Raw genomic sequence first — 57,671 nt, forward strand, 5'->3', positions numbered from 1 at the left:
GGTATTTTAAAGTCCCAAAAGCCTTTCGATCCAACTTATTTGCTCGCTACCCCTTGACAGATCAAGACAGTATCTACGAGACCTTGCATTATATAATATCGAGCCACATAATCAATTAAAATCATGACTCTTAGTAACATCCGCTTTCCCGAAGACAATCCTTTTTCTCGAATCAAGGTTCGGCATATATTTGGATGGTTTTTTTTATTAACTATGGGCATTTACTTTCAAATAGTAATGATTGGCTATAGACTGGGGATAAAGTTCGATAGTAAAACACCATTAGATCCATTAGTTAATGAAATATTTGGAACTTATGTATCGATTTTGATCCTGGCATTGTTGTGGCGACAATGCAAGCTAGCGGGAATTGAAATTAAATATCTAGTTGGTAAAGTTCCCGATCGCTACCAATGGTTGTCATTAGTAGGTCTTGCGATCGCTAGCGTGGTTTTTTCAATAGGTGTCTTCCGAATATTTTATTATCCTTTGTCTTTTATTGTACCTTCATTTGTTGAGAAAATACTGATTGATAATAGAAATAGGAGTATTTTAATTACAGGTTCAAAAACCTTTTATCCAGCGCTTTACTACTTAATTTTTGTTATTAACAGTTGTACAGTAAATTGCATATGCAGTGCCTTTATTTTGACAAGTATTCTACTACACAGGTGGGCCGCAAAATGGGGAAATATCCCAGCAATAATAGCTGTTTGTCTGCTGAATATAATTTTTGGTTATAAATATTTTGTATCTATAATTATTTTGATATTAATTTTCACAATTTTATATCTAAAAACCCGCAGCTTACTTGTACTAATAGTTTTTATGGCATTGAGAAATCTTACTTTTACAATTTGGGATTTGTCATATACAACATTTTTTGACAATCAAACAGCAAACATTCTAGATGTTTTTCGATCGCAAATACAGCTAGGTGTCTTGTTTTTTGTTTTGTCAGCCCCTTGGGTAATCGGTTTCATCTATAAAAACTGGTCGGTTCTCAAAGGGCCTTTACCTTACTTGGCGAATGCTGCGGAAGCTGAGAAGATTAAAGCTGATTCCGAGACTTAAGTTGCAGATATCTGTCAACCAATTGCTCGCTAATTTGATTGGCTGGTGCATCCAAAACCAAAACTCCTTTTTGTTTCAACTGTGCAAAAGCTACCTGACGCTGTGCTAGTAAATCTAAAGCGACAGCACGATTATAAGTAGGTGTAATTTCCACGGTGGAAGTGTGAGCGATTTTGTCAACGAGAGGGTCGCGCAAAGTTACGCAAAAAGGCAAATAACGAGGTGTTAAACGCCCTAAAGCCGAAAGCATTTCTGTAGAAGCTGTGACATCGACTAAATCAGTAATTAGCACTACTAATGCACGGCGAGTTTGTTGACTTACTAATTTAGTTACAGCACCAACATAGTCTGGTTCTAACAAAACTGGCTGAATTGGCGCCAGGCGTTCAATTAATTTAGAGTGTTGATGTTGACCGCGTTCCGGGGGTATCCAAGTCGTGATTTCCCGATCGAACACACCGACTCCCACGCGATCGCCCCGATTGAGTCCAGCCAAGGCTAAAGACAGCGCTGCATTCACTCCCCAGTCAAAGCGCTTCAAACCCTGCACTCGCGCGGTCATCAGCCGTCCCCTGTCGAGTAAAATAATCAAAGTTTGCTCTTTTTCTGGTTCTAAAACTCTGATTAAAGGGCGCGATCGCCTCGCAGTAGCTTTCCAATCAATCAAGCGAGGATCGTCACCAATACCATATTCCCGCAGTTCGGCAAATTCAGTTCCCATGCCGAGTTTTCGTAACCCACGCATTGTGCCGCTATTTTCCAATGCTAGCCGAATAGAGAGTTCTTTCAACATCACTAAATCGGGATAAACGGCAACTTTTTCACTAGCAGGTATTTTCCAGTCGTTCCATGCTAAACCCCAGTTTCCCAACTGCCGCACTTGAATGTCTCCCCACTTATATTCTCCGCGATTTGACGGGCGGATTGTATAAGTTAATTCCTCATGGCTGTTAGGATTGAGGTCGGCTTCCAGCATCGGTTGAGAGACATCAAACTCTAGCGGATAGGAGTCGCGCAGGCGAATTTTAGCTGTTTGATTTGCCGTTAGCGCAGCCCTCGGAGAGGATCGCACTGACAGTAAAACCGGATTGTCTCGCCCAATCGAAAGTCTGTGCAACGGATGGCGTGTCACTTCCACCCGATGAGATTTTACGCGCAGTGCGTCGGTAATGGCTAAACCTACAATTAAACAGTCAAATAGCAAAGTGGCGATAATACTTGTCTGCTGATTTACCAGCATAGCCAGCAAAAGGGCGATCGGAATGGCGATCGCTAACAGGAAATAAAGGCGAATAGCAGGAATCATTACAATTTCTGATTAAGATACTGGTGTACACAATTCAACGAGAGTTCCGTCTGGACATCTAACATAGGAAACAATCTGACCCCAAGGTTTTTTGAGAGGTGCTTTTAACTCTAATGCACCTGCTGCGCTCGCTTGTTGATGTGCCATTTCTACTGAATCAGTGGTAAGTGCTATTTCAACCCCTAAAGGTTTATCCGATGAATCAGCCGAAATATAACCATTTGGGAAATTTGACGCGCCTAGAGAATGTGTAGCAAAAGATAAAGTTGTTTCCCCAGTGTCAAGTTCACCATAATCTCCTGATTCATCAATGAACTTCTTTTTGAACCCAAAAGCCATTTCAAAAAAAGTCAATGAACTTAGTACGTCAGCAACGTAAATAATTGTATATCCGAATTTCATTTGCTTTCTTCCTTTACATGATTTGCAAGTAGCTTGCGTCGTTCACCTGTATATCTCCACCAAGGCTTAGCTGGTTCGCCATTGAGGAATCTTTTGACAGAAATGAGAGCGTCAAGTACACATAGATCGTGGCGATGTCCCATGACATTAGCAAGTTCGTGAAAGACTTCTAATGGCGATCGCATTTTAAGTTGATCTGGTTGCTCAATACCAATGCTTCGCAAATCCGCACTCATTGCTTTCCCAATGTTTGGAAGGTCTTCAAGCTTCTTGACTTCGTTTAGAGACTTCTTCATACTTCTGGTGTGGTATTTTTGAACTCAATTCCTACAATACTTGCGTAATAAAGATTTTTTGTCATTAATTCGGTTCCTCCAAACGAAAGGTAAACATAACACAATCGCTCGGTGTTTCTGGATTACCAACAGCCGAATACAGATTCATCGCTGCTGTATTTTCGCGATCGGTAAGCACCCAAGCTTCTGTACAACCAAACTCACAAGCGACCTCAAATACTGCATTCATCAAACGCTTTCCTAAACCTTGCGGACGATGAGTTTCTGCTACGCTAACCTCGTTAACCCACACTTCAGGACGTGCCTTTTCGGGATGAACATAATGAACTGCTGAGACAAAGCCGACAACTCGATCGTCATCGATTGCAACAGCCAGATGGTGGCGCGAGTCTGTCAAAAATTCTTCAGTACGTGGGATATCGATCGAGTTGTCAAAGACATCTGGATCGACATTCTTGAGAATGTCTACATCATTCTGATCCAAAATTTTGATTGCAATGGTCATAGTTATATTTCTGTTTACCTCGGTACAGCAACTTGTTTTAATACCGAAGCAATTACCGCATCAATTTGCAAACCATCTAGCAGCGATTCTGGTTTGAGAATCAGACGGTGACGCAAAAGCGGCAGTGCGATCGCCTTGACATCATCAGGAGTAGTATAATCCCTGCCGGCTAGCCAAGCGTGAGCTTTACTACTTTGCAACCAAGCTACTGCCGATCGCGGAGAAGCACCCAATGCCAAATCGGGATGTTTTCGCGTATTGTGTACCAAAGCTAGCACGTAATCAAGCACTTTCTCTTCTACTTTCACTGTTTGTACTGCTTGACGGGCGCTAATTATTTGCTCTACCGTTGCTAAAGATTTTATCCTAGCTAAATCGAGGCGTTTGGCGCGAAATCCTGCCTCTGCGTTCAGCAACATTTGCTTTTCGGCGGCTGCATCGGGATAATCAACCACAAGTTTAAATAAAAATCGGTCTAACTGAGCTTCTGGTAGCGGGTAAGTGCCTTCAAATTCTAGGGAATTTTGAGTCGCGATCGTCCAAAATAATTCTGGCAGTGCTAAAGTCTCACCGTCTAACGTTACCTGCTGTTCTTCCATTGCTTCTAGCAGTGCTGACTGGGTTTTCGGAGGCGTGCGATTAATTTCATCCGCCAGCAAAACTTCAGTAAAAACTGGCCCTTTTTTCAGGGTAAAACTGTGGCTGTTAAAATCAAAAATATTCGTTCCCAAGATATCCGACGGCAAAATATCCGGCGTTAGTTGAATGCGACGAAAATCTGCTTGAATTAATTGGGCGATCGCTTTTACAAGTAGAGTTTTCCCGGTTCCAGGGACTCCCTCAATAATCACGTGGCCGCCGCTCAAAAGTGCCACTAGCAAGTGCTGTACAGTGGAAGATTGACCCACAACTATTTTGTCTAGGGCTTGGCTGAGGCGTTTAAACATCGAATTTGTTTCGCTCATTTTAGATTTTTCCTGTCAGAGGGGAGATGTTGACGGATCTGCTGCCATTTACCCAACCACGCTAGCAAATCTGAATCGCTGATTCGGCGTTTATGAGAAGGCGAGGGCAGAATTTCTGACAATTCTGCCGCTTTTCGCCCTGTTTGCTCAACCCAAGCATTTGTTAGGGTTTCACTTTCCAGCGATGCCTGTCCCAATAATAATGCTTTTTGCAGTTGTAACTGTTCTTCTTTTCCGATAATTTCTACCGCAAAATCAGTGCTGTTTGCTTTGTGCAAAACACCCGCTAATGCTTGAATGTAAGCTTCGCTATTGTCAACCTGTGGCGCTGATATAGTTACAGGCTGCCCAAACCTGTTCCACCCGGCAAAAATAGCAACGAGTAAAATAATTGTCCCCTGTATCAAAACGGGAAAGAGAGGAGTTTTGGCTAAATAAGTAAATAAATTCCCCTCGTATTCGCGTTCAAGAACTTCTGGATCTTTGTAGCCGTGAATGTATTCGTCTACCCAGACTTTATTGAGGATTTCCGTCGTTCCCTGGCTTTGTGGGTCGATTGAATTTTGGATTAATTTCACTGCTAGAGCCTGCTGGGTACCTTCTATTTCTTGTTCTCCACCTTCTACTTGAGTAACCAGCCCTGCTAAAAATTCATAATTACCTGGAAAATCCTGATAAGCATTAGCAGCTAAATGGGAGGTGCTGGCAAAATAAACTGTACCTTTTCCCACTGTTTTTTTCCAAACTATTGCCCCAAATTGATCATCTAAAACTTGTTTTTTGTCGCTGGGGTATCTCCGCCCCGTGTCAATCTTGATTTCCCCGGCTGAAGCTTGATGCAAGCTACTAAAAGAAGCTGCTGTCACTGGTGCGCGAACGCCCAAAATTACCAAAGTATTGCCCTGTTTTACCCAATTGTTCTCTCGCTCGGAAACAGCTTCTGGTATCAAGCTACTATATATGCGTAAAAGTGTACTTGGCAGTTTTCCATCTTGGTTTTTAGCAAAGTCTTCAAAAGGTTTTTGCCAGCGCTTAACTTCGGTTCCCCGTTTAGACATAAAAGCATACCATGCTCCGTAGCCGTCCGGCGCTCTATTATAGGTAGAACCGCTGTTAATTTTGTTGTTAGCAGGAGCAAATAGCAGGGTAATTATAATTATTGCAGTAATGGCGATCGCTCCCAACAACCATAACCTACGCTTTGACAATTTCATCGCTCGTTAAGTAAGTAAATACAAATAAATATAACATGAGGGGGGGTTTTGAATGAATCAACTCACTCCTTATGTAGAACCCATTTGACATCTTTTAGCGATCGTCAATCACGTTACGGATCAGCAATAAACTTGGTTTTTTACCATCGCATTTTTCAAGGAATCAGATTTAACTTACGCCCTAACCTCAATTTTCAGGAATTCTCAACTGGCTTATGCTTAGACATATAAAAATATAAGTATTTTTACTCATAATTGTCTCGGCTGATTCACTTTTGTCCGCTGAATCACTGAAAGCTGCCTCTTGGGGGCCCGGAATGTGGGATTTAAGCTCTCCTCTACAGATGTGGAAAACCCGCTTTTGACAATACTCCGGACAGTTTTTGAGGCCGAGGCTGAAACCCTCATTCTACCGTTAGCATTTGAGCTCACTGAGAAGGCTGAAACCCGCATTATGCCGTTAGTGATTGAAAACTGTCCGGACTATTGTTTTGAGAGGGCTGAAAAAAAGATCGCAATTTTTCCGGATAAAACTTATTGATGATGAAAGTTAGAGATATCTATGTAAATAGGTGTAAATAGGTGTAAGTATTTACACTCAGCATTCGATCGGGGGCAATAATACCTTCAGATGCTTATTGGGCAAGCATTTTTACTTGATTTACCTGCACGTATGAGGAAATTTTTCTTGCAGTAACCGATCGCTACAAGAAAGCACAACCTCTGGTTTTCAGTCACTTCTAATCCTTAATTACTCATTATCAAAAGAGAAGCTATGGCTACTATCAATGGTTCTTTGGGTCAAAACACTAATTACAGCAGCATCAGTGACCTAATTACACAATGGCCTACTGCCGCCCAGGATCAAGGCATCCAACTGTCTGGGATAGCTTTTGATGGCTTTGAAACGAACTACACTAACCCTACTCCAATCAGCAACCTCACGTTAGCAACGAACGAAACCCCTAAAAGCGGGTTGAGCTACGGCGGTACCGGTGGTATTGGTGTCATAGGCTCTTATAGTGGTTGGTTTACCGATGTCAATAAATTGCGGGCGGAAATCAACTATGACCCCAACACCAATCAATCTCAGGCGCTGAAGGTGAAATGGGCAGATAACAAAGACATCACTAGCGCCACGATCGGCCTGAGTGGATTACTTCCCAAATCAAGTTCTACAGTGAACGATCAAGGCGATGAAGTTGGTTTGCTGCAACTCTTTAATGATGGGGCGCCGGTATCGGCCAGCAATTTTACGATCACTCGCCTCAGCGCTCCTGCCACTCCAAAACCGCTCGGTGTGTCTTCAGATGGAGTGACTTTCACTGGCGATAGTATTGATGGCAATTTCACATTCCAGATAGTAGGAGACTCTCTCACCGGCGCTACTTTTGACGAACTGCGGTTCTCCGCCAAAGGCTACACGAACCCCACCGCTGCCTACCTCAGCACCTCCCCCAAAAGCGATAGTTCCGACTACCTAGTGCGGAGTATTCAATATCAAGGCATTGATGTGACGCCGACGCCGACGCCAACTCCGACGCCAACTCCGGCGACAACTCCAAGTATCTTCCAGTTCCAGCAACCAAATTACACAGTGGCTGAAGGGGGCGTGGCGACGATTAACGTTACTCGCACCGGTGGCACGGAGGCTGCATCGATTAACTACGCTACTCTTGACGGTTCGGCAAGTTCAGCAGGCACTGCAGCGGATTACACTAGCGCGACAGGGGCGTTGAATTTTGCTGCGGGGGTAACTACCGCTAGTTTCACCGTGACGGCTTTGACTGATTCGATTTTGGAATCATCGCCGGAATCGGTGAATTTGGTGCTCTTCGGTGGCAATGTCGGCAGTAGTCCGTCAATTTTGACGATTAATGATGTGGCGCCTGGGACGATGGTAACTCCGACGCCAACTCCAACTCCACCAACATCAACAGCAACCCAGTTTGTTTTTAGTGCGGCTACTTTCAGCACTCAGGAATCATCTGGCTTTGCTACGGTGACAGTCAATCGCATCGGCCCCAATACGGGGACTGCAACGATTAGCTACAGTACTCTTGACGGCACCGCCCTATCAACTGGAACTGCGGTTGATTATTCCTCTAGTGCTGGTGTACTCAACTTTGGCCCTGGGGAAACTTCCAAGACGTTCAGCATCTTTGTCAATCCTGATACTGTGCCTGAAATGACTGAGACTGTTAACCTATTTCTCAACAACGGCCCCGTCGGCACTCCGTCAACAGCAAGACTAGACATTATTGACGGTAGCAGCAGTGCATCTGGCAATATCTTCCAGTATAGTGCGTCTAATTACGGCACGATCGCCACTCAGGGGGGCGGCACAACGGTTACAGTTACCCGCTCAAGCGGCTTAGGTGCAGCATCAATTGATTATATTATTCTGGCGGGTACTCCAGGCAGCGGCCCTGCACCTGTATTTGGTACCGACTACCTGCTTAGCCCGGGCGACTCCACTGGCGGCACGTTGTCCTTCGCCGACGGCCAACTCAGCCAAACCTTTACTCTTCAAGACAACCCATTTAGTACCAATAATGGGACTGTGCGCTTAGGTCTTACTAACCCCACTGCGGGCTACAATTTCGGCAGTACAGCGGCAACAAGTATCACTCTCATCTAAGGCTGTTAGTAGGGCGAGCAATCCTTGCTCTACTAATATGTCCCGCAAGTAGTTAAATGCTTTTTATCAGTCTGGCTCCTCACTACAGCTTTTTTCAAGAAAGTGAGGTACGCGGGTAAAATCTTCGCTGTGTGACAGTCACTGGCCCCGACAGCTAATGGGATTCACCTACAGGGCTGATTGTGGGTGGCCTCGACCAGAATCCCATTGCTGGTGCTAGTTTCGTGGCTTTCAACCCATTTGCTACTCCGGTCTGATAAAATCATTTCAAGGTCGTACTCTTAGATGCTGCTCGCGTTATTCGAGTACGACCTTGAACTCTTGTATATTGAAAGAAGTAGATGGCGATTTGCCATTGGGTGGGGGTTTTTGAGATTGTCGGTTTGTGGTAATTATTGTTTGTAAAAACCCGCCCATAAAATTATCGATTCGATATTATTGTTTTTTTGCGTTTACCTACTTAATCCTTAATTTGTTGATAAGCTTGCTGACACTGTTCAAAGATTGAGGCGTCAGCTTCCGTATTCCCAAAATATAGTTGCTCATGTATTCTTATCAAAGTTTCGTAAGGCACTGGCTGGGGTAATTGCTGGATTAATTGCAAATATTCCCCATCAGTGCGACTGGGTTGGTAAACCACGGTTCCCGCATCATTTAACCGCTGCAACACCGCCATGTAAAGACAGCGGCAAGCTTGGCGGTATTTCCCTTGTTTCTGCAACTTTTGCGATCGCAACAACCACTCTGCTACCGACAAATCTTTAATTGTTTTTTTCGCAATTCCATCAGTTGTTTGATTCTTCTTTTTGAAATTATGAATATAAAAACGTAACAGTTGCCCAATCTGCCAACTCGCCCAGACTGCAAGCAATGCTAAGATTAACCAAAAGGCGGCTTTAGCGATCGCCCCCAAGATGGGGGAATCAAACCAAGATGGCAATTTGACATTTGGTATATTTTGGGCTGTTTTTAGTTCCCACCACTCCTGCAATCGTTGTTGCGACTGTCCTAATTGCCAACCCAAATTAGTTTTCTCAAAGGAACTTTCAGACATAGCTTTAAATCAATGAGTAAATTTTTGATTGCGGATTGGAAGTTTTTTTCTTTTATCATTATCCCCACATCGCCGACTTCTTAAAGAAATCGGGGATAAGAGAAAGAGAGCGCGATCGCATATGACGTTTGATTAGGTTGACTTAAATGCGGAGTTATTGTCTCTAATCCAAATCGCCGCGCGATCGAGAATCGCATTTGACTGATAGTGTTCTAAAGAGGCGATTACCCAACCGATACAACTCAGTTTTATTACCACAGAGATAAGTTTATTGTCAACTGTTTATAGACCCAAAATTGATTTCATTGAATTTTCCTTCTTCATCAAATCCGTTACATCCCGTACAGTGCTTTGTTGCCGAACTGCCTTACGCCATAAATTTTGGGATACTTAACAGCCTCATAAGAAATTTTATAAAGATTTACAAAAGAAACGTGTCAGAATGGAAACAATAAGGTAATGGGTAAAAGACAAGGAGGCACTGATGGTAGCGCTGACTGAACGAGTCCAACGCAGATTGACGGTGGAAAAAGTCGAAATTGCCTCTGATACAACGGCAATTCGATGCCTGGACTGGGAGAGAGACCGCTTTGACATCGAATTCGGACTCAAAAACGGTACAACTTACAACTCATTCATCATTCGCGGTGAAAAAACAGCCCTCGTCGATACCTCGCACGAGAAGTTTCGCCAGCAATACATGGAAACTCTGACGGGGGAAATTGACCCCAAACAGATTGACTATCTAATTATCAGCCACACCGAACCAGACCACAGCGGTTTAGTCAAAGACGTGCTGGCGCTGGCACCCCAAGCGATTGTCGTGGGGGCGAAAGTAGCCATTCAATTTTTAGAAAACCTTGTACACCAACCATTTGAGCGATTGGTAGTCAAAAACGGGGACAAACTAGATTTAGGAAACGGCCACATAATCGAATTCGTATCGGCGCCAAACTTGCACTGGCCTGATACTATTTTCAGCTACGACAGCAAAACTCAAGTGCTGTTCACCTGCGATGCTTTCGGGATGCACTACTGTACCGACAGCACCTTCGATGACGATTTAGCAGCAGTTGAGGAAGATTACCACTTTTATTATGAGTGTTTGATGGCTCCCAATGCTCGATCGGTACTCGCTGCGATGAAGCGGATGGCAGAATTGGGAGAAATTGGTACAGTTGCGACCGGTCACGGGCCGCTGCTGCGGCACAATGTGGTGGAACTTACCGGACGCTACAAAAAGTGGAGCCAAGCGCAAGCTAAGGCAGAAACCACTGTAGCGGTATTTTACACTTCCGACTACGGATTTAGCGATCGACTCAGCCAAGCGATCGCCCACGGTATCACCAAAACTGGTGTCGCTGTGGAAATGATGGATTTGAGAATCGCCGACTTGCAAGAAGTTGCGGAACTTGTCGGTAATGGTGCCGGTATCGTGATTTGTTCGCCGCCGAGTAGTGGTACTGCTGCTGCGAATGCCGAAGCTGCTATCAACACAATTTTAGTTGCAGCTAACAACAAACAATCTTTCGGTTTGTGCGAATCCGGCGGTGGCGATGACGCATCGGTTTACCCGCTGCGAAACAAGTTCAAAGAGTTGGGTTTAAAAGAAGCATTTCCCAACATTTTGATTAAAGATACGCCGACAGAAGCGATTTATCAACTTTGCGACGAAGCCGGCACCGACTTGGGACAGTGGCTGACGCGGGACAAGGCTGTCAAACAGATGAAATCCCTCGACAGCGACCTCGATAAAGCTTTGGGACGGATCAGCGGCGGACTGTACATCATCACCGCCCAAAAAGGCGATGTTAGCGGTGCGATGCTAGCTTCTTGGGTGACGCAAGCCAGCTTTAAACCCCTGGGTTTAACAATAGCAGTTGCCAAGGATCGGGCGATCGAATCGATGATGCACGCAGGAGATAAATTTGTTCTCAACGTGCTGGAAGAAGGCAATTATCAAACCTTGATGAGGCACTTTTTAAAGCGTTTTGCTCCTGGTGCCGATCGATTTGCGGGAGTTAAAACTCAACCAGCAACCAACGGTTCTCCCATTCTGACAGATTCTTTGGCGTACATGGAATGCGAAGTAGTCAGCCGGATGGAACTTTCGGATCATCATATCGTATATGCGATCGTCGATAACGGCCGCGTATCCAATCCCGATGCGCTGCCTGCAGTTCACCACCGCAAAGTGGGAAATCACTATTAGGATGTCAGTTGACGGTTGACTGTTGTCAGTTGACTGTTAGCTGTTGGCAGTTGTCAGGAGCAAAAGGGAAATTCAACGATATATTGATTGACTGTCTGAGTCAATACACCCCAAACGTATTAGTAAGGTGCGTCAGCAGATGTTTTATTCGACTTCATCATCGACTATCTACTGACGCACCCTACAATTACAGTCCAGGGGGCAACTGGCTAGGCAAAAACTCTCAACTTTGGGTGCTTGTGGCGCACCTTACCGGGTTCTGGGTGTTGGGTGCGCCACAAGCAGCAAACCGGGCAAACCGTTGTTATTTAGACTCCATTTTAACTAGGAGAATTGCCAATGCCTGCCAATCTTTTAGAAGACCGAGATTACACAATTATTATTGCCAGAAGCGATGCCAGCAGAGACACCCAACATCCTTGGTACCAGGAGTGGGTAGAAGCACAGGCATCTCTGATCGACCTCGCAAAAAAATGTCAGCAATTTGACAGCGACGGCATCACCCTTTACGAAGCTTGTAGTCCTATGTGGGAGTATAAAAATTCAAATGTTGCGCGGTTAGCGGAAATTTTGCAACGACAAAATACGGAACCGAATTCAGCAAAACCCACTGAAATTAATTTGGAAGAAGCCCTAAAAGCAACTTTTAGCGATTATTTCGCAAGCAAACCAAATCCCAAAGGGAAGAAAGGAGCAATAATTGTTGCAGTCCTCGATCAAAAACCAGAAAATACCGCTGCTGTTGCCGAAATTATTGTAAGTGCGGCAAATAAAATAGATAAAGATGAAGAAATTGGAGTCAGCTTTATCCAAATTGGGGACGATTTGAAAACCAGGGAATTTTTGACTGATCTGGATACCAATTTACAGGGTAGAGGTGCAAGGTTTGATATTGTAGATACCAAGTTTTGGCACGAAATCAAAAGAAGTTCTGTAGTTCAGTTTCTCATAGGTGCAATTAATGACTAACACTTTGACTCCTAGACTCGCATCGGATGCCAAACCCCGCGACGTGCAGTTTATCCCGATCGCACTCGATACTTTTATTGTGCGATCGCGCACTTGGGACAGACTCAAATTTGAAGTCGAGTATTCGCTGCAAAAGGGTACGACAGCAAATAGCTATATTATTCAAGCTGACAAAACTGCTTTGTTCGACCCGCCGGGGGAATCTTTTACTCAAAATTACCTGGAATATTTGCAGCAACGGGTGGACTTGACAAAGCTGGATTACATAATTTTGGGGCATTTCAATGCTAACAGATCAGTAACAATTAAAGCTCTGTTAGACTTAGCTCCTCAAGTAGCTTTGGTTTGCACGAATCCCGCCGCAATTAGTTTGCGGGCCGCTTTTTCCGATCAAGAATTAAACATTATGATCGTTCGGGGAGAAGAAACTCTCAATTTAGGAAAAGGTCACGCCTTAAAATTCATCGCGACTCCGACTCCTCGCTGGCCAGATCAACTTTGCACCTACGATCCGCAAACTCGAATTGTGTTCACTGACAAACTATTTGGAGCTCACGTTTGCGGCGACCAAGTATTCGATGAAGGGTGGAGCGTTTACAGCGAAGATCGGCGCTATTATTACGATTCCCTGCACGCATCTCAGGCCAAACAAGTGTTGACCGCAATGGATAAATTCGCCGATTTACCAGCAGCATTTTATGCTCCCGGTCACGGCCCGATCGTCCGTTACGGCCTCAATGAACTGAGCAATTTGTATCGGGAATGGAGCCAGCAACAAAATTCAAAAGACTTGACAGTTGCTTTGATTTATGCTTCGGCTTACGGAAATACGGCTACTTTAGCGCAGGCGATCGCCAAAGGAATTACTAAAGCCGGCGTTGCGGTGGAAAGTATCAACTGCGAATTTGCTGAACCGGGAGAAATTCAAGAGGCGATCGAAAAATGCGCGGGATTTATCATTGGAACTCCCACCCTAGCAGGACACGCTCCGACGCAAATTCAAACTGCTTTGGGAATTGTTTTATCTACCGCAACTAAGAGCAAATTAGCGGGGGTTTTCGGTTCTTTTGGCTGGAGCGGAGAGGCGATCGACTTAGTGGAAAATAAGCTGAAAGATGCTGGCTATCGAATTGGATTTGAGCCGATTCGAGCCAAATTTAAGCCGACGGCGGCAACGATTCACGAGTGCAAAGAAGCGGGAACGGATTTTGCTCAAGCTTTGATTCGATCGCAAAAATTGCGGGCACCGAAACCGCAGTTAGCAGCGGGTAGCGATCGCACTGAACAAGCCGTAGGGAGACTCGTCGGTTCGCTGTGCGTACTCTCGGCGAAGCGCGGGGATGTTAGCAGTGCGATGCTGGCTTCGTGGGTGTCGCAAGCAACGTTTAATCCGCCCGGTGTGACGATTGCGGTGGCGAAAGATCGATCGATCGAAGGTTTGATGTACGCCGGAGATAAATTTGTGCTCAATATCTTAGCAGAAGGGCGACAGTTGCGGAAGTATTTCATGAAAAACTTTGCTCCGGGAGAAGACAGATTTGCCGGAGTCGAAACAATGGAAGCTAGCAACGGCTGTCCGGTTTTGACTGAGGCTCTAGCTTATCTCGAATGCGAAGTGATAAGTCGGATGGAATGCGGCGATCACTGGGTAGTTTATGCCGCGGTTGAAAACGGTCATTTGCTGAAAAATGACGGAGTGACAGCCGTGCACTACCGGAAATCTGGGAGTCATTATTAAACTACAGCTAGGACACGGCAATGCCGTGTCCCTCCAAATACATCGAAGTTTTTATCTGCGTTAATCCGCGCTCATCTGCCCTCATCTGCGGTTTAAAAACCGACTTACTTGTCCTCAGCAGTCTTTTCCGGCCACAGATAAATAGCGCCAGAAATCAAAGTTAAAGCCACAGAAACCCAAAAAGCAATTAATATGGGAAAATTCCACGCTTCAGACAGAGGAGCAATTAAAAGTGCGATCGCCACAATCTGACTTACCGTCTTCAACTTCCCCCAAATATTAGCTCCCGAAATCGTAGTTTTATTAACACGCCACCCCGCAATTGTCAACTCCCGACCAAAAATCAAAAACACTCCCCAAGCCGGGATTTTCCCCAACTCAATCAATACCAAAAGCGGCGCGAGAACCAACAATTTATCCACCAAAGGATCGAGAAACTTACCCAAATCCGTAATTTGATTCAGCTTCCTAGCCAAATAGCCGTCCAGCCAATCAGTAGCCGCAGCTACCACAAAAATTGCGGTGCAAATCCAGCGGCTTTGCGCGCTTGGGTCGTACAAACCGTAGAGCAGAAAAGGCACTCCCAGTAAGCGAGAAAACGTAATCAAATTAGGCAAATTCATAATAGCAAGAAGTTCGGCAACGCGCAGTGTAAGGGATTTAACGGATGTAACAGATATCAGGAAGAAATCAGAAGTAGCTCCTGCAATTGATTAACTGTCGATCCAGTTCTATGATATAATCTCGGCCGTAAGATTGATTTTCTAATCCTTGTACCAGATTTTCTGGCAGGTCTTGGGCAATTTCACTGCTACAGGAACCAGCAGCTAAAGCAATAGTTGCTACTGTATCCACATCTCCCGAAAAGGCAATGCAATCTTGGAGCAGTTTGCTCATACTATCATTTCGCATGACAGCAGTAATAGCTGCTCTCACACAGACCAAACCTTTAACGCTGACTTGTCCTTGCCAAGGTATTGACCACTCACCAGGTACGTGCTTTTCTAGAAAATTTCCCAAATTCTTCTTTAAACCTAGCTGATAAATAAAGTAATGGGACATCAAAGCCGCTGCTATAGCTGCTTTAATGCCATCAGGGGTATTGTGAGTAATTGCAGCTTGAACGGTAGCATTTTCAATGACTTTTTCAATAGTAGGAAAAATGCCAATGGGGCCTGCTCGCATCGCCGATCCGCTTTTATCGCTAGCGGAGTGAATTTTTTCTAAGAATTCTTGTCCGTCTTGAACTTGTAGCAAAAAATTGTAAAATTTGCCAGCATAACCAAATCGCCGTGAGCGCTGAAAAGCTGCAACAAATTTGCTGGCTAGAAGTTCCGGTGTCCAAGGTTCTCGGCTGACGATCGCTTCTGCGACTGCTAAACTCATCTGCGTATCGTCTGTGTAACATCCAGGCTGGATGTCGTGACGGGGATGCTTTATGTAACCGTTGAGATTGTTGTACAATTCGATCGTCTGCTGGTCAACAAATTCAAAACCAGCACCGTAAGCGTCACCAATCGCTAATTCTATTAACATATATTTAATCCGTTTCCAACTATTTCATCCCCTGTTTTTTCCTAAAATTTAAAATCCAAAAACAACCCAAAACAGCAAGTCTATTAACACGCACCGTTTTTACTGAACACGACCCCAATTGTTTTGCAAATCAGAGTGATGTCGTAGACAACAGACCACTTGCCCTGATAGGCGAGATCCATCTGCACAATATCGTTAAAGTCTTTAACTCCAGACCGTCCGTGGACTTGCCACTCCCCAGTCAGCCCGGGTTTTACATTTAAACGTTGCCAGTGAAAATCGTCATAGGCAGCAACTTCATCAGGAGTGGGCGGTCGAGTTCCCACCAAACTCATGTCACCGACTAACACGTTCCAGAATTGAGGCAACTCATCCAAACTCGTGCACCGCAAGAAGCGGCCGACGCGAGTAATTCGCGGGTCATTTTCATTCTTAAAAATGTGACCCTTGGCTTGGTTGTTAACTAAATGTTTGAGATTTTCTGCATCGACAACCATCGATCGAAATTTCCACATTCTGAAATGTCGCCCTTGGAAGCTGCAGCGGACTTGACTGTACAGCAGCGGGCCTCGATCGTCCAACAGCATAGCCACTGCCACCGGCACCGCCACCACTGCAGCAATTGCCAGTCCCAGCAGCGAGCCCAAAATATCGATCGCCCGCTTTACCTTGCTCGTTACCGATCGGTGATGCTGTTGTTTTGATACACAGACTTTGTAAGTAAATACTTGAAAAAATAAGGACAGGATCTCTGATAATGATGATTTCGACGAGGCACCCATCGGAAATTTCATATGATTTGTCTCAACTTTAACGATCTCTTACCTCCATCTTATTAGCCATCCCAAATCTGCAGAACCTGAAATGCTTAGCTTTGCACAATCTTTAAAAACCAATCACACTTTTATAAAGTTTCTATGTATTTTTTATAAAAAAGTATAAAGTGTATGTAAAGTTACGTAAATTTACAGAAAAAAGTTAGTCCTGGACACAAAAAAACCTGGTTTCGACTAGGACTCTTCCCGGAAGACAGGGAGGATTCTACTGAGAAACCGGGTTTTTTGCCGTTTAGCGATAAATATCGGTGCGAACATCCCAAGCAAGTGTTAGCGGCTCTAACAATTTTTGCTGGCTGCTAGAGGCGAGTTTGCCTAAATATTCACGAACAACAGAGGCGTGTTCCAGATTCAAACGATAACCCCGTGAGACATCTTCAAAGAAAAGTGGCTCGGCCAAAATTACTTCCCAATCGGGATTTTGCCTTGACTCCTCGGCCAACAGCATGAAATCTTCCTCCGCAGGCACAAGTCCCGCCGGCAAATTTCCTTCCAAAATCCGCAGAATCCGGGGTTCGCAGGTACGGGTATTCACGCCCTGGCGTTCCAACAACTGCAAAATTTCCTGAAAGCTCAGAGTTTCCTGGCCCAAAACCTGCATTAATTCCCACAGCAGAAAAAAGTCGCTGTACTGCTGCTGCGACACATCCAAAATTTGAGGATAGAGAGCCAAACTCGCTAAGCCGCAGGCAACTCGACCAATTTTTTGGGGAAAATTTGTACTTGGAGATACAGAATTTAATCCAGAATTGTCAATCTCAAAAATATCTTGATCGACCTGCAATTCCTGGTCTTGAACCACGATCGCATTCGGCAGCTTCTGTCGCAACCAGCGGGCGATCGCAGGCCAAGCACCCATACCCCCCGCACAAATCGCCTGATTAATCCCCGCCGGCGACATTCCCGCGCGGCTAAGCAAAGCATTCAATTCACGGTTCAACTGCTGCACAAAAGGCACTAAAACCAGACTTTCCAAATCTTTGCGCTTCACATCCCAATGCTGCTGGCCAATATCCAAAGCAAAACTTTTTTCATGCTGCAAAATAAATTTTATTTGCCTTGCCGCCTCTAACAATTGCAAACCAAAAGCAGAACCTTGTAACCGCTGCTGCAATTGATAGCGACTCGCCAAATCTGGATGGCCAGGACGTGGCAAATCGATCGACATTCCCCAAGTTTCATTTTTAGCCAACAACTGACAGATAATATCCTGATCGAAAGCATCGCCAGCAAAAGCAAAACTATGGCAAGTAAAATCAGCACGAGTTAAATCTTGAAGATTGGACGGCAACTCAACTAAAGCTAATTCCACCGTCGCCGCCCCAGCATTCAAAATCAAAGTTCCCCCGCTAAAAGACGAAGCATTCAGCGGTGCAGCTTCTTCACCGCCCTTAGCAGAATCCACGGCTGACGACTCGACTTCCATGCCATTTTTCACAGGATTTACAGCAGCAAGCAAAGTCGCGATCGCATCTTCCACCACAAAAATTTGCGAACCAGAAGGCACCAGAGACGCGCCCAAAACAGCCTCCCGCAGATTAAACATATAAACATCAGACCAGCCGGCCGGAGTCCCCAAAATTACACCCTGCAAGTCTAAAAGCGCCGCATCAAGAGTTTCTGGCGTCAGTCCCGAAGCCCTACAAATTAAATTAGAAACTGGCAATCCTGCAAAATTCGCCATTGGTGCAGAATCCAAAATTTCCCCTGATTCGGCAAATTTTTGCCCCTGCTTCCTCGGATTCAAAGTAGCCAGCAGTGCCCGCACACCTTGCAGCGGCAAGGCGATCGAAAAAGCCTGCAAGGGATCCCACTGCAACAGCGGTTCGTACATCCCAGCAGCCTCCCGCTGATAAGGAATGCCCACCTTTAAAGGCAATTTAAAATTTTCCAGTAAAAATTCTCCAGCAGGCAAAGCCTGGGGTCGGAATCCCACCGACTTGACTGTCACCTCTGACCTTGGGCTTCCTGGGGCTGTTTGGGCCAGCACCGCAGCCGAGGGAATCCGATAACTGGCGTCTGCTGCCCAAGCCTCAGCCTGCGAAGCTTCCCAGTAAATCGGGTGCAACTGGCCACTGGTACGATCGAGCAAAGCCGCAGACAGCCCACTGGAACCGAAATCAATGCCCAAATACCAGCTAGAATTCAGGCGTTCTGGGGATGGGGCGATCGCACCTGCTGCAGAATGCCCAGCCGAGTCTTGCTGCTGTGTCCCGGCAAACTCCCTAAAATCAGTTTTCTCCTCAACAACTCCTGCTTTACTCTCTGTCGAAATCAGGTTTTTTTTTTACTTTCTGGAGGAGTCGATCGCACTTCGTTGGTTTCGGCAGTTTCTGGAGGGGGAGAATCAGTCAAAGGTCGCTCAGTCTCGGTCAAACTAGCCAAAATCTCGTCTAGCGTCAAATTCGATTCGTCTTCCTCAGCAAACAAATCATCCTCAAGTTCGTCTTCCAAAACAAAAGGTTCATCATCAGAGGAGAGTTCCAACACATCGGAGAACAAATCCTCCAGCGTGCCGAGTTCTTCCTCTGCCGCCTCCGCAAAGGGATTGTTTGCAATGCCTTCGGGGGAACTCGCCGATAAATCCAAGCTGTTAGCGACTGAGAAATTCGATCGCCCGAAGCTAGTATTTTCCAATCCCTCCAGATTGTAGAGGTCCGCCTCCAAAAGTTCCAGAGTATTATTGTCCAAATTTAGAGCTCGATCGAGGTCATCTTCTAATACCTCGACCGGCAGCAAATCCTCGTCCGGCGAAGCTTGGATGTACCCATCATCGAGCCGCTGCGAGGATGAGTCGAACTCGCCAGTTTGAACGTCACCGGCACTCGGCACACGGGACTCGGCACTGGGGCGGTTTGGGCTAATTTCTGCAGGCGTTCTCACCGGCAAAGCTGCTGATTGAGGCACAGTAGCGCCGAACTGCTCGCCTTGGTTTTGAGCCGTTTCTAGAGTTTCTCGATCGTCCGCGTCAAGTTGCACCTCGGCGGTTGAGGCTGGTGGTTCTGAAACTTGAGGTATTGTTGATACTTGCGGTTCAAATAAATCGGCACTATCTAAAGTTAGAGGCTCTACAGAATTCCCCATTACAAAGTCTGAATCTTCATCTACTAAAATCTCTTCCAGAGATTCGCCTTCCTCTAGCAGATTTACAAACAAATCTTCGGTCATTTTTAGCGATTCGGCAGTTTCCTGATCCGTCGCAGCTTGATATTCTACGCCTTCACTTTTTGTCTCAATTACAGTGTTTTCTACCGGGAAACTTTCGATTTGTAATTCTACTTCAGGAACAGCTTCCCCCGCAAACAAACTTGCATACAAATCCTCAATCTCTTCTTCGGTTTCTGTTAATTTATCCTCCGAGTCACCGCCAGTAAATCGAGTTGTATTTCGAGATGTTTCGGGTGTAGAACCCAACAAATTATCTTCCAACTCCGGGAGCAAAATTGGGGATTGAATGCGATCGCGATCGCGCCTCAACTGTCTGAATTGCGGAGAAATTTCTGTACCGGCGTAGGGAAATCTGTCTTGTTCTCCGAATTCGCCGGTGCGAATTTCCTGCACCGAGTCTCCTGTCTGAGTCTCTGCAGTATTTGAAGGGGCGGGAGCGACAGAAGAGCGATCGGCTGCGGTTGGGGTGACGGTTTCGTTTGCTAAATCGATCGGTTGTTGAACGTAGGAAGACGCTTCTCGCCCCAACTGTGAGGCCAAGTGGTTGACCAAAGCCGCGAACATCGCCTCGCTCTGCTGGCTCAAACCGTACATATTTTCGAGTTCTTGTCTCAAGGAAGCTTGATAGCTTTGCAGATTTGCTTGCAAAGCCTCGAACACGGTACCCATCCTAGAATCGAGGCTCATCAGCAGACTGTCAGCATGAGATTGGAACAGTTGCATTTGCTCCAACCTCTGAGCCGGCGTCAGCAGCGGGTGCTCTTCTGAGGTTTGTGGGTTAAGTGTTACGTCAATAGCCGATTGTTCATCAGGCCCACTGCCCAAAGAGTAAGGTGCTGCGCTGCTTTGCAATAACTGATTTTCTAGGGAACTTAGAATTTGGGAGAAATCGCTAGTCAAGGTTTCTTCCAAGCGGGCAGTCAGTACCTGCAAGAATTCACCAATGATTTGCTGTTGGTTGGCTTGTTGCTGAGCTAGGGATTGTTGCTGCTGCCGTTTTGCTTCTAGCTGTTTGATTTCTTGAATTAGAGCTTGCTGCTCTTGCCGCAGAGCTTCTATGTCTTCTTGGAGCGGCCCTGTCAGGCTGGAACGCAGGTGGCTGATTTCTCCGGTTACGGCAAGCATGATTTGCTCTGCGGCTGAGGGGCCAGGGGCGGGCAGAGGCACTTTGGGTACTGGAACTGGTTGCGGGCGGACATTTGGGCGGGCGGGGGCCTTTGGGGCCGTTAGCTTTGAGTCTGAGGAAACCAGATAAGCGCGAACTCGCTCTAAAAGTTGGCGCTGGTGGACAGTATCAATCGAACCCGTCCAAGGCAAGCGGGGTGCGGGCTTGCTGAGTACCTCGTCTATCTCAGCAATCAGTGCTTGAATTTTGTACTTCTGAGAATTCAAGGGCGGAACCTCTGGGAATGCGGCTTGGGAGAAACTTTACCGAAAAAAGACTCAAGTCAGGCGACAGCGATGCCAATAGATAGAATAATCTGAATGGGAGTCCGTCAATCGATTTTAGATTTGAGATTTTAGATTTTAGAATTGAAGCATTGACCCGACGGATAAATTTGGGGGTTCCTTTATCGGATACAGGTTTTTTATTTCTGGACGGATGAATCCGGGGGGTTGTATCCTGGATGCTTGATTGTCAATTACTCACTAATATTTTATGGCAACTGTTAATTAACGTTTTGTCTTCGGATAACTTCTATTGCCTTTGATAGGTTAGCCGGTACTTCCGCACCAAATGCCCGCTTCTATCAATTGCAAGTGCTTTCAAATTCTGCGGCTCAGGGGCGAGTTTCCCTGCCCGGAGGCTGATTCCTGCTCGTAAGAGCTGCGCTCCCGAAGAACTTTTGCCTTCACCCGCTTAAACGGCTGACCGCACACTGTCATCGCGAGTTTCGTTAGCATGGCGGCGCGCCACTGTCTCTTCATCTTTCACCGACTTGGAAAAAACCTCAAACAATTTTCGATTTGGGATACCGAGATGCGGGATTGTCCCTGTGTACTGGGTTTGAGTAACCTTTAATTATAGCCTTTTATATGTATTCATGGCTAGATACTAATGGTACAATAATCTTGGGGTAGCAGAAAAGTTTGCTGGGAAGTGGGTGGGTTTCGATCGCCAAGAGCGCCAGTCTTTAGGCTCGCAATGGCTGTGGATTTTGCCGATTTTGCTGACATTGGCCAGGTTTTAGGCAGTTGCTCGGATTTGGGATCTGTCTACCGTGCTTCCAGGCTTGTGATCGTGGATTCGGCCTTCTCGACAGCAGGGCCGACTGACAACAAATCTCTCAGCAGTGTTAAGCTTATCTTCGCGAAGTGCTTTCAAAGGTAATTCGATCGGCTCAGTCGTTTGCCACATTGCTAAAATTTTGTTAATAAAATTTTCTCAGTGGTATATATCTAAAAAATTATGGTATATTCTTTAGTTTCTAGCTCCCAATCAGAGCTTGAGGCTATTAATTCCCATATTGAGCCTTTGACCGCAAAACTTTAGAGGTAAAATTGCCGATTTTAGATCCTTGTTTCTCAAATCTTGAATCTCAAATCGAATGACTCGGCTGCAAGCTATTTCTAACTGCCCAGCGCAGCTCAAGCGCATAAATTAAAATGATGGCCTCATGGAAGACCGCTTTAACACCCGAGATCCGCAGTCCAATATAAATCAATTGATAGTTTCTACTCCTTTTTTTGCAGGCTTGCCCGATCCTGTAATTGAGAGAGCAACTCTCCACATCGTTACCCGCAGTCATCCGGCAAATCAAGTGATTTTACTCGAAAATGACTGGGGAACATCAGTGTATTTTATATTGGATGGTTGGGTGAAAATTCGCACCTACAACCTAGACGGAAAAGAAGTAACACTGAATATTTTAGGGAAAGGAGAATTGTTCGGGGAAATGGCCGCGATCGAAGAAGCACCGCGATCGACAGATGTGATCACCCTAGCCCCGACACTGATCGGCAATATGCCATCTCAGGATTTTGTGCAGCTCATTCATACCGAGCCGCTAGCAGGCATTCGGCTAGCTCAACTGATGGCCAGACGCCTGCGACAAGTCAACCGCCGCCTGCGTTTGCGAGAGTCCGACAGTACCTCGCGAGTAGCAGATATTCTCTTGTTTTTGGCCGAGGGGCAAGGCAAAAAAATCCTGGAAACAGGAGGTACAGAAATACCGAACCTGCCACACAGAGAATTAAGCAGCCTCAGCGGGCTGGCTCGCGAAACAGTAACGCGAGTGCTGAGCAAGCTGGAAAAAAAAGGAACTATTCAGCGCGAACGTGACGTTTTGTGCATTCCTGACCTGCACGCCTTAGAGCGTCTGTTAGTCTAGAAGTATCAGAGATTGCTAATTTGAATTAGATTCAAAAGCACTCTCTGTTAACTAATTGATATGAATGATTTCCCGCAGGAGGTAAAGCTGTGAGTTTTAAGAAAATTTTCGCCGCCTTAGATGATTCTGAACTGGGCCACCGCGTCTTCACTCAAGCTTTAGAATTAGCTCTGAGCGATCGCGCCCAGGTGATGCTATTTAACTGCGTTACTGTCAACACGCTGGGCGAGACGGCAGTGCCAATTCCGGTAGATTTGGGCATGAATGTCGAGCTAATGAATCAAGCTTATCAAGCTCAACGTTTGCGACTGGAAAACGAGGAAAAACAAGCTTCGGGTTTGCTGAAAAATTACTGCGACGCCGCAGCAAACAAAGGATTGCAGGTGGAATATGACTGCAAAATGGACGGCGATCCGGGGCATTGTATCTGTGAAGCCGCCGAAAACTGGGGCGCAGATTTAATAGTGTTGGGGAGGCGTGGCCGCACGGGGCTCGCAGAAGCTTTCCTCGGCAGCGTCAGCAATTATGTCGTTCACCACGCACCTTGTTCGGTTTTTGTAATTCAGGAAGCCAATTGATTTTAGATTTTAGATTTTAGATTTTAGAATTGAAGCATTGACCCCACGGATAAATTCGGGGGCTCCTTGATCGGATACAGGTTTTTTATTTCTGGGTCCTGAGTCTGCTTTCGGAATGAATCCGGGGGCTTGTATCCTCGATGCTTTCGGTCAAAATCGAAAAATGATGCTGCTGAAAATTTTTGCGGAGAAAATCCATCTAAAATAAGACTTGCGTTCCTACCTAAACCCGGTTTCTGCGAGCAATATTAAATTTGGCGGCGAGGCATCCAAATAGTGAAACCAGGAATCAGCCGTATCGGGCGCAAGTCCCGTAAAATCTAAAATCTAAAATCGGAAAATCGGAAAATCGGAAAATCGGAAAATCGGGAATCAGCCGCATCGGGCGCAAGTCTCGTAAAATCTAAAATCTAAAATCTAAAATCTAAAATCTAAAATCGGATGAGTGATTTTTTGTCAGCAGATGCTGCGTCTAATTCTGGTAGTTCACCCAGTACAAATAACGAGCCGCAAACCGCCGATATTTCAGCAATGGCTGGCGATCGCACAAATCCAGATCCGGGGAAGCGGCCCTCTGGGGAAGAACCTTTAAGGCTGGTAGAAACGGCTTTTTTGGCAAGTACCGCTAGCTTAATTTGGCTGGTAAATTATTACTTTCCGCTGGGGCCTTTGCTGCGGGTTTTTTTCCCGATACCCATCGCCCTGGTTTACTTGCGCTGGGGCAACCGAGCCGCTTGGATGGCAGCTTTGGTATCGGGTTTGCTGCTGTCGGTACTGATGGGCCCGACGCGGAGCATTTTATATGTGATGCCTTTTGGAGTTATGGGAGTTGCACTGGGAGGACTTTGGAGGCGCAAAGCGAGTTGGTCACTCTCTATTAGTGTGGGTGCAGTAATTGGTACTGTAGGCTTCTTTTTTCGGTTTTGGCTGCTGTCAGCGTTGGTGGGTCAAGATCTTTGGGTTTACGTAACCGCCCAGGTAACAGAGATGGTGGAATGGGTATTTGTGAAGCTGGGCTGGCTTAATGTACCGAGTTTGAACACAATTGGGGCGATCGCCGCCGGGATGATTTTGGTTAACAATATTGTCTATTTATTTGTAGTGCATTTAGTAGCTTTGCTGCTATTAGATCGTTTGGGAAATCCAATTCCGCGACCACCAAGCTGGGTGCAAGTTTTGATCGATTATGAAGAGTAGTTATTGGGCATGGGGCATGGGGCATGGGGCATGGGGCATGGGGCATTGCTAATTGCTACTAAATAAGTCATGACTAATAAGTAATGACTAATGACTAATGACTAATATATCTCTCCTGAAAAGCAAGTCTTGAACAGGCAGGATGCCTGTTCCACAATAATTATTGGAGAGGTGTAATAACTAATGACTAACGACTAATGACTAATGACTAATGACTAATGACTACTGACTCATGACTACTGACTAATGACTAATGACTAATGACTAACGACTAATGACTAATGACTACTGACTAATGACTACTGACTAATGACTAATGACTAATTTATGATTGGTATTTATACAGAAATCGAACAGGGGCAGCGGTGGCTCGATCGCTATCGGGGACGAAAACCGATATTTGCCTGCGTGTTAGGATTTACCGCTACAGGCTTAATTCCGGGGATTTCAGCAGCAGGAGCAACCCCGCACGATCGACAATTTACTTGTTTAGCCGATGCAGAATTTTTGTATAACGGCCCTCAACCTTCGCCCCAATATCCTTTGCCACCCCTAGAAGCGGGTGCATCACCGGTACTCATATCTCACGCTGTAGTCGAAGCTTTGGAACTTCCGCTTTATCTATTTAATGCTGGTTTGCCCCTCCCACCTCCGGTACCTGCAATTGATTTGGGTGGCACTCCAGCAAAGTGTCTGATTTCTGGGAATGCTTTAGAACTCGAAACAGTCAAACATTTGCTCGAACAAGGATTAATTTGGGGAGCTAAATTGGCTGCTGAAGCTAATGGCAGCTATTTAATTTTAGGGGAGTGCGTAGTTGGGGGAACGACTACTGCTTTGGGCGTGTTAATGGGTTTGGGTATTGCAGCCGCGGGCAAAGTTAATAGTTCTCATCCTCGCTGCAATCACGCTCAAAAATTGGCTGCGGTGACAGCGGGACTCAATAATGCTGAGTGGAAAATTGGCGGACAAAACAGCACTCCCCTAGAATTGGTAGCGGCGGTGGGCGATCCGATGCAAATAGCGGTGGCTGCAATGGCGATCGCCGCGAGTCGGACTTGCGGGGTGCTTCTAGCCGGGGGAACGCAAATGCTGGCAGTATACGCTTTGATGCAAGCCTTAGCCCATGAATATGCTCTGCTATGGAGTCCCAAACAAGTTGCGGTGGGGACTACGCGCTGGGTAGCCGAAGACCCTACAGGAGACACTGTAGGACTTGCTAATGATATCGGCGATGTGCCTCTGTTGGCCGCGCAGCTAAGTTTTGCTGGATCTCGCTACGGGCAACTGCAAGCTTACGATCGCGGCTATGTTAAGGAAGGTGTCGGTGCGGGAGCGTGTGCGATCGCCAGTGGTCTGACTGCAAATTGGACTCCAACTCAACTCCTTCAAGCTGTTGAAGCTTTAGCCTCGCGGTGTGAAATTCAACATTAGAGAGTCCTGGAGGCAAAAAACCAGGTTTTTACTGAAAATATTGGGGTTTTGCAGCGACGAATACACTCGCAAACCGGGTTTTTAGTTTTCTGTGCGTCTAGGAATGTTAGGAATTAAACATTAAAAATTCAGATGCGGCGATCGAACTGCGAACATGGTTGTGCTGCTCACCCAGCTTCCTTTTTGCTGAATAATTATATCACTTTTTCGAGCATTTCTGATTTGAGATTGACAGAATTTTCTACACAATATCTGGCTTTGATGCAGTATTCCCCTTGCTAATTGCGGGAGCTAAAAAACTCTATGCAATAAATCTATAAGTAGACGAGCATAAATCAACGCAACTTGTATTTTTTTTTAATTACTACCGATCCCCGCTAGCAATATTTAATTAGGCCCGCCTAGATGTTGCGAGTGCATTCTTTTGGAGAGCAACTGTTCTTCCAAGGCGGCAATTCGATTGTAAGCTGCTGTTAGCTGAGCTGTTAAGCGCTGGATTTGAATCTCGGCGCTCAGCTCTTTTTCCAGGCTTTGAGAATTCTTGTCGAAGTAGCTGTCATCTAACAGTATGTCTTTGTGTTCGAGGAGGCCGTCGAGACTGCTGTAGCTTTGATAGGGCGATGTTTGGTCATTTCCTACCGTTCCAGAGCGATCATTTCTCTGTTGCTGGGTCAGCTTCGTCTCTTTGGCAGACTCCAAGAGCTTTTCATTGAGGTTTTCTATGAGTTTGTAGAGGGCCTCGACTTGTTGGCTCAATACTGTAACTTGCTGGCGGAGCGCTTCCATACAATCATCCTTTGGCTCGTAACTTATATCTTTACATTTTAGGTAAATCTTTACATAAGTTGGATTTATCACTAAATTATTTAATTTTTGACGTAATTGTTGTGTTCCCAATCCTGACGGTAGATTTAGGGAGCCAGCTTGAAGATAATCGCTCGCCATTGGTGAGTCGATTGTAGATTTTAGATTTTAGGTTTTACATAGTCTTGGACACAGGAACCGGGTGGGTTAACCCCCATACTTCGTTCAAACCTTCAATCAGAGTTAAAACCTCGGGTTTCTGAGACTCGGATCGCAGAGCGTCCTATTAGATTGACTTCGCTCTCGCCAGTGCTTTCAGGATTCAGATGAGTGGATTTTTAGTTTTTTTAGTTATTAAGCTGTCACCGATTTAAAAAGGATTTTTTACTTCGGTTGTGTAAAAAGCGTCATCCAACGGCAAATGGCAGCGCTCTCGTTGTTTCGTTATAGTGACATCCTCCCACACCAAATCAAAGATTATGGTATGGGCTTCCCAACATCACTGTTGGAAGATTTCCTAGTTCTTCCCTTGCGGGATTTCGCCTCTGACGCCGACTGACTTTCGTCAATCCCCGGCAGACCGACTGCATAGGCATTTTCTATTCCGCAAAGTCCTTGCGTACTAATGAGTTCTAAACCACGCAACCTAATAACTTCGGATGCTGCGTGATCTCTATCGGTTTGATATCCGCACTCACCACATTTATGAACTCGTTCGGAAAGCTCTTTTTTACCCGTATGTGTGTTGCACTTAGGGCAAGTTTGAGACGTTCCATCTGGATTGACGCGACAAAAATAGATTTGATGCTTCTTGGCGACCCACTCCAACAGATTGAGAAATTGACCAAAAGCAGCATCCAAGGTATGTTTTCTCAACATCCCCCTGGACATCGCTTTCAAGTTCAAGTCCTCAACAAAGACCATCCCAATACCTTCCTTGGTACACAGATGGTTAGCCAGTTTAAATTGCCAATCCTTCCGAACTCTAGCAATGTGGTGGTGGAATCTGGCAACCTTGATTCGAGCTTTCTCACGGTTCTTAGAACCCTTTTTCGTTCGGGCATACTTACGTTGCAGCAATTCCAGCTTGCGGTACAAGGATGTCAGGAATCGGGGTCTAGCAATAAACTCTTTATCCGAGGTTGTCAAAAACTTGGACAGTCCCAAATCGATACCCAGCGCATCGACCTGCGGTTGAGCGTCAGGTATCGACATATCAGACTCAATTGTCACTACAACTTCCCACCTATCAGCTTTCCTCAATACCCGTGCTTGCTTAACCACAAACCCCTCTGGGATAGGTCGATGCAAGTTGATAGGTATCTTCCCAAGTTTGGGCAAGCTTATCTGCCATCCCGTAATGGGATTGGTTTTGAATTGAGGAAACAGCATGGACTTGATTTGTCCAAACTTCTTGAAGCGAGGAAAGCCAAACCCCCGCGACTGAAAATAATTCCAAGCGTCATGCAATCTACGAATAGTAGTTTGCAGAACTTGAGAAGGGGCTTCGCCCAACAACGGAAACGTTTTTTTCGCTTTAGGAAGTTCGTTCTGTTGAGGGTAATAGGTAGGGAATGGCTTGTCGGCTGGAATGATGTATTCTCTCTCCAGCGAACAATAGTTTAAACTACATTTACGCGAATTGACCCAATCTTTGATTTCTCGCAAAGCGTAGTTATAAACCTTGCGAGAAATTTCCAACCAATGAAGCATCGTTTCTGCTTGGTTGGCGTCGGGATAAATTCGGTAGCAGTAGTTCATTATCAGAGTCATACAGTCAACTCTAACACAGAACTACGGGTCTATAAATCTATACCTGCTACCGATTTCACGCCTGATTGACCGGATAAAATCGGTGTGGGGGAGCAATAAGTCCCACACCAAATCAAAGATTATGGTGTGGGACTTATTGCTCCCCCAGACCCCCTCGAATAGTTAAAAAATGTAACACAGATGCAGTCGATCGCCCCGGCTGGCGAGCGAAACTGGCTCAAAGGAACTTGCAGCACAGAAATTAGGCGTTAAGTTGAGGGAGTTTTCGGCATCGGAAAGCTCGATCGACAAGGTAGAAGGTAAAATCAGGGCAAGACTCAAACAGACTCTCTTAGCAGCAGAACCGAGTACAATGGCTCTGTGTTTGAAAAAGAAATAAAACAAATCGGCGCCAACTACCGGACTCGACAAACAATTATTTCCGGGGCTGTAGAACACAAAACGATTGGTCAATATTTAGAAAAGCGGATTGACAGGTGAAACGAAGGTCTTTGCTATTGGGGGCCGCCACCCTAACTTTAAGTCAATTGGCGGCAGGGTGCGACTCGAAGCCCATTCTCAAAATTCGATCGCTCAAAAACGGTATTCCGGCCCAACTGGTAAGCAAATTTAGGCGCGATGTACAACCGTCTCCGCTTTTACAGGTAACGCAAGAACCACAATTAAAAGAATTATTCGCCCTGTTGCAGGAGTGGAAACGGGTTCCCGAATCAAAAAATCAAGCTAACTTGGTGATGTTGGGAGATTACTGGCTGAGTTTGGCAATTAGGCAAAAATTGATTCAGCCGATCGATCCTGCTAAGTTTGAGAATTGGTCACAATTGCCCGAAAGATGGCAAAAACTCGTCAGGCGCAACGATGAGGGTAAATTAGATCCTCAAGGTAAAGTGTGGGCTGCACCTTACCGCTGGGGAAGTACGGTAATTGCCTATCGAACCGACAAATTTAAGGCTTTGGGGTGGACTCCGACAGATTGGAAAGACTTGTGGCGAGTCGAATTGCGCGATCGAATTTCTCTGCCGGACAGTCCCAGAGAAGTTATCGGTTTAACATTAAAAAAACTCGGCAAATCTTACAATACGCAGCAATTAGATCAAGTCCCAAATCTCAAAAAAGAACTCGCAAATCTGCACCAGCAAGTTAAAGTTTATAGTTCTGACGCTTACCTGCAACCATTAATTTTAGGCGATACTTGGTTAGCCGTAGGTTCCTCTGGAGACTTGCTGCCGCTGCTGCAAACTCAAAAGGATATTGCTTTAGTAGTTCCGGTTTCGGGAACTGCACTTTGGACAGATTTGTGGGTACAACCAGCATCGTCGCGGAATCCAGTTTCTTTAGTGGAAAAATGGATTGATTTTTGCTTGCAGCCTCGGGTTGCTCCTCAATTATCTTTGCTGGCTAAGGCTAGTTCGCCGATAATTGTCGGCATGAAACCCGATAATTTGCCGGAAGCTATTCGCACTAATCCTGTGTTGTTGCCGAATGCTAAGATTCTTGCTGCTAGCGACTTTCTGCTGCCTTTTGGGGATGCTGGTATTGCCCAATATCGATCGCTCTGGCAAGAAATTCGGCAAGTAGTGAAAAGTTAAAATGTAGGGTGCGTCAGTCACCAACCCACAAGCGCCGAGAAAATCATCAAAACTGACGCACCTTAAACCGTAGGGTTCGTCAGTCACCAGCCTTGTGTGTGTAGCAAAGCAACAAACGGCAGTGAAATAACAAACACAACAGCAGGAGCGGAAAGTGTTAGTATTTTAATTTCAATAACAATCGTAATTATAAATCACCTGAGAAAAATCTAATTTTTCTAAGTCCTTAGCACGAATCAAAAAGTTGCCTACTCCATCATCACCCCAACAAATTTCATCATCACTAATCATGTGTAAGACTACAATTTTATGGTCTTGATATTGCGGGCTATACTCACGAGGGTCTGTTTGCGTAAAGTAGCCGTATACCCCTATTTTATGGTGAATGTCGTATAAATTATCATAATACCAATCATTTAATTTGTCATCATCTGCCTCCATTATATCAAAGAATTGTTTAATTTTTTGTGCTCCCAAAATGTTAGTAATTTGATAGTCTTCTCGGCAAACCCACTCATAGTCAGGACTAAACTGTAAAGCTAAACATTCTTGCGGATTATTCACGTATTTATAGTTTAAAGGTGAAAATCCCTTAACTTCTTGATCCAACAAAAAAGCAAAATCTGTTTGACAATTATTTGTGTCAGTTTCGGGAAAATAGAATATTTTAAAATCTTTTTGGTTCTCCAAATTGTCGAAATCCATGCCATACAAATCTGTGTCACCGATATAAAACTGCAAAATTCCTTTTTTGGGGAAAGGCGCTAAATATGGCACTTGGGCAAAGATTTCCTCAAAATTGAGTTGTGCCAAAAGGTGCATATATTTTCCATCACTATCTTTGGGAAAATCGTAATTTTTCGGCAAGTAAGGCACTCCGCCAAATTTGCTTGACCAGAAATCAGTCGCCTTTCGTTCGTAAGTGATTTTGATAACAGGCTTTTCTGAACTTTCAATTTCTTGGCGAAACGGTTCTAATTCAGCAGGAAGATCAAGGTTTGTTTTCATTTTTTACTACGTATTATAAACTGCATTTGTCAGCTCAAATGCACGGTGCGTCAGTTCTTGATTTATCGATGATCCAGAAAATAACTCGCCTCTGACCCACCCTACTAAAATTCCTTCCGCCCTCCTCGAATACGCGGATTTGAGAGAGATTCTAAATCAATGCGACAGCTAAGCCCATCGTCCTTGCACGAATAAACTGCCAAAGCTGTGCCTTGACGGTTGCAAACTCGCACATTGTAACCGTAGTCCCTGGCGACAGTGCCAAAGTGGTTGACAAACTGATAGCGTTCTATATAATCGAGCAAACTCCAAAGTTGGCGGTTGACTATGAGAATTACCCAAGTATTGCCGGGATCGACAAACCAGCGATCGAGCAATTTGCCGCCAAAGAGTTCTTGAGCTAACCACAGACTCGGCACGCTTTTTTCGGTTTGCGAAAGCGGGGGCGACGGTAAATTAGCAGCGTTGCCAGTCGGGCAGGCTGGTTGCTGGGAAAAGGCCGCAGATTTCTCACCCAGCAAGGCTCCGAGGCACGCAGAAGCCACAATCAGGAACAAAAATAAACTTTTTGTCAAAATGCCGTGTTTGCGGCGGGAAACTTGATTTTTGTGGCGCATTTTGGGGTAATTCATCATATTCATCATATAGCAAAACCATTTGATTTGTAAACAATGGATTCAATCATCACAAACGTTTCAGGTGGTTCTACATTCACGACTCAAATAGACTTGCTATATTATTAGACAAGATTGTATAAATCATTCATTGATACAGAAACCGCAGATGTAAGGCAGATAAACACGGATAAACGCAGATTAATTTTAAATTACTCGTTACTAGGCTCCAGCCTAGTAATGCAGATCCGGAGGCTCTGCCTCCATGTTTCCAACCAAGGCAGAGCCTCTAGATTTATGTTCCCAGGCTGGAGCCTGGGAACCAGTTAATTTTATTATTCTTCAGTTCGCGGAGGCGGACATTGTTTGTATAGTAGCGGTTTCAACCGCCGACTCTTCTCTTATTTCTGCAAAATTATTAAAATTCCGATCGCCTAAACAATGAAGCAGGCAGACAAACAGTAAAAGTAGAACCGCAATCTAACTCGCTAATAACTTCAACATCGCCGCCCATCATCTGACAAAAACGCTGGCTGATAGTCAGTCCCAAACCAGTACCTCCGTACTTGCGAGTAGTTGAATTGTCGGCTTGAGTAAAAGGTTGGAACAGTCGCTCTTGCTGTTCTTGTGTCATGCCGATGCCCGTGTCCGTCACTCGGAAAATTAAAAAATCTGCATCCAAAATTAACATTTGAGCAACTTTCGGTTGATATTTATTTTTTAATTCTTCACTGGTGATTCTTGCGACAGTAAGCACGATCGTCCCATTAGCAGAAAATTTAGCAGCATTGCTGAGCAAATTCAGCATTACCTGCCGCACTTTCATCAAATCGCCGTGCATCGCACCGATATTGTCAGAACTCAATACTTCCAAAGTATTGCCGTTTTTATCCATTAGCGGTTTGATAGTTGTTATCACCTCCTCGATTAAGCCTCCCACATCGAAGCTTTCGAGGTAAATCTCCATCTTGTCAGCTTCAATTTTGGAAATGTCGAGAATGTCGTCAATTAGGCGCAGCAAGTGTTTGCCAGCAGTGCGAATTTTGTCTAAATCCGAGACTACCTCTAAGTTGCCTAACTCTTCGGCATCTTCCGCTAGCATATCGCTGTAGCCGATAATCGCGTTGAGGGGAGTGCGTAACTCGTGGCTCATGTTTGCCAGAAAAGCACTCTTGGCGCGGTTGGCGAGTTCTGCGGCTTCTTTCGCCAACTGCCATGCTTCCTCAGCATCTTTGCGTTCGGTGATATCCCGCAGTGTCGCCACCACCGCTTCGACGCTGCCGTCTGTGGCACAAACCGGACTGAGAATATACTCGTAGTCGCGGGTTCCCCAGCTTGCCGTGGGGACAATTACTTCGCCTTTCACGGGCTCGGCTGTCGCAAATATGCTGTCGCATTCTTGGTGAACCCGCTGCATAATTGTTGGCGACCAGCCTAATTCCTGCCAGGTTTTGCCAATCATTTCTCTGGGGTTCATGCCGGCAGCTTGAGCGGCGGTGCGACTGACATAGGTGTATTTTCCCGATCGATCTACTAGAAAAATTAGGTCAAGAGAAGCGCCGAGAATGCCGTCAACTGTTCTGGCGTGTCGGGCTACCTGAGCCGTCATTTGTCTGACAGTGATGGCGCCCCGGACTCTGGCGGCGAGTTCAAACCGCAAGAGTTCGTTGGCTTGTTTGAGGAATAGGGTGCGCTGTTCGACTTCTATTTCTAGTTCTGCTTTGGCTTTTTCTAGGGTGAGTTCGGCAAGTTTGCGATCGCTCACATCTGTAGAAATTGTACCGACTGCATAAGCTTTACCTTCGGAGTTGCAGAGGGGAAATTTCAGAGAAATATAAGTGTGCGGGCCGTCGTCTTGAGGGATGATTTCTTCGAGGGTTATGGGCGAGGAGGATTCGAGAACTTTCAGGTCATTTTCTCGCAGGGCTGCTGCTTTGTCTTGGGGAAAAATATCGCCGTCGGTTTTCCCTGTTATTTGCTCTTTGGCGATGTCGAACAAATTGTCAAAATGGCGGTTGGTGAGCAGGTATTTTCCGTCAAGGTCTTTGATGTAAATTACTGCTGTTGAGTTGTCTAAAATCGCTTGCAGTAGTGCTTCGCTCTTTCGCAGGGCTTTTTGAGTGTTTTGGCGATCGAGTATTTCTGGCTGTAATTCCAAGCTGAGGCGATTTAAGTCTTGCCAAGCTTCCTGGACTAGATTTAAGGCGATCGCACTTTTTTCTAGTTCTGTATTTACCTGCCGTGACTCGTTTGAGACGGAGTTTTCGGGCAATTCTAGGGGTTGGAAAGCGAGCGGGATGTGGGGATTTGTGATCGGGCGTTGGCGAAGGGATCGAAGAGGATCGCCCGCAATTTTTTTATATCGAAAATCCAGCGCTAATTGACCGTCTAAACTAGATTTTTTTGGGAATAAATCGGGGAATTCGCCGAAATTTAAATGTTCAGAAAGGCGATCGAATTTGCGGGAGCGCTGCTGCGGTTCGGCGGTGGAGTTAGATGTCCAATTACCGTCTGCTATTGATAAATCCGAGGTAGCGGGTTTTGCAATCCGGCGCGTGACTGTAACTACCAAGGCGAGAGGGGCGGCGACAGACAGTGCCAGCAGCAGCCAATTGTTGCCCCACAAAGTTGCGATCGATATTTCGGGGATGCCCCGCACTAAAATTACAGCGGGTTTTCCGGCTAAATTATTCAGAGATTTTGCTGCTACTGTATAAGCCTGATTCCCTATTTTTATTTGCTGAGCAACTGGTTTGCCATCGGCGGCGCGTGCAGACATCAGTAGCGATCTGTCCATCCACAGTAAGTCGGGCAACTGTTGATTTTTCCTAACACTTTGTCCACTTACCAAGACATATTTGCCCTCATTAAGCGGTGCATAAATAGCGTAAAAGCCGACGGCTGAATTGACTATTTCGCTACTGGCAACCATCGGTATTTTGCTTAAATTCCTTCCTAGAAATAAAGCAGCAATAACAGTCTTATTTTTGGCATTTCTTACGGGAATTTCTGAGTAATTAACAAGGACACCTTCGCTCACTCCCGGTTGCAAATTTGGCAATTGTTTCTGATTTTCTGATTGAGCCAGAATTTTGCTGACCGTAATAGGCTCTTCTTTTGCTAATACTTGATAGTCTAGGTTGCGAGGATTAAAACTTTGTCTATCTTTGTTGAGATTAACGCTAACAATTATCTTCCCATCTTTCCCCACTAAAGCTGCACTGTGTATTGCTCCTGTTTTGACTTGATTTTCTAGAATTTGCTTGACAGATTTTTGCAAATCTGATAATCTTCTACGGCTGTTGTAAGCTAAGGCTGTTTGGGCGATCGTTTTGCTGTCAGAGGAGTTTTGCAAACGGTCGGCGGCGCGATCTAGTTGGAGATTGTAGTTAATTTCACTAAGGCTCAATTCGGATTTAGCTTGATTTTGCAGTTGATTGCTTCCAACTGCCGATGTTAGCCACAGTGCTGCAGCCGTTAGTCCGACGGGCAAGATTGTTTGTATTGTCAGCAGTCCGATTAGCTGTTTTCTGGTAACAGATAAGTTGTAGGTACACGGCTTGAAAGCTGCTTGCAATCTTCTTTCGGAAGTCGCAACTTTCGTTTGCTGCAGACAATTTGGCTGGCTGTCGTTTAACTGAGTATGAGCCATAGTAGTTGATGCGGGATCGGTTGTAGATGACAGGCGATCAATTTTAGATTTTAGATTTTAGATTTTAGATTTTAGACTTCGGCGTGAGTGCTCAGTTGAACGATTTTAGATTTTATATCGAGTTCGGTTAATCACTAATCATAAAATTGTTGCCTCTCGCCGCCAACCCAGCAAGAAAATGACTGGGGTATTCTCAAATAAATCGGTTTCTAGCTGTTGAATCAGATGGTGTTATTTAGTTGTTTTTACATATAATAATCGGCTCCTATTTAAAGTTTGTTCGGAGCATCCCAATGAGTGCTTTCACAGGAGTGTTCGCGGTTAGATGTAGGCTTTGCTGTGCAAGATACTCGCTCCTCAAAAACGCTTTTTGCAAAATCGGGATGCTCCTCCATACAGTCGTAAAACGAAGTAGTTGATCGATCGACTGTATCGTAAATTTAGTTAAACAGATATGTTGCACCATTTTCAATAAGGTTTTTATGGGCGGGCTCTCCTGCCCAACCCCTACTCCCCACAAGAAATTAATTCTTTGTGGAACAGGGATCTTGCCTGTTCTGGAGAATGGTGCAAGATGTCAGTTTAAACCAAAGTTTAGCGTAATTATTGCAACACTTAGATAGGCCCGATCGACCTTTTCCCTGCTTCACCTTTTTTTCAATCCCACAACCGCCTGCCTGCTTTACCGCCCAGTCGCTGGTGAGTATCTTTGACCAAGGTTGGGATGTCTAACTCTTCGGGACACCGGGGCAAACATTCGCCGCAATCGGTGCAGCGGTTGCCTTTGCTGCCGGGAAACCAGTGTCCGGCATTTTCAAACATGGCGTAGCGGTATTTGCCAAAGTCAGTCATGTCGCACCCGACGGCGAGATTGCGGAGTCGCAATACTTCGGGAATGTTGATGTTTTCCGGGCAAGGCAAACAGGCATAGCACTGGCTGCATTTGTCGGTTTTCAAAGTGGCTGCAATAACCGATTCTAGCCGATCGAACGCAGCGATTTCGGCGTTGGTGAGAGGAAAGTCGCGATCGCAATATTTCAGGGGTTGCTCTAATTCTGTCGCATTTGCAGGGCCCACACTCAAAGTCCCAATCCTAGTATCGCTAAGTAAAAACCGATAGTTTAACTCTAAGGGGGAGAAAGGCGAGCACAATTGTGCGAGAGTTTCCGGGGGCGTGTAGAGTTGCCCTCCTTTATCGGCTGGGGAAATGATGAAAACGCCCATATCTTTGTGCTTGGCGAGTTCAATTGCCGGGGCGTTGCGCTGAAAAAAATAGTAATAATGCAGATTGACAAATTCAAACAAATCTGTATTGATTGCAGCCAAAATCAGATCCAGAGGCCCGTGAGTCGAAAAGCCGACGTGCCGAATTCGGCCATCAGCCAAGGCTTTGCGTACAGATTCCATGCAGCCTGTGGACGATCGCACCCAAGCCAAATGTTCCCAAGTATTCAAACCGTGAATTGCCAGACAATCGATATAGTCTAAATTCAGGCGTTTGAGGGATGCGTCGATGCAGCGTTCCATGGCTGCTGCATCCTCGGTTGGGGAAATTTTTGTAGTGACGTGGAGGCGCGATCGATCGACAGACAAACCAGCCGACAGGGCCGCACCGAGATATTCCTCGCTGCAACCATAACCCGCCGCCGTTTCCAGGTGATTGATTCCCTGAGACAGGGCCTGTTGTACAGTCTGACAGGCAGTTTCCTCAGAAGCCAAATAGCGCATGGTTCCCAAGGAAAATACGGACAGGTGCAACTCCGTTTTGCCAAACCGTCGATAGCGCATAAATGTTAGGAAGTTTCGCCCGGACTGAAGCCGCTTCTCTTAATCAAATCCTCTGGACGGAGGTTTGAGATAAATTCCCGGAAGGCCCGGCGTTCGGCCTCATCAGCATCTCGATCGACCGGTATCGAAGCATCGGCGACGACTTCTTCCATCACCCAGATGGGGCAGTTCGTTCGCAGGGCTAGGGCTATCGCGTCGCTAGGTCGGGCATCGATCTCTTTTTTAACTTCTCCCTGACGGACGATCAGGACGGCATAGAACGTGTTATCTTGCAGCGAGTGAATAACTATGCGCTCCAAGGTAAGACTCCATGACTCTAAAAAATTGACCATCAGATCGTGAGTTAAGGGCCGAGGAGGCTTGTGGCCTTCGATCGCGCTAATGATAGCCTTTGCTTGCTCCTGACCGATATAAATAGGCAAAGCCCGTCGCTCAGTAGCGTCTCTCAATAGGACAATAGGACTGCGCGTGGCTGCATCTAAGGCAATTCCAGCGACTTTCATTTCAATCATTCGATCGGCCTCATAGAATTAAGAAACTGTAAGGCAGTAGAGAACTTGGACATAAAGATCACCTAAATCCAGTATGACTTGATCTTCGCCGGAATCTGCAACTGATCTGGGACTCTCGATTTTAGATTTTAGATTTTAGATTTTCGATTGACTCCGGGGGAGAGGGGACGGCAAAAGCTGCTGCGTCTGGTTTGTGCCTGTGGTTTCATGTAAATAAGCGATCGACTACGGAAAAATACTTATGTTTACAGGACTAATTCAATCTCTCGGAAAGCTGAAGTCGCTAGGCAACGATTATTTCCAAATTTCCTGCACATCAAACAACTCCTACCAGATTTTACAAGATTTAGCCATTGGGGACAGCGTAGCCGTGGATGGAGTCTGTTTGACGGTAGTAGAAGTTCTGCCGCAAGGTTTTGTCGCCGTCGCTTCCCCAGAAACCCTGCGCCGCACTACTCTGGGATCATTCCCCGATGCTTTGGTGAACCTAGAAACCTCCCTGCGCGCCGGTAGCAAATTGGGGGGACATTTTGTGACTGGGCACGTAGATGCGATCGGCACTTTAGCAACATCAACCCAAACCGCCAACGCTTGGGAGATGCGCTTTACTGCCCCACCAACAGCAAATTCGGGATGGCAACGTCAAATCGCACCTTACATCGTCTCCAAAGGCAGCATCGCCGTCAACGGCATCAGCTTAACCGTGGCAGATTGCGATGCTGACGTTAATTGGTTTGAAGTTGCTGTCATTCCCCACAGTTTTGGTGAGACAAACCTCAGCTATTTGCAACCAGGAAGTTTAGTAAACTTAGAAGCAGATATTCTGGGCAAATATGTCGCCAAATTTCTCCGCAGTGGCTCAAAATCCCATCCCGAACCGTGGGAAGAAACCCCCACAATCAACAGTTTGGGAACAATTACACCCGAATTCTTAGCAGAACACGGATTTATTTAATCTTCGGGTGCGCGCGGCGCACCTTGCTAAGATAAAACTCGGGGGTTGAAAGCTACTACACAAACGAACTCCTAATTGCAAGCTCATGAAAATTCCATCATGGCCCGCGTGGTTTCCTCATCCTATCTCATGTTTGAGGACGATCGCACTAACCGTAACCTATGGCAGTACCTCGAATTTTTTAGCGAAGTTAATGCCGATATCAGGCGGAGGAATTGTTTTTTGGTTACTTGCAAGCTGGGCAGGTTCAGCAGCGTGGATGACCGTTTACCATCACTGTCTCACAGGAATTTCCTTTTGGGCAGCGCCTCGGTATCCTCAATCTTTTCTGGGTCATCAAGAGTTACACCGAAAACTTGCCACTACCAAGCCAGTTAAGGCATGGAACAAACCAAACTGGGACTCTTTGAGAGAAGGAATCAACGCCCTTATTGCTTCTCTGGTTGCAGCAATAATTACTCTAACTTGCCTGGTTTTCCTTTTCTATGCGGCGGCCCCAGAGGGAATTGAAAAAAGCCAAATAGATAACGCCGTAACTTATCAAGTTTTAAATACGGTCACAGCGCTTATTAGTGCTGCCATGACTGGCGCAAAGTTTAATCAACCGATAACCGAGGTATTGTCTCAAGGTTTTGAGCCACTGGTAAATGCTTGGTTTATTGTCTTTTGGCTGTGGGTTGCTTCAGTGCTTCTACTTTATCAATATGATCTTTGGGCGCGTCGGCGACGGGCGGCAAAGCAAGAAAGGCGATCACAGAATTCCACCGCACCTGCTGCAAAGCAAAAAAGGCGATCGTCGGCTGCCACAAACTTACCCGCTCCAAATCCAATAGAACAAGAACTCAATCAACTGAGTGCCGATGCTGGAGCAACTCGGATGCGACCTGTGAGACAAGCAGCCCCCGAAGTTGCTAACTGGTACGTGTTCCGATCAGGTAAAGCCGAGGGGCCGTATACCGCATTGCAACTCTGGGAGATTCAGAAAATTACGGCTCGCACAAAAGTTAGGCGAGGAGAGGGTGACTGGCAACGCGCTGGTGAAGTTTCAGAACTGACCAAATATCTTACACAACAATAGACCTCTTGCACAATAATTTTGTGCTCTTATCGAAACTTTAGCCAATTTTATAATCTAGCAGATCCGGCAAGTTTAAGGAGATGCCAATCAACCCAATAATTCAAAGTTTGACCTAAACTTGAGCAAACTTTTAAGGATAAACATATTTTTTTTGCAAAAGGTCTAAAGAATAAACTTGTAGTTGTAGGGTGCGTAATCCGCGAATTATTTTATCAATAATTGACGGCTCAAAGCAGACGCACCCTAGTAACTCTTACTTCTCTCTCTGCGTCCTCTGCGTTCTCTGCGGTTCAATAATCCAACTCTATTCCTCAACAAAATTGTTTTTCTCCCAAAACAACCCCGCAGCAATTCCCACCTGAGAAACTAAAAACAAAGCAGCAATTAATAGCTTTTGAAAGCCCGGTGCGTGGAAAAATGGATAAGTTAGCAAATTCAAATAAAATGACGGATGTTGTAGTTTCCCATTAGCCCCGCGTTTCGAGATCATTTGCTGAAACAAAAAAGCACCTCTACCATAATTGAATTGCTGTTTCCAAAATTTGCGAAGAGTTAGTGCGTGTGAGTGATAAACTATAACTTCGGGAGCGTAAATTGCGGCATTGCCCGAATGCAACCACCGATCGCAAAATTCCCGGTCTTCTCCAGCCGCTAGAGAAAAAGTCGTGTCAAAGCCGCCGATTTTTTGGAAAGCCTCAGCGGGAAGGGCAAAATTGTTAGAAGTGAAAAATTGCGCGCGATCGCCAATAGCATTATAGTAACTGTAAAGGTAATCGATCAGTTGCTGGCTGGCAATAGAATAAATGTTATCCGGCAGCGCGTTTACAGTTCGACCTCCGATTAAGCAATCTGGTGTTTCCACAAATCGCTTTTCCAGATTTTGCAGCCAATCTACCCCCACAGTACAGTCATCGTCTGTAAACACTAAAAATTTGCCTTCTGCGGCAAAAGATCCAGTATTTCTCGCGGTTGCAGGGCCGGAGTTTGGTTGTGTCAGAAGTGTGATATTTAGCTGATTTTGAAAAGGCAAAATTGTATTTTCTACAGAGATTTCGGTGCTATCGTTGACGACGATAACTTGAAATTTATCGCGCGGATATTCAATTTCCACAAAAGACTGAATACACGCCGCTAATTTATCGGGGCGATTGTAGGTCGGAACAATAATTGAAAATAGAGTTTTAGCTTGGTTCATGGTAACTAATAACTTTTAATTTTTCAAGCGATATAGCACCGACTCAGTATTAAAATCTTTACCGAAAACTGGTTGCAGGGGGCCCTGGGCACTTGTCAGCCAAGATAAAGCTTTTCTGGTAGCTGCGTTTGTCTCAGTCAGGGGCCCGAATCCCACAGTCCTAATTTTATTTTGCCGCAGGTTGTCAATCCATTCCGAAAGTCGATCGGCTCTAAATGGCACATATAAGACTTGTCTGTCCAAATTTCTCCCGTAAAACAGGTAGCTGCGCGAACTTAAAAAGAAGCCTATTCTTTCATCTGGTACTGTATTTTTATCAATATATTCGTAAATACCACGATACAGTTCGGTACGTGCAATATCTCGCTTTTCCCTCCAATGACCAATTACTATCAATCCTATACAGACACCAATTATTACTAGGTAAATCGTTTTTTTTCGGGTAGGAAATAGATGATTCAGCCATCCTAAGCCCGGATTTATTTTCAACCATATCGCAGCCAGAGTCAGTGACACAATATAAAATATTGGATATGGTAATATATATTGCCAACTGGGGCGTAATATTGCTCCGATAGTATTAATACCTTCTATGGGGCTAGACTTCAAATTGTCAATCAACAAACTCCCCCAAACAATACTATCTCCGGTGAAAGAAGCATTTTTAATATAATCAAAAATTGTGTTGCTAGTAATACCCAACAAACCACTAACCAAAACCAATATCAGAACAACTAGATTTGGAGTTTTCAAGAGAGTGGCTGTAGCTGCTGCGGCGATGGCGAGTACGCTTAAAAAGGGAAATCCGTATCGGAGGTTAAAGCCGAGTATAGGGCTGAGTTTACCGATCGACTCTCCGACAGTACCGGATGTGTAAGGTGTAATTAAATATAGAATTCCTGTGCTGGCGAGAAGTATAATTAATATAATATTATTTTGATTAATTATTCTATTTTTACCCTGAATAAACGCAAGAGGTGCTGCCAATACCTGAAGCGCGATCGCCAGAAAGGGCAGTTGCAATCTAATGATAATTTGTAAGCCGACAGTTTGCCAGTGGGAAAAATTGCTGGGATTAAATTGAGCTGCTAAAGTGCTTTGCCAAATCTTTAGAAGTGGCGAAGCGGGCGACTGCTGTACCGGAGGTGTTGGAGACGGTAAACGAACAGGCTCTAAGGGAATTTTAATATCGCCGACTTCGCCGACAGGATAATTGATTTGCAGCAAGTTTCTCACATACCAAAAACCTCCTAAAAGCAAGCAACAAGCTATGCCGCACAGTAAGACTGGTTTGAGAAAGTGGCGAATTCTAAAATTTGCTGGTGTGGATTTTTTATTAACCGCGAATCTTTTAAGTTCTAATATTGCTAATCCTCCTAAAAGTGAGGCTGCATAGACTATCCCAGTGATTTTTATTCCGGCTAGCATTCCTGTGGCTGCCAGAAATAGGGAAAGTTCGGATTGCGATCGGCTGCTATGATAGGATAAACCTAGATACAAACCCACTGTAAATATTGCAGCTAGCGGTAAGTCTGGGTGAATCGTGTTAATTTGGTTCAGCATCATTGGTACTGTCAATACTAAAGATGCTGCTGCCATACCGTGAAGTCGCGTTGCTCCAAATTTTACGCTCAATAGATAGACTGCAATTCCCTCAATTACCCACGCAATTAGCAGGGGAGAAGTGGCTAAAAAATCTTCTCCGAAGGGAAGCACACACAAAGCAGATAAAACGTGCCAATTGTAGGGGTAAACTCGTGCTTGTTCTTGTTCAAAAATCCAATTTCCGGCGGCATCTAATAAGGTAAATGAATGGGTTTGATACCATCGGGCGATCGCAGGTAGGTGAAACCACAATGAATCATAATTGGTTGTGGGTTTGGTTGCCAGAGTTTCCAACAGCACAACTCCTGCAACAGCGGTGGCAACAATAATTAGGGATTCTGATGGGCCCAAAGGTTGCTTGAGTTGGGGAATCGGCCAGCGCGAGAAGGTAAAAGTTTTGTGGTTTTTGGTATAAATCAGGATGAAGCCGATCGCACAAATGAGAATTTCTGCTATAATCACCGCAGTAATATTTAGTCGATCGGCACTTCCTAAAATCAAGCCGATACAAACTTGTGCAATACTCCACCCTGTCAGGAACACAAGGAGAAAATGGGGAAATGAATAGTTATTGTTTTCTTTCTGATTCTCGGCCGCCAGAGACAAGCTTAAGGGAATCGGCCCGACTACAATAATCAGAAATAAAATTAATTCCCACAAATGCTGCGCTATTAGCATAAGCTGCAAGTTACCATTTTTTATCAGTTTTTCATCGTTACCGGAAAGAGCCTGGTAACGATGAAAAGCAACGATCTCGCGAGATCGTTGCACAAAACATTAATTTTCTTGTGGGGTGCGCTTTTCGACCGCTCCACAAGAAAATTTATCTAGCCAATCCCCAATTTTTACCTGTTAGCTTGCTTCTGAATTTTGGGTTTGACGGCTTCGGCATCTTTGGGTTTAGAAGTATCAGCTTTTAAGAATTCCGGGAATGGCGGCTGGAGGTTGTGAACTTCGATGTCCATTCCCAGCGGCAGAGGTGGAAGCTGGGGCAGATCGTTTTCCCAATCCTTGAGTGAGCTAGCGGTTTGTATTTCCACCATTTTCGGCATTTGCGGTACTTTGGCGGTTTCCAAACTGCCGATCATTTTTGCCAGAGCGAATTCTAGCTGAGAGCCCGGGTCGATCGCCACCCAACCCTGGTCAGTCATTTGCCGAACCTCGAAGTGAAGGTGAGGCCCTGTAGACATTCCCGTACTCCCGACGCGGCCGATCGTCTCTCCCTGTTTCACGAACTCTCCCGGTTTCACAAACAGTTCCGAAAGGTGTCCGTAGAGAGTTTCCTGAGACTTTTTGCTGTGGTTGAGAACTACCGTCAAACCGTAGCCGCCCAACCAATCGGCGATCGCCACTTGACCCGCATAGGCTGCCAGTACGGGCGTTCCCATCGGGGCGCCCAAGTCAGTTCCGGTATGAAACCTGCCGTAGCCCATAACCGGATGAGTCCGCCACCCAAACGGCGAAGTAATTGCCGAAGCAATAGATAGCGGAAACAGCAAGCTTTTGTTGCCATTTCCAGGGAGGCCTGGGGGACGCGGCGTGAGATTGTAGTAAGCAAAACCGCTATTGCTGCCACTGCTGACACTAACCGCACCGACTTGAACCGGCCCGAGTCCCATGCTGGGGGCTGGAGCGCCGCCGCCGTAAGATGCAGATCCGGCATAATACCCAGCGTCTGCCGAGTAGCTGATGTTAGCCGAGTATCCAGCGTCTGCCGAGTATCCAGCGTTAGCCGAGTATCCAGCGTCTGCCGAGTAGCGCGGGGGTGCGTAAGCAGATTCCGGTGGATTTGAATCCCTCCAAACCTGGCTGCCTATTTGTTGAACGGCTTGACCGAGTTTACTGACAGGATTTCCGCTACTATTTCCGGCAACAGTTCCCCGAACATCGCCCGGAAGGCTTTCTGGCCGATTTCGAGGAGGAGGGGCTGCAATATAACCGTCGTCTGCGATCGGAGTTTCCTGTCTGTAGTTGGGTTCTCCGGCATCTGCCGTCACCGGCTCGGAAATAGGAGGAGGCGCGCACAAACCAACTCCTTCGCAGCCGGTCGATCGTTCTGCAAACTCTATTCTGGTTGGCGCTTCGTACTCTTGGTACTGGGTGGTAGCGCCAACACTGTAGTCTGTTTGGTCGATTTCAGCATGGGCTGGGTTAACTGGCGCTTCAAAAGGCGGCTCCTGGGCCGTCGCTTCTGGCAGGGGAATCAGCGCTGGCTCCGGCAGATAATATTGCGTGGGAGCTGGTTCGCTGGCGTACTCCGGCTCCCAGGCGGGTTCAGGATCGAAAGGCTCGGACGGTGGAACTTCTGCCTGCGGTTCAGGGTATGGTTCTGGTTCCACTTGGCTGTATGCGGGTTCCGGGGGCGGTAGAGGAGCTTCAAATAATGGCTGGAGGTCTGCTGCGCCGGGGACGGCTTGTTCTGCTGGCGGAGTTTCGGCTTGGGCCAAAACTAAGCCTTTGCTGAGCAGTCCCAGACTGGCAAGACAACCCAGTCCCACCAGCAGTGAGCGATCGGACAAAAGGCGCGATCGACTCCGGGCGCCTGTAGGGTTCTTTTTTTGCTGTTTGGTGTTCAAATGGGCTGTTATTTGCTTGTCTGGAACTGGTTTCACGATTTTTTTTCCCAACTCAACAGGGGGCACAAGGATCTCGAAGTCAGGATCGAATGTATGGCAATCCTTGTCTTTATATACAGGCCTAACTGATTTTACCGGGCTTGAGGCAATTTTTTTTGCACATAGAACAAGCTCAAATGCCTTACGCATTCACAAAAAATTCTCGGTAAGTGAGAAGCTCAGAGACTTTAGTCCTGAGAGGAAAACGGCGCGGCGATTTCAATCGCCTTGAATCCCCTTTCGGGGTCGGAGAGGGAATTTAATGTAACCTCTCCGATTTATTGGGGTATGGTTGCCCCAATCTCCCATTTCTGGGGTAAAGTTAGCCTCGTCAATGTTATAAAGGCTTGTTAGGCTGGCAGCACTGTCTCAGTGACTTTAAGACTGTTTAACTACCAGCGACAGAGCAGGGGACTGGCTTCGCATCCCAGGGTGTCGTGACCTAAATAACGTAGCCAGTTAAGGCTTAGACTGGTCAGCATAGCTTGCTTGATTTCTCTTACAAGCTCAGAGGTTTTAACCCGCTCGTTACTGACTTGCGATCGATATCCGGTTTTTTTGATCCTGATGGCACTTGCGTAAAAGTGTCTTAGGGCCACACTGATGATAGCGCTTTGGCGTTCGTCTATGTTAATTAGTTGCCTATATTTGTCAGATTCTGCAAAATTTCTGCGCTGTCGATCGTCCTGAAATATTGCACCATTCTCAATAATCTTTTCCGGGCGGACTCTCCTGCCCAACCCCTACTCCCCACAAGAAAATCTACTCTTTCTGGAACAGGCCGGAAAACCTGTTAAGCGAGAAGGCTGCAAGATGTTAGTTGTTCTAAAACCGCCTACTCATCGCGATTTTTTCCTGAAAGCTGACCCTGCTTTTAAAATTCGCGGACAAAATTTTTGATTGTTTAGAATACAAGCTAAATGATTCGCTTGGGTAAGGATAGGTTTCATGACTGTAGCTGGCGATCGCTTGACAAATTTTCCTGACTCTGAGTGTGGCGGAGGGCCTGACGGTATCAGTTGGGACTGGCAGAGTTCTGAAGGCTTGCCCTATCTGACTTGTAGCTTGCTTTCTCGCTGGTCTCACGGCTTTTTTACTCGCGATTTCTCGCCCCAGGGGCCGATCGATCTGACGGAAGTTCTCGAACCTGGAGCTAAGGTTTACCGACTCCAACAGGTACACGGCAATGCGGTACTCAAAACGAGTGAGTTGTCGCCGGTTGTGGCTGCGGGCCCGGAAACCGCTGCCCCAAGCTATGCTGAGGCTGATGGCTTGGTGGCCGCGCGAGAATTGGAGGCGCTGTGGGTTTGCTCGGCCGACTGTGTGCCGGTGCTGATTGCTGACGATCGCACGGGACTCGTTGCGGCAGTTCACGCGGGTTGGCGCGGGACTGCTGCTAAGATATTACCAGAGGCGATCGCTCAACTTGTGGCACAAGGCAGTCAACTAGAAAATCTGAAGATTGCTATGGGGCCGGCGATCGCTGGAGAGGTTTACCAGGTATCTGTGGAAGTAGCAGCGGAACTGGGAGCCACCATTGCTCCTAAGAGTGCCGTTAGTGCGACAGCCGACGGCATTCTAGAGTTTTTGCACCAACTGCCGGAAACGCCTGTCTTGGCCGATCCAGAACCGGGAAAGGTACGCTTGGATGTTCGCCTCTGCAATGCTTTGCAATTGCAGCAGTTGGGGATCGATAGTTCTCAAGTGGCGATCGCTCCTTTCTGTACTTATTCTGACTCGGCTCACTTTTTTTCTTACCGCCGCGATCGACTTAAAAAAGTCCAGTGGTCGGGAATTGTGAGTGCCTGCGGGACAAGTCCCTTCTGAGGGCATTTGGCAGAAGGTAAAATTTTAGACTGCCAAGATAAAAATAAAAATCTTTGGATTCATTATTTTTTATTTACGAATGCCAAATGCCTTCTAGTTTCTATTTTCGTAAGGTTTGCTGGTTCCTGTTTTAAAGCACCAAAAACTAGCAGCAAAACTTTTGGGAAAGCGGCAGAGATCCCGCCCCGCTTTCCTCTCTTGTTAAGATTGCTCTATAACGAGAGTCTTCAGCGGGTTATTACCATGAGTGAGCCAACTCCCTATCAACTGCTTGAAGTCGATGAAGATGCTTCCTTTGATGAAGTGCAAGAGGCCCGCACGCGCCTAGGCGAGCAGTACAGCGGTGACAAGAAACGTTTGGAATTGATCGAAGCAGCTTACGACGCGATCCTCATGGATCGCCTGCGGCAGCGACAGGAAGGGAAAATTAAAGTACCCGAACGCATTCGCTTTCCCGAACGGCTGACTCCCCCACCCCCAAGCTTTACTCCGTCTCCTCCTAGTGGCAGCCCAGCTTGGTTGCAGCGGATGATCGATACTCCTAGTCGATCGGACATTTTGTGGCCGGCTGGGGTGTATGTGGGTTTAGGCGGACTGAGTATTTATCCGGCAGCTAATGATGGTTTACTACAGTTAACTCTGGCTCTTGGGGTCGGCTCTTGTCTTTATTTTGTTAATCGCAAGGAACAAAAATTTGGTCGCGCCGTGCTGCTGACTGTGGCTGGCTTGGTTATAGGCTTGTTGCTGGGAGGATTTTTGGGTTCTTTGGTCAGTCCGGCATTTATAACAACAGAGAAATTTATCGCTTTGTTTACGTTTTTAATTCTGTGGCTGGTCAGCAGTTTTCTGCGATAGTCAGTTGACCGTTGACAGTTGGCAGTTGTCAGTTGTCAACAGTCATCAATCATTAGTCAACTATCAACTGTCATTAGTTATTGGTAATTGTTAATTGGTAATTAGTAATTGGTAACAATCAACTAATTACTAACACCTAAAACTTACGAACCAACCAATAACAATAATTAACAACTGCCAACAGTCAACAGTCAACAGTCAACTGACAACTGACAACTGACTATCTAAAATAATCTCAACTGCTTCGCTCAAATTGTTAGCAATTAAATCTGGTTGGTGCATTTCTAGTTGGGTTCGATCGCGAATTCCGCACAAAACACCAATTACCTTGACACCGTGCGTTTTTGCTGCTATAATATCTGCCTCCGTATCCCCAACCATCCAAACGTCAGAAGCCGGCGGCAGTTCGGCGAGAGCTTTTGCCATTAACAGGGGCTTATCTTTGACATCCCCGGTTTTGACGTAATCGTTGGGGAGGCAATAGCAGCGGTTTTCAGGGAAAAATTGCCCTAAATTGCAGCGGTTGAAGGCTTCATCTAGTTCCCTAACGCGGCGCATGGTCATCACCGCTAAGTCTACTCCAGCGCGCTGCACCTTTTCGAGAGTCTCCAGAGCGGTGGGAACTGGTTGATCGTAAATCATGTAGGGTAGGGTGTGGACGGTTTGACGGCGTTTCTGGGCAAAATCGCGGGATTGGGCTGCGTCTAATCCTGAGAGGATGGCGATTTCGGTTTCGGGAACCCGCGCGCGCTTCATGTCCCAAAACTCTGCCTTGGGGAGTTCCCGCACTGGTTGCCCCTCACGTTGAGTATCGGCGAGACAATACTGGTAAACTCGGTAGTAGCGATCGGACACGTCCATGATCGGGCCGTCAAAGTCGGTAATAAGTCTCAGCATTTAGCAGAGTGTTTTTAAGTTTTTATACAAATTCTTCGATACTATATCATTTAAAGGTAACACTTTCTTTACAAAAATTGACACAAATACCCAGGGGAGGTAAGGTCTATAGGAATGGTGCTAATTAAAGCAAACATTTCAATTAAACTGTGCTGTTCCTCAACTTGAGCAGTTGTCAGCCATATCGGGGAATTTAAAATTAAAATGTGCCGGACAAATAGTGTAAACCGCTACATATTGTTCATAAATCTCAACCTCAATCGAGGCTGATTTTGACTGCGCTTTCTCAAAAGAAGTTGGTTAAATTACTATTTGGCACCATTTTTAAAATAAGCAAAAAACTGCTTGGAGAATCCAAAGTGTACTGTTTGCATAAATTAGCCAGCGGTAACAGGTGATGACATCTGCCAGTATAAAAATTCCCATGATAAATCGTCGCAGCCAAACAACAACTAACTTTACCGGCTAACCTTTGAGAGAGATGCTCTACAATAACGAGACGCTTCCAACATTAACTGTAGAGAGCAGCCCCAGAAGTATTAATATTCTTCTTTATAAGCTTTTATCCTTACGCAGGATGGAATACCTCGCAGTCGATCGGGAACTTAAGATTAAAGAAATATCTTTGAAAGTGCAAGATTTTGCCTACATTCATGAAGAAGTAGCCGAAGGAAAAGACGTGCGCGAGAGTTTTCCTGAACTGATTGGAATTGAAGGAATCCTTGAAGATATTATTGAAGAACGAGAACAAGATTTTCAGTTAAAATCAATTAACCGAGTTCTCAAAGACGGATCTTATTTGTATCTAAATTTGTACATATTTGGTTATAAGGGACAAGCCAACGCTGACAGATTGATTATTTTATGCGAAGATGTGACAGATAGCATTGCAGCTCAGAAAATCATGGTTCAGGCTGTAAACGAAAACAGTATGAAAGTCGATAACTTAGCTGCGGCTGGCGATTATATTGACAAAATTATTAATTCCTTAGGGGATGTTTTGTTCGTAACAGGAGCATCGGGCCAAATCAAAAAAGTGAATCAAGCTGCACAGCAATTATTTGGATATACCGAATCGGAATTAATCGGTCAATCCCTATCCATGATTACGGCAGAGGAGGAATTATTACGCAAAGTCAGCCAGCTACCTCCTGCACTTAAAAGCCAATATTGGCCTCAAGTAAAAGTAGCTTGCAAAACGAAAATAGGTTTAAATCTGATTGTCGCATTTTCATGTTCTACTTTCGAGACAATCACAGGAAGCCCGGATACAGATAGCGAGGTTATACAAGATTTTGTTTATATCGGCAAAGACATTACCAAGCAACAACGCATAAAAAAGTGTCAAGAAGCACAGTATGCTGTGACTCATATCCTGTCAGAATCGAGTTCTCTAGATAGCGCAACTCCGAAAATTTTGCAAGCTATTTGCCAAAGTTTTGGGTGGGATTTTGGCGAACTTTGGACGCCTGCAGAGGCGGAGAAAGAAACTAGATTGGGTGAGGAAATACAATCTGAAACAGATCCGCTTTGGTGCCTGCCACTTTGTTGTCCGATCAAGGAAACTCCTTGTTGGCGGCGGGTGGCCGTTTGGCAGGCAGCGGAGGAAGTTAGGGAGTTTGCCGAAAACGATCAGCAGATTACTTTGGCTGCGGGTGAGGGTTTGCCGGGAGCGGTTTCCCGAAGCGGTTCTACGCAGTGGATTACTGATCTTGTGGGCGATCCCACTTTCGTGCGATCGCGCTTGGCCCAGGAAGCGGGACTGCGATCGGGATTCGGTTTCCCCATTCACGCTAGGAGCCAAGTTGTAGGAGTAATGACTTTTTTTTGCCGGGAAGAACTGCCACCGGATCAAGATTTACTTCAGATCATAGCTGTGGTAAGTTCTCAATTAGGAGAATTTGTCAAGCGCAAATATGCGGAGCAAGAATTGCACGAAGCTGAAGCTTCAATCCGATTTTTGTACGAACAAGAAAAACGGCAAAGCGAAGAATTAGCTCTGCAAAATTTAGCTTTAGAACAAGCAAAATTAGAATTACAAGCAGCTAACATGGAATTGCAGCGGCTCGCTTCGGTGGATGGATTGACTCAAATTCCCAACCGTCGCTGTTTTGACAAAAAATTGGAATTAGAATGGCAGTTGATGGAGCGAGAAAAAGAGTCGCTATCTTTAATTTTGTGCGATATCGATTTTTTCAAACTTTACAACGATCATTACGGGCATCCAGGAGGCGACGAATGTTTAAAACAAGTAGCCCAGATTTTAGCTAGCAACGCTCAGCGGGTAGGAGATTTAGCCGCCCGCTACGGCGGCGAAGAATTTGCGGTAATTTTGTCGCGGACTGATGTGCAAGGAGCAATGCGGGTAGCTGAAGCAATTCGCAGCGATTTGAAAGCTGCAGCAATTTTTCATGCTGCTTCCAAGGTAAGTAAGTTTATAACTCTCAGTATGGGGATCGCTAATGCTGTGCCTGCTGCTGGTTTATCGATTGAGCAGTTAATTGGACAGGCCGATCGAGCGCTGTATCGAGCTAAACTAGAAGGGCGCGATCGTATAGTTGCCCTAGACTTGAAAATAGAATTTCAGGGCCAAAAAGGAGTATGTTCTGATGATTGTGAGAGAAGCTAAAATCGCTGACGCACCTGCAATCGCACGGGTGAATCTAGATACTTGGCGGACAGCTTACCGAAAAATTGTACCAGCAGATTACCTCGCGCAACTGTCCTATGAAAAAGCAGAAAGCCGTTGGCAAGAAACCCTGACAAACGTCAAAAATACTGGGGTTTTTGTCTGCGTTGCTGAGAATGAATCGGGAGAAATTGTAGGTTTTGCTGCGGGTGGTTGCGAGCGCACCGGCAAATCTGTATATAAAGGAGAATTATTTGCCATCTATATTTTGGATGAATATCAGCGTCAAGGAATTGGACGGCAACTCGTCAGAACAGTTGCCACAAAATTGGCAGAATTAAGTTTGAACTCGATGCTAGTTTGGGTACTAGGAGACAATTCAGCCTATAGGTTTTATGAATTATTAGGAGGTGAAAAAGTAGACGAACAGCAAACAACTAGAGCAGGAGTTGCACTCAAAGAAATTGCCTATGGTTGGAAAGATATCGCAGTGCTAATTAACACGCCTTTATGACCTAAAAAGAGGAGTTTTTGTCAATCATCTATTAAACTTCCCCTCTTCATTTGTTCGCGTTCAATTGCCTCAAACAAAGCTCTAAAATTACCCGCACCAAAACCTCCAGCTTGCACCTGTTTGCCGTTAACTAAACTAACTCGGCGCTCAATAATCTCGAAAAAGAAAGTCGGTTCTGAAAAAATTGGCTGGGTAAAGATTTGCAGCAGCATCGCTGCGGGAGTATCTTCTTGCCAATCTGCCAAAACTTGACAAGCTGCAATTGCTGGCCAATCTGCGGGCAAATAGTTTTGCCGCTGCTGCAATTCGGAGTAGTATGTTGGAGGAACTGGCAGAAAAGGCAAACCGCACGATCGCAAATCGGCAACAACACCCACAATATTATTAGTTTGCAAAGCCATGTGCTGAATTCCCGGCCCCCGATTTGCACTCAAAAACTCTTGAATTTGAGAATTAGCTGATGCCGGTTCATTAATTGGGAATTGCACCCCACCTTCAGCGTGCACCATAACTTGGCTCCGCAAAGCCGATTTCTCAGTCTGAATGTCAAAATTTTGCTGCGCTTGAAAACCTAATATTTTTTGATACCAACTCACAGCACTTGACAAGTCCCCAGATTCAACATTTAACACTACGTGGTCTATCCGGGTAAACAACGGCAGCTTATCCGAAGCCGATAGCAGTGAATGGCTACCAATTCGCTCCACGAGCGTGTGGCTTAAATCTCCCCAGCCCGCGATTTTTGCCCGCTTAAAATAGCCTCCTGCGTTTAGGTCTTCTTGAATCGGTTCCAGGATTTTAGCGCCTTCAGCAGCCGCTCTAGCTACCGCTAATTCAATATTTTTTACCCGAAAACCCACATCGGCAATCCCTGGAGGATGAAACTTGAACCAACTAGCAGCGGGACTAGCGGGTGTCAGGGGCGAAGATAAAACAAAACATACATTGCCACTGCTGACAACTTCAGTGTGAGTGTGGCTATTGGCATAACCTGCTATTGATTGAAAGCCTAACTGGCTCACAAACCAGTCGCGGGATATTTTAGCGTTTTCAACGTAAAATTGAATGCGATGGAACTCCATAATCAATAATTGAAAATGGAAACTGAAAAATAGAAAATCTGCTGATTTTCAAGGCGAAATCGCAAGGGAGGGACTGAGTAATGGATATTTTTCATACTTTTTATTGCGTAACCACATAATAATAACCTAAAGATTGAATACCCTAACTCTTCCTGAAGGCAGAAATAGGTCGGCAATTAAAAGAAACCCGGTGTCTGCGATAACTTGGATTTGGTCGCTAGGCCTTGGCCAATAGGACTAAGGCAAAAAAATGGCTTGACACACTACTTATAGGGGTAAGGTGCGCCAGCCCGTGCACCTACATAATTAAGTGCTGTACAAGTTCTCAAACCTAAAAATATCATAATTTTTCTTGCCTTCAGCTTCCGCTGCCTTCTGCCTTCTAATCACTCCTCAATCGCTAAAAGAACAAATGACTTTCCGGCTGAATATTAATCTCCATCGGCACAGCTTGCGGGTCAGCCGAAAGAGCAAACATAATCGCATTAGCGGCAGTTTCGGTACTCAGCATTTTTGACCTGTCTACCTTCAAACTCACATTATCCCAAAACGGAGAATCCACGCCGCCAAAATAGAATAGCGTAAACTTAATGCCGTAGCGTCGCAGCTCATCTGCCATGCACTTGCTGAAACCAACTACCCCAAACTTTGAAGCGCAATAAGCCGTTCCCATCGCCATCGAATGCTTGCCCAAAATTCCGATGACATTGCAAATGTGGCCGGCTTTGCGTTCTTTCATCACATTGGCGGCGGCTTGAGAGGTGTAAAAACTGCCTTTTAAGTTCAAGTCTAGCATTGCATCTAAATCAGCGGGTTCTAACTTGTTCCACTGCTTGAGAATTCCGGCACCGGCGGCGTTTACGAGGGCATCAATTTGTCCGAAATGTTCCACAGCTTTGTGCATCAGCGTTTCGACTTGGGGCAAATCGGTGATATCCGTGGGCACGCACAGTACCTCTGTTGCCGAAAGTTCGCTAGCTAAAGCGTCTAACTTAATGCTGTCTCTGGCGGCGAGCACTAGCCTCGCACCCGCATCAGCGAGTTTGCGGGCCACCGCTGAACCGATGCCGCCACTCGCACCCACCACAACCACAACTTTGTCGTGCATATCCCTTTACATTTCTTTACGTCCCGATTGTATCATAAAACTTCATTAAGATTGTAAGCATCAATAAACAATGGTAGTATCCGATAGTCAAGAAAGTCCAATCCAAAATTGTTGCGCTAGTTAAAAAATGGAGAGTCTGGATGCAACTAGCAGAGAGGCACATCATTAAATCTACGGAACACCGTTTCGCCCAGATTGATGAATTAGCTTTTAAATCCAAGAATCTCTACAATGCCGCTAACTACGTCATCCGTCAGAGTTTTGTCTATGGATGGGGTTACATTAATTACAACGAGATGAACCCTTTAATGAAGTCTCATCAAGCCTACAAGGTTTTGCCAGCCAAGGTAAGTCAACAAATCTTGATGATATTGGACAAGAACTGGAAATCGTTTTTTGAAGCTGTCAAAGCTTACAAAGTTGATTCCTCTAAATTTACTGGTCGCCCGAAACTACCGAAGTACAAAGATAAAGTCGAGGGTCGAAATATTCTTGTCTATACGATTCAGGCGATTAGTAGCAAGCAGTTGAACAAAGGAATTATCAAGCTTTCGGGTACACAAATCTCAATAAAAACCCAAATAAAATAAGATAAAATTTGCCAAGTTAGGCTGGTTCCCAAATGTGATTCCTATGTAATTGAGGTAATTTATAATGAACCGGAGTCCACCGTCGAACTGATTCAAAAAGAAGCAGTAGCTAGTATGGATTTGGGACTAAATAATTTAGTGGCGTTAACTTCAAATCAGTCTGGTTTTACCCCTCTCCTGATTAACGGGCGACCATTGAAATCGCTCAATCAGTTCTACAACAAGCGTAAGGCAAAACTACAATCTCAATTGAAAGGAAGTAGCAAGAAATCATCCCGTATTCAACGCCTAACTCGTTGTCGCAATCAAAAAGTAGATAATTACTTGCACTCCTCCAGCAGGCTTATAATTAATCTTCTCGTCGCACGAAAGATTGGGAAGCTAATAATTGGAAAAAACCTACAATGGAAGAGCGATATTAGCTTAGGAAAGCAAACCAATCAGAACTTCGTAAGTGTGCCTCATGCCCGATTAATAGAAATGTTGGAATACAAAGCTGAATTGGTTGGGATAAAGGTGATTATCCAAGAAGAATCCTATACTTCTAAATCGAACTTTCTAGCTTTAGATCCAATCCCTGTTTATGGGAAGACTGGCGCTAATGATGTCGCATTTAGTGGCAAGCGAATTAAGAGAGGATTGTACAAAACATCGGTCGGTCAATTAATCAATGCGGATGTTAACGGATCTTACAATATTTTGAGAAAAGCAATCCCAAATGCGTTTAGCAATGGGATAGGGAGCTGCGTAGTTCAGCCAAGGCGGGTCAATCCGCTCGAAGTGAAAGTGAAAGGGGAGGGATTCAACGCCTCCCATGTCATGCAATAAATGACTATACTTTTACCAACTATGATAACTCAAGTTGCTAGTAATGGGGATGCTTATATATTTGAAATTTTAATTAATTGAGGGAAACTTGCCAGCCTTTTTCGGCTTTTTTTAGCTGGAGAGAAGCGCAGGATTGCAAAAATTTAGTAAATTTCCTACCGAGATTAAAATCTTTAATTATTTGGGTAATTTGTTTGCCGTATTGTCGGTGAAATTCGCTGCCTACATTGGAGAGAAATACAGAATTTTCAGGAGAGTTGTCTGTTAAGTCGCCAACGATTTTGACCAGAGCTCTTTCCAAGTCTTCCAGAGAATTAATATCTGTCAAAGTCGCAGGTGCTGCCTGGTGATTATTCAGATTTTCTTGGTTAAGTATTGGCGGTGGGGGCGATAATCTCACCTCAAAAAGAGTGACATAAGTTTGAGAAGTTTCTGAGGGCTTGTGGAGGGCAAAATCGGTGGGATATTTGAGAAAGATATCCCTGGTTTTAGTGCCGAGCAAATGATGGGCAACAACTTGATTGAGGACTAAACCGTAATTCTCTTTAAATAAAGCTGAAATTGTAGAAAGTTTGATCCACTGAGTTGAGGTGCGTTTTTGCTCTTTTTTGATTAATTCTTTTAGCTGAATAACTAATTGTTCTAGGGGTGTAATTTCCGGTGTGGTTACGAGGGAATGGGTTTCCACTTGTCCGGTTTTGCTGTTTAAAACTATGATTTTATCTATTTGTTTGCGGACTTGAAATACGGTTAGTCCGTGGGCTTGCAGTGTATTGCTGAGGTGAGTGAGGGCGCGATCGGACGAACAGACAAAAATCTCTTTGGCTGTGGGATAATGTACGAAAATCGATGCGCCGACTGTAGCCATTTTTAAGTCGGCGCTGTCTTTGCCGGGGGGGACGTGAATTAGTTGATAGCCGCGCTGGTGAAATTCGGCATCTTTCTTGCCCATGCTGCGCCAGTTGGCAAAGGCAACTTTGATTTGGATGGGATAGTGGCAAATTCCCTCTAGGAATTTTTCGGTTTCGATGGTGAGTTGCAAGTTTTCGACATCTAACAGCAAGATAGCAATGCCGACAGGACGCGGGGCTGGTTGATTGGCTGTTGGAGTTGGAGGTTCTGACGAAACTAAGTTTTCTGATTTAGCTGGTGCTGTTTGAGATTGGGCTAGCTGCTGAATTTGGGCACATAATTTGCTGAATTGAGGTGAATTAACGAATTCTGGAATCAGCAGAATTTGTAGGTATTTTTTTGCAGTCAGCAGCAGGGAATCTGTATCGCTGGCTACGCTGAAACTTTTTGTCAATTTTCCAATCAAAACTGACTGAAAATCAGGTTTGGCCCAGGGGGTTTTCCTATATTTTTCAGTTATCCATTCGGGATGCTTTTCCTGAATGGTAATTAGCGTTTGAGCGATATAGCGACTGATGGCGCTGAATGCCAGAGATTCTTGAGTCGCCAGCAAGGGAGTTCGATCGGGCATGGCCCTCTACAATGCGGAATGCTGTTTCAATTTATCACAATTCTAGTTTTTCGCCGGGAGTCGGACGATCGCCCGCCAAATTAAACCGGCGGCAATTAATGCCAATCCTGTCAGCCAAATTTGCCTCTCCACCCAAAAAGCCAGAAACAGACAATTCCCCAAACCCACCCAAGCCAACCACTGCGGATAAAGTCTTTCGGCGGGGGAAAGTTG

At 45.5% G+C, this 57,671-nt stretch carries 48 protein-coding genes and 1 pseudogene (1 of these 49 running past the window's edge); 18 read left to right on the forward strand and 31 right to left on the reverse strand.

The window, feature by feature from the left end; all coding sequences use genetic code 11:
* Positions 1 to 123: 123 nt before the first annotated feature.
* On the forward strand, positions 124 to 1,074 hold the full coding sequence (locus QUA36_RS17455; RefSeq protein ID WP_333458535.1) for a hypothetical protein: 951 nt from the start codon (positions 124 to 126) through the stop codon (positions 1,072 to 1,074).
* Here the strand turns inward: QUA36_RS17455 and QUA36_RS17460 are convergent.
* The 6 genes from QUA36_RS17460 to QUA36_RS17485 all read right to left on the reverse strand — a co-directional run bounded on the left by QUA36_RS17460 (position 1,052) and on the right by QUA36_RS17485 (position 5,762).
* Positions 1,052 to 2,380 carry a DUF58 domain-containing protein gene (locus tag QUA36_RS17460; protein WP_333458536.1) on the reverse strand — a complete coding sequence of 443 codons (1,329 nt, stop codon included), beginning with the start codon at positions 2,378 to 2,380 and terminating at the stop codon, positions 1,052 to 1,054. The genes QUA36_RS17455 and QUA36_RS17460 overlap by 23 nt on opposite strands.
* Before the next feature lie 12 nt (positions 2,381 to 2,392).
* Entirely contained in the window at positions 2,393 to 2,782 is a 390-nt protein-coding gene (locus tag QUA36_RS17465; RefSeq protein ID WP_333458537.1) for a VOC family protein, read from the reverse strand.
* Positions 2,779 to 3,078 carry a helix-hairpin-helix domain-containing protein gene (locus tag QUA36_RS17470; protein WP_333458538.1) on the reverse strand — a complete coding sequence of 100 codons (300 nt, stop codon included), beginning with the start codon at positions 3,076 to 3,078 and terminating at the stop codon, positions 2,779 to 2,781. The genes QUA36_RS17465 and QUA36_RS17470 overlap by 4 nt, the downstream gene beginning before the upstream one ends.
* Before the next feature lie 64 nt (positions 3,079 to 3,142).
* Positions 3,143 to 3,583, reverse strand: a complete 441-nt coding sequence (locus QUA36_RS17475) for a GNAT family N-acetyltransferase (RefSeq protein WP_333458539.1) — start codon at positions 3,581 to 3,583, stop codon at positions 3,143 to 3,145.
* A 14-nt stretch (positions 3,584 to 3,597) separates the two neighbouring features.
* Complete coding sequence (locus QUA36_RS17480; RefSeq protein ID WP_333455988.1) at positions 3,598 to 4,548, reverse strand: MoxR family ATPase; 951 nt, start codon at positions 4,546 to 4,548, stop codon at positions 3,598 to 3,600.
* Positions 4,545 to 5,762, reverse strand: coding sequence for a DUF4350 domain-containing protein (locus QUA36_RS17485; protein WP_333458540.1), 1,218 nt, complete (start codon positions 5,760 to 5,762; stop codon positions 4,545 to 4,547). The genes QUA36_RS17480 and QUA36_RS17485 overlap by 4 nt, the downstream gene beginning before the upstream one ends.
* Positions 5,763 to 6,537: 775 nt before the next feature.
* Between QUA36_RS17485 and QUA36_RS17490 the strand changes: the two genes are divergently transcribed.
* On the forward strand, positions 6,538 to 8,403 hold the full coding sequence (locus tag QUA36_RS17490; protein ID WP_333458541.1) for a Calx-beta domain-containing protein: 1,866 nt from the start codon (positions 6,538 to 6,540) through the stop codon (positions 8,401 to 8,403).
* A 460-nt stretch (positions 8,404 to 8,863) separates the two neighbouring features.
* Here QUA36_RS17490 and QUA36_RS17495 read toward each other — a convergent pair whose 3' ends face one another.
* Positions 8,864 to 9,457: a DUF4129 domain-containing protein gene (locus QUA36_RS17495; RefSeq protein ID WP_333458542.1), complete on the reverse strand. Its 594-nt coding sequence runs from the start codon at positions 9,455 to 9,457 to the stop codon at positions 8,864 to 8,866.
* Between the two features lie 484 nt (positions 9,458 to 9,941).
* On the opposite strand from QUA36_RS17495, the gene QUA36_RS17500 reads away from it, so the two are divergent.
* The 3 genes from QUA36_RS17500 (at position 9,942) to QUA36_RS17510 (ending at position 14,376) form a co-directional block, all read left to right on the forward strand.
* Positions 9,942 to 11,669 carry a diflavin flavoprotein gene (locus tag QUA36_RS17500; protein ID WP_333458543.1) on the forward strand — a complete coding sequence of 576 codons (1,728 nt, stop codon included), beginning with the start codon at positions 9,942 to 9,944 and terminating at the stop codon, positions 11,667 to 11,669.
* A 339-nt stretch (positions 11,670 to 12,008) separates the two neighbouring features.
* On the forward strand, positions 12,009 to 12,638 hold the full coding sequence (locus QUA36_RS17505) for a hypothetical protein (protein ID WP_333452372.1): 630 nt from the start codon (positions 12,009 to 12,011) through the stop codon (positions 12,636 to 12,638).
* Positions 12,631 to 14,376: a diflavin flavoprotein gene (locus QUA36_RS17510; RefSeq protein WP_333458544.1), complete on the forward strand. Its 1,746-nt coding sequence runs from the start codon at positions 12,631 to 12,633 to the stop codon at positions 14,374 to 14,376. The genes QUA36_RS17505 and QUA36_RS17510 overlap by 8 nt, the downstream gene beginning before the upstream one ends.
* A 104-nt stretch (positions 14,377 to 14,480) precedes the next feature.
* Here QUA36_RS17510 and pgsA read toward each other — a convergent pair whose 3' ends face one another.
* The 7 genes from pgsA to QUA36_RS17545 all read right to left on the reverse strand — a co-directional run bounded on the left by pgsA (position 14,481) and on the right by QUA36_RS17545 (position 22,275).
* Positions 14,481 to 14,999, reverse strand: a complete 519-nt coding sequence (gene pgsA, locus QUA36_RS17515; RefSeq protein ID WP_333458545.1) for a CDP-diacylglycerol--glycerol-3-phosphate 3-phosphatidyltransferase — start codon at positions 14,997 to 14,999, stop codon at positions 14,481 to 14,483.
* A gap of 67 nt (positions 15,000 to 15,066) precedes the next feature.
* Entirely contained in the window at positions 15,067 to 15,912 is an 846-nt protein-coding gene (locus QUA36_RS17520; protein WP_333458546.1) for an ADP-ribosylglycohydrolase family protein, read from the reverse strand.
* A gap of 83 nt (positions 15,913 to 15,995) precedes the next feature.
* Complete coding sequence (locus QUA36_RS17525; RefSeq protein WP_333161060.1) at positions 15,996 to 16,706, reverse strand: sugar transferase; 711 nt, start codon at positions 16,704 to 16,706, stop codon at positions 15,996 to 15,998.
* Between the two features lie 274 nt (positions 16,707 to 16,980).
* Positions 16,981 to 18,879, reverse strand: coding sequence for a hypothetical protein (locus QUA36_RS17530; protein ID WP_333458547.1), 1,899 nt, complete (start codon positions 18,877 to 18,879; stop codon positions 16,981 to 16,983).
* A gap of 143 nt (positions 18,880 to 19,022) precedes the next feature.
* Positions 19,023 to 21,308, reverse strand: a complete 2,286-nt coding sequence (locus QUA36_RS17535; protein ID WP_333458548.1) for a hypothetical protein — start codon at positions 21,306 to 21,308, stop codon at positions 19,023 to 19,025.
* 375 nt (positions 21,309 to 21,683) lie between these two features.
* Positions 21,684 to 21,845, reverse strand: a complete 162-nt coding sequence (locus tag QUA36_RS17540; RefSeq protein WP_333458549.1) for a hypothetical protein — start codon at positions 21,843 to 21,845, stop codon at positions 21,684 to 21,686.
* 259 nt (positions 21,846 to 22,104) lie between these two features.
* Complete coding sequence (locus QUA36_RS17545) at positions 22,105 to 22,275, reverse strand: hypothetical protein (protein ID WP_333458550.1); 171 nt, start codon at positions 22,273 to 22,275, stop codon at positions 22,105 to 22,107.
* Between the two features lie 259 nt (positions 22,276 to 22,534).
* Here QUA36_RS17545 and QUA36_RS17550 point away from each other — a divergent pair, with 259 nt between their 5' ends.
* The 4 genes from QUA36_RS17550 to cobT all read left to right on the forward strand — a co-directional run bounded on the left by QUA36_RS17550 (position 22,535) and on the right by cobT (position 26,457).
* On the forward strand, positions 22,535 to 23,248 hold the full coding sequence (locus QUA36_RS17550; RefSeq protein WP_333161054.1) for a Crp/Fnr family transcriptional regulator: 714 nt from the start codon (positions 22,535 to 22,537) through the stop codon (positions 23,246 to 23,248).
* Between the two features lie 89 nt (positions 23,249 to 23,337).
* Positions 23,338 to 23,826: a universal stress protein gene (locus tag QUA36_RS17555; protein ID WP_333161052.1), complete on the forward strand. Its 489-nt coding sequence runs from the start codon at positions 23,338 to 23,340 to the stop codon at positions 23,824 to 23,826.
* 441 nt (positions 23,827 to 24,267) lie between these two features.
* The gene (locus QUA36_RS17560) at positions 24,268 to 25,023 is read left to right on the forward strand and encodes a DUF2232 domain-containing protein (protein WP_333458551.1); all 756 of its coding nucleotides are present in this window, start codon (positions 24,268 to 24,270) and stop codon (positions 25,021 to 25,023) included.
* A gap of 327 nt (positions 25,024 to 25,350) precedes the next feature.
* Positions 25,351 to 26,457 carry a nicotinate mononucleotide-dependent phosphoribosyltransferase CobT gene (gene cobT, locus QUA36_RS17565; protein WP_333458552.1) on the forward strand — a complete coding sequence of 369 codons (1,107 nt, stop codon included), beginning with the start codon at positions 25,351 to 25,353 and terminating at the stop codon, positions 26,455 to 26,457.
* 387 nt (positions 26,458 to 26,844) lie between these two features.
* Here the strand turns inward: cobT and QUA36_RS17570 are convergent, their stop codons facing one another.
* The 3 genes from QUA36_RS17570 to QUA36_RS17580 form a co-directional block, all read right to left on the reverse strand.
* Positions 26,845 to 27,402, reverse strand: coding sequence for a hypothetical protein (locus QUA36_RS17570; RefSeq protein ID WP_333455276.1), 558 nt, complete (start codon positions 27,400 to 27,402; stop codon positions 26,845 to 26,847).
* Between the two features lie 336 nt (positions 27,403 to 27,738).
* The gene (locus tag QUA36_RS17575) at positions 27,739 to 29,034 is read right to left on the reverse strand and encodes a transposase (protein ID WP_333161044.1); all 1,296 of its coding nucleotides are present in this window, start codon (positions 29,032 to 29,034) and stop codon (positions 27,739 to 27,741) included.
* A 162-nt stretch (positions 29,035 to 29,196) separates the two neighbouring features.
* Positions 29,197 to 29,355: a hypothetical protein gene (locus tag QUA36_RS17580; RefSeq protein ID WP_333161042.1), complete on the reverse strand. Its 159-nt coding sequence runs from the start codon at positions 29,353 to 29,355 to the stop codon at positions 29,197 to 29,199.
* Between the two features lie 39 nt (positions 29,356 to 29,394).
* On the opposite strand from QUA36_RS17580, the gene QUA36_RS17585 reads away from it, so the two are divergent.
* Positions 29,395 to 29,514, forward strand: a complete 120-nt coding sequence (locus QUA36_RS17585; RefSeq protein ID WP_333161040.1) for a hypothetical protein — start codon at positions 29,395 to 29,397, stop codon at positions 29,512 to 29,514.
* Positions 29,511 to 30,623 (forward strand): extracellular solute-binding protein, encoded by a 1,113-nt coding sequence (locus QUA36_RS17590; protein ID WP_333458553.1) that lies wholly within the window; start codon positions 29,511 to 29,513, stop codon positions 30,621 to 30,623. The genes QUA36_RS17585 and QUA36_RS17590 overlap by 4 nt, the downstream gene beginning before the upstream one ends.
* Before the next feature lie 171 nt (positions 30,624 to 30,794).
* Here the strand turns inward: QUA36_RS17590 and QUA36_RS17595 are convergent, their stop codons facing one another.
* From QUA36_RS17595 to QUA36_RS17615, 5 genes are all read right to left on the reverse strand, one after another.
* Positions 30,795 to 31,631 (reverse strand): DUF1963 domain-containing protein, encoded by an 837-nt coding sequence (locus tag QUA36_RS17595; RefSeq protein ID WP_333458554.1) that lies wholly within the window; start codon positions 31,629 to 31,631, stop codon positions 30,795 to 30,797.
* Between the two features lie 104 nt (positions 31,632 to 31,735).
* On the reverse strand, positions 31,736 to 32,266 hold the full coding sequence (locus QUA36_RS17600) for a hypothetical protein (protein WP_333458555.1): 531 nt from the start codon (positions 32,264 to 32,266) through the stop codon (positions 31,736 to 31,738).
* 397 nt (positions 32,267 to 32,663) lie between these two features.
* Complete coding sequence (locus QUA36_RS17605; RefSeq protein ID WP_333458556.1) at positions 32,664 to 35,897, reverse strand: PAS domain-containing protein; 3,234 nt, start codon at positions 35,895 to 35,897, stop codon at positions 32,664 to 32,666.
* A 657-nt stretch (positions 35,898 to 36,554) separates the two neighbouring features.
* Complete coding sequence (locus QUA36_RS17610; protein WP_333456542.1) at positions 36,555 to 37,685, reverse strand: aldo/keto reductase; 1,131 nt, start codon at positions 37,683 to 37,685, stop codon at positions 36,555 to 36,557.
* A gap of 5 nt (positions 37,686 to 37,690) precedes the next feature.
* Positions 37,691 to 38,197 (reverse strand): bifunctional nuclease family protein, encoded by a 507-nt coding sequence (locus QUA36_RS17615; RefSeq protein ID WP_333161029.1) that lies wholly within the window; start codon positions 38,195 to 38,197, stop codon positions 37,691 to 37,693.
* 241 nt (positions 38,198 to 38,438) lie between these two features.
* Here QUA36_RS17615 and ribE point away from each other — a divergent pair, with 241 nt between their 5' ends.
* Both ribE and QUA36_RS17625 read left to right on the forward strand, forming a co-directional pair.
* Complete coding sequence (gene ribE, locus QUA36_RS17620) at positions 38,439 to 39,152, forward strand: riboflavin synthase (protein WP_333458557.1); 714 nt, start codon at positions 38,439 to 38,441, stop codon at positions 39,150 to 39,152.
* An 85-nt stretch (positions 39,153 to 39,237) separates the two neighbouring features.
* Entirely contained in the window at positions 39,238 to 40,230 is a 993-nt protein-coding gene (locus QUA36_RS17625) for a GYF domain-containing protein (RefSeq protein WP_333458558.1), read from the forward strand.
* A gap of 304 nt (positions 40,231 to 40,534) precedes the next feature.
* Here QUA36_RS17625 and QUA36_RS17630 read toward each other — a convergent pair whose 3' ends face one another.
* From QUA36_RS17630 to QUA36_RS17645, 4 genes are all read right to left on the reverse strand, one after another.
* Positions 40,535 to 41,425, reverse strand: a complete 891-nt coding sequence (locus tag QUA36_RS17630; RefSeq protein WP_333458559.1) for a glycosyltransferase — start codon at positions 41,423 to 41,425, stop codon at positions 40,535 to 40,537.
* 15 nt (positions 41,426 to 41,440) lie between these two features.
* On the reverse strand, positions 41,441 to 43,801 hold the full coding sequence (locus tag QUA36_RS17635) for a hypothetical protein (protein WP_333458560.1): 2,361 nt from the start codon (positions 43,799 to 43,801) through the stop codon (positions 41,441 to 41,443).
* Between the two features lie 74 nt (positions 43,802 to 43,875).
* A complete protein-coding gene (locus QUA36_RS17640) occupies positions 43,876 to 45,642 on the reverse strand; it encodes a peptidoglycan DD-metalloendopeptidase family protein (RefSeq protein WP_333458561.1) in 1,767 nt (588 codons plus the stop codon).
* 395 nt (positions 45,643 to 46,037) lie between these two features.
* Positions 46,038 to 46,385: a hypothetical protein gene (locus QUA36_RS17645; RefSeq protein WP_333458562.1), complete on the reverse strand. Its 348-nt coding sequence runs from the start codon at positions 46,383 to 46,385 to the stop codon at positions 46,038 to 46,040.
* Positions 46,386 to 46,593: 208 nt separating this feature from the next.
* Here QUA36_RS17645 and pgeF point away from each other — a divergent pair, with 208 nt between their 5' ends.
* Both pgeF and QUA36_RS17655 read left to right on the forward strand, forming a co-directional pair.
* Complete coding sequence (gene pgeF / locus QUA36_RS17650; RefSeq protein WP_333458563.1) at positions 46,594 to 47,472, forward strand: peptidoglycan editing factor PgeF; 879 nt, start codon at positions 46,594 to 46,596, stop codon at positions 47,470 to 47,472.
* Between the two features lie 243 nt (positions 47,473 to 47,715).
* The gene (locus tag QUA36_RS17655; RefSeq protein WP_333458564.1) at positions 47,716 to 48,327 is read left to right on the forward strand and encodes a CPP1-like family protein; all 612 of its coding nucleotides are present in this window, start codon (positions 47,716 to 47,718) and stop codon (positions 48,325 to 48,327) included.
* Between the two features lie 198 nt (positions 48,328 to 48,525).
* Here the strand turns inward: QUA36_RS17655 and QUA36_RS17660 are convergent, their stop codons facing one another.
* On the reverse strand, positions 48,526 to 49,224 hold the full coding sequence (locus tag QUA36_RS17660; protein WP_333458565.1) for an HAD family hydrolase: 699 nt from the start codon (positions 49,222 to 49,224) through the stop codon (positions 48,526 to 48,528).
* A gap of 577 nt (positions 49,225 to 49,801) precedes the next feature.
* Here QUA36_RS17660 and QUA36_RS17665 point away from each other — a divergent pair.
* Positions 49,802 to 51,853, forward strand: a complete 2,052-nt coding sequence (locus QUA36_RS17665) for a diguanylate cyclase domain-containing protein (protein WP_333458566.1) — start codon at positions 49,802 to 49,804, stop codon at positions 51,851 to 51,853.
* On the forward strand, positions 51,834 to 52,367 hold the full coding sequence (locus tag QUA36_RS17670) for a GNAT family N-acetyltransferase (protein ID WP_333458567.1): 534 nt from the start codon (positions 51,834 to 51,836) through the stop codon (positions 52,365 to 52,367). Before QUA36_RS17665 ends, QUA36_RS17670 begins: the two co-directional genes overlap by 20 nt.
* A 20-nt stretch (positions 52,368 to 52,387) precedes the next feature.
* Here QUA36_RS17670 and hppD read toward each other — a convergent pair whose 3' ends face one another.
* Together hppD and QUA36_RS17680 are read right to left on the reverse strand one after the other, a co-directional pair.
* Entirely contained in the window at positions 52,388 to 53,449 is a 1,062-nt protein-coding gene (gene hppD / locus QUA36_RS17675) for a 4-hydroxyphenylpyruvate dioxygenase (protein ID WP_333161011.1), read from the reverse strand.
* A 400-nt stretch (positions 53,450 to 53,849) separates the two neighbouring features.
* Positions 53,850 to 54,557: an SDR family oxidoreductase gene (locus QUA36_RS17680; protein ID WP_333161009.1), complete on the reverse strand. Its 708-nt coding sequence runs from the start codon at positions 54,555 to 54,557 to the stop codon at positions 53,850 to 53,852.
* Positions 54,558 to 54,697: 140 nt separating this feature from the next.
* On the opposite strand from QUA36_RS17680, the pseudogene QUA36_RS17685 reads away from it, so the two are divergent.
* Positions 54,698 to 55,975: pseudogene (locus QUA36_RS17685) on the forward strand (RNA-guided endonuclease InsQ/TnpB family protein).
* A 73-nt stretch (positions 55,976 to 56,048) separates the two neighbouring features.
* On the opposite strand, the gene QUA36_RS17690 reads toward QUA36_RS17685, so the two are convergent.
* Together QUA36_RS17690 and QUA36_RS17695 are read right to left on the reverse strand one after the other, a co-directional pair.
* Positions 56,049 to 57,458: an NYN domain-containing protein gene (locus QUA36_RS17690; protein ID WP_333456697.1), complete on the reverse strand. Its 1,410-nt coding sequence runs from the start codon at positions 57,456 to 57,458 to the stop codon at positions 56,049 to 56,051.
* A gap of 42 nt (positions 57,459 to 57,500) precedes the next feature.
* On the reverse strand, positions 57,501 to 57,671 hold the 3' end of the coding sequence (locus QUA36_RS17695; RefSeq protein ID WP_333458568.1) for an APC family permease. Its footprint extends 1,101 nt past the window's final position; 171 of the gene's 1,272 nt are visible here — the last part of the coding sequence; its start codon lies beyond the right edge, outside the window — the gene reads right to left on this strand; it ends in the stop codon at positions 57,501 to 57,503.

Origin of the sequence: Microcoleus sp. Pol10D4 (genome assembly GCF_036701555.1) — a bacterium.
GTDB lineage: Bacteria > Cyanobacteriota > Cyanobacteriia > Cyanobacteriales > Microcoleaceae > Microcoleus.

Coding starts and splice junctions, on each gene's coding strand:
- cobT (WP_333458552.1), top strand. CDS start 25,351: ATGATTGGTATTTATACAGAAATCGAACAGGGGCAGCGGTGGCTCGAT.
- QUA36_RS17560 (WP_333458551.1), top strand. CDS start 24,268: ATGAGTGATTTTTTGTCAGCAGATGCTGCGTCTAATTCTGGTAGTTCA.
- QUA36_RS17690 (WP_333456697.1), bottom strand. CDS start 57,458: ATGCCCGATCGAACTCCCTTGCTGGCGACTCAAGAATCTCTGGCATTC.
- QUA36_RS17665 (WP_333458566.1), top strand. CDS start 49,802: ATGGAATACCTCGCAGTCGATCGGGAACTTAAGATTAAAGAAATATCT.
- QUA36_RS17520 (WP_333458546.1), bottom strand. CDS start 15,912: ATGTTAATAGAATTAGCGATTGGTGACGCTTACGGTGCTGGTTTTGAA.
- QUA36_RS17575 (WP_333161044.1), bottom strand. CDS start 29,034: ATGACTCTGATAATGAACTACTGCTACCGAATTTATCCCGACGCCAAC.
- QUA36_RS17610 (WP_333456542.1), bottom strand. CDS start 37,685: ATGCGCTATCGACGGTTTGGCAAAACGGAGTTGCACCTGTCCGTATTT.
- QUA36_RS17615 (WP_333161029.1), bottom strand. CDS start 38,197: ATGATTGAAATGAAAGTCGCTGGAATTGCCTTAGATGCAGCCACGCGC.
- QUA36_RS17660 (WP_333458565.1), bottom strand. CDS start 49,224: ATGCTGAGACTTATTACCGACTTTGACGGCCCGATCATGGACGTGTCC.
- QUA36_RS17475 (WP_333458539.1), bottom strand. CDS start 3,583: ATGACCATTGCAATCAAAATTTTGGATCAGAATGATGTAGACATTCTC.
- QUA36_RS17455 (WP_333458535.1), top strand. CDS start 124: ATGACTCTTAGTAACATCCGCTTTCCCGAAGACAATCCTTTTTCTCGA.
- QUA36_RS17670 (WP_333458567.1), top strand. CDS start 51,834: ATGATTGTGAGAGAAGCTAAAATCGCTGACGCACCTGCAATCGCACGG.
- pgeF (WP_333458563.1), top strand. CDS start 46,594: ATGACTGTAGCTGGCGATCGCTTGACAAATTTTCCTGACTCTGAGTGT.
- QUA36_RS17485 (WP_333458540.1), bottom strand. CDS start 5,762: ATGAAATTGTCAAAGCGTAGGTTATGGTTGTTGGGAGCGATCGCCATT.
- QUA36_RS17600 (WP_333458555.1), bottom strand. CDS start 32,266: ATGATGAATTACCCCAAAATGCGCCACAAAAATCAAGTTTCCCGCCGC.
- ribE (WP_333458557.1), top strand. CDS start 38,439: ATGTTTACAGGACTAATTCAATCTCTCGGAAAGCTGAAGTCGCTAGGC.
- pgsA (WP_333458545.1), bottom strand. CDS start 14,999: ATGAATTTGCCTAATTTGATTACGTTTTCTCGCTTACTGGGAGTGCCT.
- QUA36_RS17605 (WP_333458556.1), bottom strand. CDS start 35,897: ATGGCTCATACTCAGTTAAACGACAGCCAGCCAAATTGTCTGCAGCAA.
- QUA36_RS17655 (WP_333458564.1), top strand. CDS start 47,716: ATGAGTGAGCCAACTCCCTATCAACTGCTTGAAGTCGATGAAGATGCT.
- QUA36_RS17480 (WP_333455988.1), bottom strand. CDS start 4,548: ATGAGCGAAACAAATTCGATGTTTAAACGCCTCAGCCAAGCCCTAGAC.
- QUA36_RS17595 (WP_333458554.1), bottom strand. CDS start 31,631: ATGAAAACAAACCTTGATCTTCCTGCTGAATTAGAACCGTTTCGCCAA.
- QUA36_RS17525 (WP_333161060.1), bottom strand. CDS start 16,706: ATGAAATTTCCGATGGGTGCCTCGTCGAAATCATCATTATCAGAGATC.
- QUA36_RS17510 (WP_333458544.1), top strand. CDS start 12,631: ATGACTAACACTTTGACTCCTAGACTCGCATCGGATGCCAAACCCCGC.
- QUA36_RS17630 (WP_333458559.1), bottom strand. CDS start 41,425: ATGAACCAAGCTAAAACTCTATTTTCAATTATTGTTCCGACCTACAAT.
- QUA36_RS17540 (WP_333458549.1), bottom strand. CDS start 21,845: ATGAAGAGACAGTGGCGCGCCGCCATGCTAACGAAACTCGCGATGACA.
- QUA36_RS17550 (WP_333161054.1), top strand. CDS start 22,535: ATGGAAGACCGCTTTAACACCCGAGATCCGCAGTCCAATATAAATCAA.
- QUA36_RS17545 (WP_333458550.1), bottom strand. CDS start 22,275: ATGTGGCAAACGACTGAGCCGATCGAATTACCTTTGAAAGCACTTCGC.
- QUA36_RS17495 (WP_333458542.1), bottom strand. CDS start 9,457: ATGTCTGAAAGTTCCTTTGAGAAAACTAATTTGGGTTGGCAATTAGGA.
- QUA36_RS17490 (WP_333458541.1), top strand. CDS start 6,538: ATGGCTACTATCAATGGTTCTTTGGGTCAAAACACTAATTACAGCAGC.
- QUA36_RS17505 (WP_333452372.1), top strand. CDS start 12,009: ATGCCTGCCAATCTTTTAGAAGACCGAGATTACACAATTATTATTGCC.
- hppD (WP_333161011.1), bottom strand. CDS start 53,449: ATGGAGTTCCATCGCATTCAATTTTACGTTGAAAACGCTAAAATATCC.
- QUA36_RS17570 (WP_333455276.1), bottom strand. CDS start 27,402: ATGGCGAGCGATTATCTTCAAGCTGGCTCCCTAAATCTACCGTCAGGA.
- QUA36_RS17625 (WP_333458558.1), top strand. CDS start 39,238: ATGAAAATTCCATCATGGCCCGCGTGGTTTCCTCATCCTATCTCATGT.
- QUA36_RS17470 (WP_333458538.1), bottom strand. CDS start 3,078: ATGAAGAAGTCTCTAAACGAAGTCAAGAAGCTTGAAGACCTTCCAAAC.
- QUA36_RS17465 (WP_333458537.1), bottom strand. CDS start 2,782: ATGAAATTCGGATATACAATTATTTACGTTGCTGACGTACTAAGTTCA.
- QUA36_RS17680 (WP_333161009.1), bottom strand. CDS start 54,557: ATGCACGACAAAGTTGTGGTTGTGGTGGGTGCGAGTGGCGGCATCGGT.
- QUA36_RS17500 (WP_333458543.1), top strand. CDS start 9,942: ATGGTAGCGCTGACTGAACGAGTCCAACGCAGATTGACGGTGGAAAAA.
- QUA36_RS17460 (WP_333458536.1), bottom strand. CDS start 2,380: ATGATTCCTGCTATTCGCCTTTATTTCCTGTTAGCGATCGCCATTCCG.